The 46,909-nt window shown below is 46.9% G+C and carries 40 protein-coding genes and 1 pseudogene (1 of these 41 cut by a window edge); 22 read left to right on the forward strand and 19 right to left on the reverse strand.

What is annotated here, in order from left to right:
* From ACX0G9_RS04435 to ACX0G9_RS04455, 5 genes are all read right to left on the reverse strand, one after another.
* Nucleotides 1-317: the 5' end (the start) of an alpha-amylase family protein gene (locus ACX0G9_RS04435; RefSeq protein WP_459063643.1), read on the reverse strand. Its footprint begins 874 nt before the window's first position; only the first 317 of its 1,191 coding nucleotides appear in the window; the start codon lies at nucleotides 315-317; its stop codon lies off the left edge, out of view.
* 175 nt (nucleotides 318-492) lie between these two features.
* A complete protein-coding gene (locus ACX0G9_RS04440) occupies nucleotides 493-1,233 on the reverse strand; it encodes a LytR/AlgR family response regulator transcription factor (protein ID WP_459063644.1) in 741 nt (246 codons plus the stop codon).
* A gap of 2 nt (nucleotides 1,234-1,235) precedes the next feature.
* A complete protein-coding gene (locus tag ACX0G9_RS04445; protein WP_459063645.1) occupies nucleotides 1,236-4,142 on the reverse strand; it encodes a histidine kinase in 2,907 nt (968 codons plus the stop codon).
* Between the two features lie 98 nt (nucleotides 4,143-4,240).
* Nucleotides 4,241-4,777, reverse strand: a complete 537-nt coding sequence (locus ACX0G9_RS04450) for a hypothetical protein (RefSeq protein ID WP_459063646.1) — start codon at nucleotides 4,775-4,777, stop codon at nucleotides 4,241-4,243.
* Between the two features lie 15 nt (nucleotides 4,778-4,792).
* Nucleotides 4,793-5,386 (reverse strand): hypothetical protein, encoded by a 594-nt coding sequence (locus ACX0G9_RS04455; protein WP_459063647.1) that lies wholly within the window; start codon nucleotides 5,384-5,386, stop codon nucleotides 4,793-4,795.
* A 278-nt stretch (nucleotides 5,387-5,664) separates the two neighbouring features.
* Between ACX0G9_RS04455 and ACX0G9_RS04460 the strand changes: the two genes are divergently transcribed.
* Nucleotides 5,665-9,636: a M36 family metallopeptidase gene (locus tag ACX0G9_RS04460; RefSeq protein ID WP_459063648.1), complete on the forward strand. Its 3,972-nt coding sequence runs from the start codon at nucleotides 5,665-5,667 to the stop codon at nucleotides 9,634-9,636.
* Between the two features lie 49 nt (nucleotides 9,637-9,685).
* Here ACX0G9_RS04460 and ACX0G9_RS04465 read toward each other — a convergent pair whose 3' ends face one another.
* The 7 genes from ACX0G9_RS04465 to ACX0G9_RS04495 all read right to left on the reverse strand — a co-directional run bounded on the left by ACX0G9_RS04465 (nucleotide 9,686) and on the right by ACX0G9_RS04495 (nucleotide 15,292).
* Entirely contained in the window at nucleotides 9,686-10,981 is a 1,296-nt protein-coding gene (locus tag ACX0G9_RS04465) for an epoxide hydrolase family protein (RefSeq protein ID WP_459063649.1), read from the reverse strand.
* A 390-nt stretch (nucleotides 10,982-11,371) separates the two neighbouring features.
* Nucleotides 11,372-11,806 (reverse strand): hypothetical protein, encoded by a 435-nt coding sequence (locus ACX0G9_RS04470; RefSeq protein WP_459063650.1) that lies wholly within the window; start codon nucleotides 11,804-11,806, stop codon nucleotides 11,372-11,374.
* Between the two features lie 66 nt (nucleotides 11,807-11,872).
* Entirely contained in the window at nucleotides 11,873-12,196 is a 324-nt protein-coding gene (locus ACX0G9_RS04475) for a hypothetical protein (RefSeq protein ID WP_459063651.1), read from the reverse strand.
* A gap of 59 nt (nucleotides 12,197-12,255) precedes the next feature.
* Nucleotides 12,256-12,630 carry a hypothetical protein gene (locus ACX0G9_RS04480; RefSeq protein ID WP_459063652.1) on the reverse strand — a complete coding sequence of 125 codons (375 nt, stop codon included), beginning with the start codon at nucleotides 12,628-12,630 and terminating at the stop codon, nucleotides 12,256-12,258.
* Nucleotides 12,631-12,671: 41 nt separating this feature from the next.
* Nucleotides 12,672-13,094, reverse strand: a complete 423-nt coding sequence (locus ACX0G9_RS04485) for a hypothetical protein (protein WP_459063653.1) — start codon at nucleotides 13,092-13,094, stop codon at nucleotides 12,672-12,674.
* Nucleotides 13,095-13,134: 40 nt separating this feature from the next.
* Complete coding sequence (locus ACX0G9_RS04490) at nucleotides 13,135-13,818, reverse strand: ferredoxin (protein WP_459063654.1); 684 nt, start codon at nucleotides 13,816-13,818, stop codon at nucleotides 13,135-13,137.
* A 688-nt stretch (nucleotides 13,819-14,506) separates the two neighbouring features.
* On the reverse strand, nucleotides 14,507-15,292 hold the full coding sequence (locus ACX0G9_RS04495; protein WP_459063655.1) for a DUF6799 domain-containing protein: 786 nt from the start codon (nucleotides 15,290-15,292) through the stop codon (nucleotides 14,507-14,509).
* A gap of 346 nt (nucleotides 15,293-15,638) precedes the next feature.
* Here ACX0G9_RS04495 and ACX0G9_RS04500 point away from each other — a divergent pair, with 346 nt between their 5' ends.
* The 17 genes from ACX0G9_RS04500 to ACX0G9_RS04580 all read left to right on the forward strand — a co-directional run bounded on the left by ACX0G9_RS04500 (nucleotide 15,639) and on the right by ACX0G9_RS04580 (nucleotide 37,159).
* Nucleotides 15,639-16,235, forward strand: a complete 597-nt coding sequence (locus tag ACX0G9_RS04500; RefSeq protein WP_459063656.1) for an RNA polymerase sigma factor — start codon at nucleotides 15,639-15,641, stop codon at nucleotides 16,233-16,235.
* Between the two features lie 82 nt (nucleotides 16,236-16,317).
* Nucleotides 16,318-17,508: a FecR family protein gene (locus ACX0G9_RS04505; RefSeq protein WP_459063657.1), complete on the forward strand. Its 1,191-nt coding sequence runs from the start codon at nucleotides 16,318-16,320 to the stop codon at nucleotides 17,506-17,508.
* 267 nt (nucleotides 17,509-17,775) lie between these two features.
* Nucleotides 17,776-21,102 (forward strand): SusC/RagA family TonB-linked outer membrane protein, encoded by a 3,327-nt coding sequence (locus ACX0G9_RS04510; RefSeq protein WP_459063658.1) that lies wholly within the window; start codon nucleotides 17,776-17,778, stop codon nucleotides 21,100-21,102.
* A gap of 19 nt (nucleotides 21,103-21,121) precedes the next feature.
* Nucleotides 21,122-22,537, forward strand: coding sequence for a RagB/SusD family nutrient uptake outer membrane protein (locus ACX0G9_RS04515; RefSeq protein WP_459063659.1), 1,416 nt, complete (start codon nucleotides 21,122-21,124; stop codon nucleotides 22,535-22,537).
* A 5-nt stretch (nucleotides 22,538-22,542) separates the two neighbouring features.
* Nucleotides 22,543-23,313, forward strand: a complete 771-nt coding sequence (locus tag ACX0G9_RS04520) for a DUF4843 domain-containing protein (RefSeq protein WP_459063660.1) — start codon at nucleotides 22,543-22,545, stop codon at nucleotides 23,311-23,313.
* A gap of 37 nt (nucleotides 23,314-23,350) precedes the next feature.
* A complete protein-coding gene (locus ACX0G9_RS04525) occupies nucleotides 23,351-24,826 on the forward strand; it encodes a PKD-like family lipoprotein (protein ID WP_459063661.1) in 1,476 nt (491 codons plus the stop codon).
* A 39-nt stretch (nucleotides 24,827-24,865) separates the two neighbouring features.
* A complete protein-coding gene (locus ACX0G9_RS04530; RefSeq protein ID WP_459063662.1) occupies nucleotides 24,866-25,795 on the forward strand; it encodes an ABC transporter ATP-binding protein in 930 nt (309 codons plus the stop codon).
* Nucleotides 25,796-25,801: 6 nt separating this feature from the next.
* Nucleotides 25,802-28,081: a Gldg family protein gene (locus ACX0G9_RS04535; RefSeq protein WP_459063663.1), complete on the forward strand. Its 2,280-nt coding sequence runs from the start codon at nucleotides 25,802-25,804 to the stop codon at nucleotides 28,079-28,081.
* A 26-nt stretch (nucleotides 28,082-28,107) separates the two neighbouring features.
* Nucleotides 28,108-29,304, forward strand: coding sequence for a redoxin domain-containing protein (locus ACX0G9_RS04540; protein ID WP_459063664.1), 1,197 nt, complete (start codon nucleotides 28,108-28,110; stop codon nucleotides 29,302-29,304).
* An 86-nt stretch (nucleotides 29,305-29,390) separates the two neighbouring features.
* Nucleotides 29,391-30,728, forward strand: a complete 1,338-nt coding sequence (locus ACX0G9_RS04545) for a MutS-related protein (protein ID WP_459063665.1) — start codon at nucleotides 29,391-29,393, stop codon at nucleotides 30,726-30,728.
* The gene (locus ACX0G9_RS04550; RefSeq protein WP_459063666.1) at nucleotides 30,725-32,059 is read left to right on the forward strand and encodes a MutS-related protein; all 1,335 of its coding nucleotides are present in this window, start codon (nucleotides 30,725-30,727) and stop codon (nucleotides 32,057-32,059) included. The genes ACX0G9_RS04545 and ACX0G9_RS04550 overlap by 4 nt, the downstream gene beginning before the upstream one ends.
* 498 nt (nucleotides 32,060-32,557) lie before the next feature.
* Complete coding sequence (locus tag ACX0G9_RS04555; RefSeq protein WP_459063667.1) at nucleotides 32,558-33,676, forward strand: acyltransferase family protein; 1,119 nt, start codon at nucleotides 32,558-32,560, stop codon at nucleotides 33,674-33,676.
* Nucleotides 33,677-33,808: 132 nt separating this feature from the next.
* A complete protein-coding gene (locus ACX0G9_RS04560; protein ID WP_459063668.1) occupies nucleotides 33,809-35,191 on the forward strand; it encodes a Gfo/Idh/MocA family protein in 1,383 nt (460 codons plus the stop codon).
* A 77-nt stretch (nucleotides 35,192-35,268) separates the two neighbouring features.
* Nucleotides 35,269-35,814: a dihydrofolate reductase family protein gene (locus tag ACX0G9_RS04565; protein WP_459063669.1), complete on the forward strand. Its 546-nt coding sequence runs from the start codon at nucleotides 35,269-35,271 to the stop codon at nucleotides 35,812-35,814.
* Between the two features lie 87 nt (nucleotides 35,815-35,901).
* The gene (locus tag ACX0G9_RS04570; RefSeq protein ID WP_459063670.1) at nucleotides 35,902-36,306 is read left to right on the forward strand and encodes a DUF6597 domain-containing transcriptional factor; all 405 of its coding nucleotides are present in this window, start codon (nucleotides 35,902-35,904) and stop codon (nucleotides 36,304-36,306) included.
* On the forward strand, nucleotides 36,281-36,454 hold the full coding sequence (locus ACX0G9_RS04575) for a helix-turn-helix domain-containing protein (protein WP_459063671.1): 174 nt from the start codon (nucleotides 36,281-36,283) through the stop codon (nucleotides 36,452-36,454). The genes ACX0G9_RS04570 and ACX0G9_RS04575 overlap by 26 nt, the downstream gene beginning before the upstream one ends.
* Before the next feature lie 168 nt (nucleotides 36,455-36,622).
* Nucleotides 36,623-37,159 (forward strand): dihydrofolate reductase family protein, encoded by a 537-nt coding sequence (locus tag ACX0G9_RS04580; RefSeq protein WP_459063672.1) that lies wholly within the window; start codon nucleotides 36,623-36,625, stop codon nucleotides 37,157-37,159.
* A gap of 195 nt (nucleotides 37,160-37,354) precedes the next feature.
* On the opposite strand, the gene ACX0G9_RS04585 is transcribed toward ACX0G9_RS04580, so the two are convergent.
* From ACX0G9_RS04585 to ACX0G9_RS04595, 3 genes are all read right to left on the reverse strand, one after another.
* Entirely contained in the window at nucleotides 37,355-37,681 is a 327-nt protein-coding gene (locus ACX0G9_RS04585; protein ID WP_459063673.1) for a DMT family transporter, read from the reverse strand.
* Between the two features lie 75 nt (nucleotides 37,682-37,756).
* Nucleotides 37,757-38,320, reverse strand: a complete 564-nt coding sequence (locus ACX0G9_RS04590; protein ID WP_459063674.1) for a Crp/Fnr family transcriptional regulator — start codon at nucleotides 38,318-38,320, stop codon at nucleotides 37,757-37,759.
* 399 nt (nucleotides 38,321-38,719) lie between these two features.
* On the reverse strand, nucleotides 38,720-39,196 hold the full coding sequence (locus ACX0G9_RS04595) for a helix-turn-helix domain-containing protein (protein ID WP_459063675.1): 477 nt from the start codon (nucleotides 39,194-39,196) through the stop codon (nucleotides 38,720-38,722).
* Between the two features lie 73 nt (nucleotides 39,197-39,269).
* Here ACX0G9_RS04595 and tnpC point away from each other — a divergent pair.
* The 3 genes and pseudogenes from tnpC (at nucleotide 39,270) to ACX0G9_RS04610 (ending at nucleotide 41,587) form a co-directional block, all read left to right on the forward strand.
* Nucleotides 39,270-40,829, forward strand: a pseudogene (gene tnpC, locus ACX0G9_RS04600) (IS66 family transposase).
* Nucleotides 40,830-41,021: 192 nt separating this feature from the next.
* Nucleotides 41,022-41,267, forward strand: a complete 246-nt coding sequence (locus tag ACX0G9_RS04605; protein ID WP_459063676.1) for a hypothetical protein — start codon at nucleotides 41,022-41,024, stop codon at nucleotides 41,265-41,267.
* Nucleotides 41,268-41,275: 8 nt separating this feature from the next.
* The gene (locus ACX0G9_RS04610; RefSeq protein WP_459063677.1) at nucleotides 41,276-41,587 is read left to right on the forward strand and encodes a PIN domain-containing protein; all 312 of its coding nucleotides are present in this window, start codon (nucleotides 41,276-41,278) and stop codon (nucleotides 41,585-41,587) included.
* A 247-nt stretch (nucleotides 41,588-41,834) separates the two neighbouring features.
* Here the strand turns inward: ACX0G9_RS04610 and ACX0G9_RS04615 are convergent, their stop codons facing one another.
* From ACX0G9_RS04615 to ACX0G9_RS04630, 4 genes are all read right to left on the reverse strand, one after another.
* Nucleotides 41,835-42,821 carry a hypothetical protein gene (locus tag ACX0G9_RS04615; RefSeq protein WP_459063678.1) on the reverse strand — a complete coding sequence of 329 codons (987 nt, stop codon included), beginning with the start codon at nucleotides 42,819-42,821 and terminating at the stop codon, nucleotides 41,835-41,837.
* A gap of 24 nt (nucleotides 42,822-42,845) precedes the next feature.
* The gene (locus ACX0G9_RS04620) at nucleotides 42,846-43,274 is read right to left on the reverse strand and encodes a hypothetical protein (RefSeq protein WP_459063679.1); all 429 of its coding nucleotides are present in this window, start codon (nucleotides 43,272-43,274) and stop codon (nucleotides 42,846-42,848) included.
* Entirely contained in the window at nucleotides 43,258-43,635 is a 378-nt protein-coding gene (locus ACX0G9_RS04625) for a hypothetical protein (protein ID WP_459063680.1), read from the reverse strand. The genes ACX0G9_RS04620 and ACX0G9_RS04625 overlap by 17 nt, the downstream gene beginning before the upstream one ends.
* Nucleotides 43,636-43,806: 171 nt before the next feature.
* Nucleotides 43,807-46,266: a DEAD/DEAH box helicase gene (locus ACX0G9_RS04630; RefSeq protein ID WP_459063681.1), complete on the reverse strand. Its 2,460-nt coding sequence runs from the start codon at nucleotides 46,264-46,266 to the stop codon at nucleotides 43,807-43,809.
* A 171-nt stretch (nucleotides 46,267-46,437) separates the two neighbouring features.
* Here ACX0G9_RS04630 and ACX0G9_RS04635 point away from each other — a divergent pair, with 171 nt between their 5' ends.
* Complete coding sequence (locus tag ACX0G9_RS04635; protein ID WP_459063682.1) at nucleotides 46,438-46,728, forward strand: transposase; 291 nt, start codon at nucleotides 46,438-46,440, stop codon at nucleotides 46,726-46,728.
* Nucleotides 46,729-46,909 lie beyond the last annotated feature (181 nt).

Genomic DNA, 46,909 nt, shown 5'->3' on the forward strand with positions numbered 1-46,909 from the left:
AAACCATTGGCCGTAGCATCATCATGCTGAATAAAATACCAGGGCATTTTTTTATTGCCGGCAGGCACTTGCCAGCCTACATCGCCATAGGTTCTTTCCCAATGATCAACTAGGCATTTGGAGCTGGCTGCAATATGGTGCGTCCATTGCAGGCGTATGTTGTTCAGCGGTAGCGTGGGCGAATGCACACTAACTGACAGAGCATTATCAGCTTGTTTTAATAACAGTTCCACATCTTTATATTTCCAGGATGATTGGTTGAATGGCACGCATTTAAACCATTCATCACCGCTCTGTATCCAAACTTCGTTGGGCATACTAATGAAGGTTGTACCAGTTTGCGTAAAGCTGACCTTGCTAAAAAATAAAGCTGCTGCTGTTGTGCCTGAGAGTTGTATAAAGTTCCGCCTGTTCATATGCGACTATGTTATATATCAGTCAAAAGTATTTATAAAATATGAGTTTAACATATCCAGGTTAGGTTGATTTTATTCAAATTCCCATCAGCGCCAGAAATTCCTCCTTTTTCCTTCGTGCCACATCTACGAGTTCCCCATTCTGCAGCTCGATCTGCCCCCCATCACCCTTGATATAACGCTTGATAAAATTCAGGTTGATGATGTGGGAATGGTGACAGCGGAAAAAAATATCGCCCGGCAGCAGGTCCTCGAACTCCTTCATGGTCTTGCTAACGGTTAGTTTGGGCCGGTTGATAAAACTGAAAACGGTATAATTGCTTTGCGCCTCAACGTGTATGATATCACTAAGATTAAAGAACAACAACCCCTCCATCGTAGGGATGGTAATCTTATTCATTGCCGTCTTGCTCCGTAAATTATGTTCCAGGATCTCCAGCCGCGAGCCTGCGTTCTCCTGACGACGTTCATCTGTTATCTTCCCGATGGCACTACGTAATTCCTCTATATCTACCGGCTTCAGCAAATAGTCAAACGCCGCAAAACGTATTGCTCTGATCGCATACTGGTCATAGGCCGTCGTAAAGATCAGGTGGAAGCTCTTCCGCTTCAGTTGTGACAACATCTCAAAACCGCCCATCCTGGGCATCTCGATGTCCAGGAAAACAATGTCGGGTTTCTGGTTGTTGATCAGCATCAGTCCTTCTTCCCCATTTTCCGCCTCGCCAGTGACTTCCACTCCCGGACAGTAATCTTTCAGTTTCTGCCGCAAGGCGACACGACCCTTTAACTCATCGTCTATTATAATTGCAGTCATAGTCAGCTGATTTTTAAATATACCTGGACCTTGGTTCCTACGGCATGCCCATCTTTCCGCAGATCGGTTACTACCACCGGGATATTTTCCCCGCCGTTGAAAAGATTGACCCGGTCGCGGCCCATCTCCATTCCGTAAGAACGATGCGTGGATCTTAAACCGGCAGCGTCCCGGCCGACCCCATTGTCTTCTATTCGGTAGACGAGATGGTCCTCTTCCCTGAAGACATCGATGAGGAGGTGGCCATTACCGCCCTGGCGGTTGCGCAGCCCATGTATGATGGCGTTCTCTACATAAGGCTGAATGATCAGCGGGGGTACTCTGAAGTCCTCAGCCAGTATTTCGTCGTCCACCTTTATTTCAGCGGTAAATGCATGCTCGCTCCGGAAAAGTTCCAGATCGATATACAGTTGTAGTGTCTCCAGGTCCCGCGCCAGCGTTACCGTATGTTGTTTGGAGCTGTCCAGAATACTCCGGAGCAACCTGGCGAACTTGTTCAGATACACGGTCGCCAGGTACTTGTCATTGCTTTGTATCAGTGCATCGATACTGTTGATACAATTGAAAATAAAATGTGGGTTCATCTGGGCCCTTAACGCCATCATTTCAGTACTGGCAAGCTGTTGTTTCATCCGCGATTCCTTCCGCAGGCCATATTCATACCATCGGACCAATCCAACGACAAGCAAGATGATCATTAGTACACCTATGGCCCGGAACCACCAGGTGGCCCAGAAAGGAGCAGCAATCCAGATCGCCATCGAAGTGACGTTCTTTTCATTGTTGGCGCTGTCCGTGCGTACCCGGAACAGGTATTTCCCGGGTGAAAGATTGGTATAACCCGCATATCCGCCCGCCCCTCCGTGCACCCAGTCCTTGTCTACGCCAACCAGCCGGTAATAATACTTTGTTCGCTGGATGCCTGAGAACTGTAGATCGGAGAATTCTATTCCGATGAAATTGTCCCGGTAAGACAGCTTTACAGGTTTTTCTGTTCTTAGAAAGCTGTCAACGAATACGGGGTTGCCAAAGACCCGGAACTGGGTGATGGACGGAGCTGTTTTCTTATTTTGAACAGCGGCTATTTCCTGTGGATCAAAACAAACCAGCTCCGAATGCGTCCAGGTCATCCACTTCCCGCCTCCTGTCGTTAAATTTTGGTTCGCCGGTCCAGGCTCCCCATTCCCGTCTGTTAAAAAGGTGTTCCCTGAAAAGTAGCCCTTAGCCAGTCCCTTTTCAGGGCGGCAGGAGTAGAAGCCTTTGGTAGCCGGTTCGTACCGGCACACATTATAGTCCGTCGTAAACCAGATATTTCCCGCGCTGTCTTTTGCAATTGCATTGGCGGACCAGGAAGACTGCTCTTCGTTGACGGCTATCCGGGTGAACATCCTGGAATGCCTGTTGAAAAACCACAGCCCATTATCCTGGGAACCGACGATGAGGACGGAGTCGTTATACGCGGTAATGCCCCTGCAGATAAAACTATTCAGTGACGATGGCCGCCAGTTACCGATAAATGTTCTTTCACGGGTGTCGAATCCGCTCAGTCCGTTGCCGGTACCTACCCAGCAAAATCCATCGGCATCGACATACATACTTTCTATTCCTGTGAACGACAACGCCGGATCGCTGGTCGAACAGGTTAAGAATCGCCGCTGATGCCAATCCCATGTCACGACTTTTCCGTTTTGCAGGCCAAGAAGCGTATTGCCCGAATGATCCTTTATCATACATTTGATGGTCGACCGTTCCATTTCAGGAGGGCAAATGGTATGCAGCGAGTGGGTAAGCGGATCGATGATGTGCAAAAAGCCATGCTGGCAGCCGGCCCAGATTTCACCGTCCTGCTGCTGAAGAAAGCTCCACACCATATTCTGTTCATACATGCCGGGAAAAAAAATATGTTTTTTCAGCCGGAATGCCGTATCGTAGATCAGCAGGCCATTCCCCCAGCTTCCCACGTATAACTCTTTATTCTGTGTCCAGGCGGCCGTCACAATTTCCGCTCCGATATCACGTTGGCCATAGCGGCTGAAATACTGCCTGTACGGATTGAATATACAGACGCCTTTATCAGTTGCCAGCCAGATATTTTCTTCCCTGTCCTGAAAAATGCCGCCAATATTGTGATTGTATTGCAGGGCAAGGTTATTGTCCGGCTCATGTAGCAGGTAGAGGAATTTATCCTTGTATGCGTCATATTGCAGCAATCCCGCCATGCCCGTCGCGAACCACAACTTCTTATGGTCGTCTTCGAAGACAGCAGACACCCATCCAGGTAGCGTTTTTGCCATGCCTTCTCTCCTGAGTATATCGGCAATCGAATATTTATACAATTTTCCGGTAGGGTAATGGTAGCGATAGAACTGGTGGGACCAACTGATCAGCCAGAGATTTCCCCGGCAGTCCAGCAAGGCCTTTCGAATGGAAGAAGAGGGGACACTCAGCCCTTCCAGTACGGGATGATGAATAGGATTGAATTCAGTAGAATAGGTCTGATTCCCGCGCTCCAGCAATAGCCCCTTTGTCGGGTGTACTAACCAGGTGTCTCCGCCGTACCGGGTCCGCAACAACGAATAATCGTCCGGCGTGGAATCGGCCCGGTTATACCTGAAACTCCATTGGTAAAGATTTCTGTCCGACTTATAAAATAAGACTCTGTCATGTTCGTCATCCGGGTAAAGGTAGGCGACTGTCAATGGGTTCCCACTGGGACAATTTAAAAATCGTAATCCATCATATCGTTGTAATCCCTTTGACCCGCCAATCCACATATAGCCTTTCTTGTCCTGTGTGATTGCATAGACCTCATTACTGATAAGTCCATTGGTATTGTCGATCATCCTGAAAATATAACGTTCAGGCATGGGAGTGGCAATGGTCTCCTGGGCAAGAACAGGACCGGTCATCCAACAACAACAAAGCCATGAAATGAGCCAGCGTAGACACGACATCGCTAAATTTACTGTAAATTACCTCATAATAAACATTTGTAATCTTTTTTCAATCAGGGCAAACGAACAGGCGGGCCGGCGGGCGGTATGCTGATGGCGCTGCTCAGATTGGGCAGCATCGTTCGGATGGCCTGCATGTCTTTGTTCGACGTGTCGATAAAGGTCCAACTGGCGCCGCTATCCGCGGACACGGCGATCAAGGTCGAGGTACTGCGGATTTTCCCGGATGGCAGTTGGTAATCGGTCTGCTGCAGTAATGTACATTGCCATTCCTTTGCCTGGCGAACAATTTTGGAGGGCGCGCCAAAGTCAATCCTGGTGACCTTTATCCCCTTCGAACGCATCTCGCCGTCAACTTTAACCAATGCGGCTTCTAAATTGCCGATGCCACCGGACAGCTTGACCAACGCGGGGTGCATGAATTTTGAAAAGGTTTTGTAGTCACCGGTAATAAAGGCCTGGCCCATCTGCCGTGCCTGCCGGTAAAGGGTCTGCCAGGCAACTTTTTCCCCGGCCGGTGTTACTGTTTGGGCATGGGCTGTAAGAACTATGCCAAAGGTTAGAACCACGTAGTGTAATAATTTTTTCATCGTTGTAGTAAAATTTTAGAATAATTTTCTGCCAAAGAACAAGACCGCGCCTAGTAAAAATACCATCCACCAATATAGGTCAATGAGATAAAAGACGTCCGTTAAAAAACGGTCTGCTGAAAGGGGCTGCTTCTTTAGCGGGGAATTTGAAGTCTTAAAATGTCCTTTGCTCCCGGAATAAAAGCCATTCATAAAATTGGGGTAATCCTGGCTATTCCTGATGGCCTCTTTCATATGATCAAAATACCTGCTGCTATCCTTCAAAAAGCTGGCATAAGACGGCCCTTCCAGGAGCACCTGCAGCAACAGCCCCAGAGCAATAAATCCGATGATCAGGGTAATAACCAGTATGGTAAGGCTAATGGCGTCCGGTTTACGGAAGGAAGGGTTGAAAAAACAGGCCTGCATTAGGCTAAGCAGCAGACAGGCCGCCAGCAACCATAACAAATTTCTAAACGTACGGCTGAAATGACCGATAAAATTCAGCGGAGCATTAGTCAGTTCAACATTCGGATCTTCCGAAAGGAGTTGCTTGTAATAAATATAAGTTGACTCGGAAATTTTATCCGGTTCCCTAAACTGTACCTTTTTATAAGCGATGATGGTCACCCGAAAGTTTACTCGTTTTATGTACCACAATCTAGCCCATTGACCAGCCCATTCATCATAGATTTAGCAGATGGCGGAATTCACTGAGCCGGCGGCAGTTAGCGATTTTCGCAGGAGGATGCTGTTATCTGCTCAATGAAACCCGCCAATGACTAAATAGATAAGCGAAAAAATAAATGGTATATCTATTATTTCGATATTTAGCAGAATATACGATTTAACCGATTCCACTGATCTTCCCTTTTTTATTTCCCGAAAATAATCAATTATATAAGCTTATGCGTATTCTCTACACCTTTTGCAAAGGGGCAATCATTTTTTTGGGAGTGTTTCTATTTTTAATGCTGCCTGCGAAGGCGCAGACGCAACAGACGCAGGAGACGCCGGCACAATTGCCGGGAGACACGGCTGCTGCAAGACAAAAAGCGATGAATCTGCTGCATAAAAATCTGCAGGTCAGCGGTCTCAATCAAGCCACACTCGACAGCTACGAGGTTACGGACTCCTATTTCGACAAAAAGTCCGGTACTTTCCTGGTTTATCTGCAACAGGCCTATCTCGGTGTTCCTGTATACAATGTAATAGGCGTATATATTTTCAGGAATGATTCGTTGATCGGGAAAAAGGCGGATTTTATCCCGCGAATAGCGACAAGGGTGGAAGCAAGGTCTGTTGCTGGTGGAAATAGTGGAGTGAGTATTACTGGGGCTTCCGGCGCGGGTGGAGGCCCCGGCCCGAGAGTAACTTTTGCGGTGAATGCAGTACAGGCGATCCGTTTTGCGGCCGGCCATCTGCATATTCCTTTTATACAGGAGCCCAGGATGATTCAGAAAGATGATGTCCGTCAGCGTTTTGTTTACCGTTCGACGGGGATTTCTAAAAGGAATATTGGTTCGGACCTGGTCTGGTTGCCGGTGAATGAGGGGAAGCAGGTAAGACTTTCCTGGAACGTACGGATCGTTTCGCCCGATGGTAATGGAGATTGGTTGGTTCGGATCGATGCACAGACGGGGGAAGTGCTCGGGAAGAGCAGTCTTGTCGTTTCTGAAAGGGCTGGTGGGGAGTGTGTGGATGCTCCTGGAAATGAGGCAGCGATAATGGGGATGGGTACAGGCACGAAGGGCGATGAGAATTTGGGAAAGGGAGAGGGAAATGTTCCACCGGCCCCGCCGGCAGTTAGCAGCGCCTCCTACCGCGTCTATCCTTTCCCGCTGGAATCAGCCAATTATGGGCCACGGGCGTTGGACCTCAATCCCTGGTTGAAGGCGGGAGCGGGTAATGACGCCATTTCTATAGGCTGGCATTTTGACAATACGACCAATTTTGACTATACACGCGGGAATAATGTGTGGGCGCAACAGGATATCGATGGGACCAGCAATACCACAGGTTTTGCAGATACTTCCATTACCAACAGTCCGGGCCTGACCTTTGACCGCAATATCGATCCATCTGCCAGCCCTACTACTTACTCAAATATCCGCGCGGCGATGGACAACCTGTTCTATTGGAATAATATTATGCACGATATCAGCTACCAATATGGATTTGATGAAGCAGCGGGCAATTTCCAGGAGAGCAACCAGGGGAGAGGCGGATTGGGCGGCGACTATGTGAATGCCTTTGCGGAAGACGGAGCGAGTATCAACAACTCCGATTTTAGCACCCCGCCCGATGGCGAAAACCCGAAAATGCGCATGTTCCAGTGGAATACAGCTACAGGCTCCGCGTTTCATGTCAATAGCCCGTCGCCCCTTGTTGCTGATTATCAGGTTTCCGTAGGAAGCATCAGCATCCAGAGTCAATTGACAACTACCGGTCCGGTCACGGCGGATATCGTGCTGGCGAACGATATAGCCGCCTCCACACACCAGGGCTGTGCCGTCGGCGGGTTTAGCAATGCGGCCAGTCTTGTGGACAGGATTGTGTTGATCGACCGGGGCGGGGGCTGTAGTTTAGTCGCCAAGATCAAAGCCGCGCAGAACGCCGGAGCCATCGCCGTTATCATCGTCAACAACGTTACAGGTGCGCCCACGGCCATCGGCGCGAAACCAGCCGACACCACGATAAGGATACCATCTGTAATGATCTCCCTGACTGATGGCACCACGCTAAAAAACAATCTGACCGGTCTTAACGGCACGCTGTCCGCTGTCGGCGTAAATCGCGATGGGTCCTTGGACAATGGAGTCATAGCGCACGAATATACCCACGGCATTTCCAATCGCCTCACCGGCGGGCCTTCGCATACTGACTGTCTTAACGACCTGGAACAAATGGGGGAAGGGTGGAGCGACTACCTGGCCCTGATGGTTACCACCAATTGGTCCACCGCAACGGCGAGCGATGGCCCCAGGCCGCGACCCATCGGCACCTATGTCTTTAATCAGACTACTGCGCAAAAGGGTATACGCACCTATCCTTATTCGACGGACCTGACCGTCAATCCCTGGAACTATAGCAATCTGGCCGGTATTGCGAACAGTGAGCCGCATACCGTGGGGGAGATCTGGTGCGGTGCCATCTGGGACATGACCTGGAATATTATCCAGCAAGAAGGCATCGACCCCGATATCTATCACGGTAACAAGGGTAATAATATTGCCCTGCAGCTGGTGATCGAAGGAATGAAATACCAGCCCTGCGACCCGGGTTTCCTCGATGGCCGGGATGCCATTTTAAAGGCAGATTCCATCCTGTACAATTATGCGCATAAATGCGCGATCTGGAACGCTTTCAGTAGAAGAGGCATGGGCAAGAGCGCGAAACAGGGCAGTGTAAATAGCACCACCGACCAGACGGCAGCAACCGACCTGCCACAAGGGCTCGGCATTGTACAGACGGTTGACAAGACTAATCTTGTACAGGGTGATCATATTACCTATACCATCAAGGCCTATTGCGATTGTACGCCGCTTTCCGGCGTTCGCATAGTTGATACCCTTTCCCGGAATCTAACTTATGTCTCTTCACCGGGGGGGAGCTATACGGCTCCCTATGTCCATTTTGACGGGCTCAACTTCGCCGCAGGCGAGGTCAGGACCTTTACGGTCCAGGCCAGTGTAGCCGGGTCCTATACGGCTCAGAATATCCTTATCAACGATACGAGGGATCCCGCATCTTATAGCTGGACCCCGGCGGTCACCAATGGCAGTACGAATTTTGTGGCAAGCACCGCACGCTCACACAGCCCCGCTAACTCGTGGTTTGCCGCCGATAAATCCACTACGACAGACTTTACATTGACATCCGGCGACCTCCTTTTGGACTCAATCTCGACCCTCTCTTTCTGGCATTGGTATGAAACAGATGCCACCTGGGACGGTGGCGTGGTAGAGCTATCCACCAATGGCGGCAGCAGCTGGCAGGACCTGGGGTCCTACATGGCGCAAAATGGCTATAACAATACGATCGACCCTTCCAATAACGGGATCGGCAGCCGGAAGGCCTTCTCAGGGAGCAGCGGCGGCGGATTTGTACAAACCATCATCCCGTTGACCGGCTTTGCCGGCATGATAGGCAGGATCCGATTCCGGTTTGCCAGTGATAATGTCGCCAGCGACGATCCATCCCGGGACGAAGGATGGTATATCGATGATATTTCCCTCCGGACCGAAAAGGGCGCCATCAGTCTGACCAGTGCTTTCACCAGTACAGGTACCCTGTTATCGGGCAGTAATACGATCTCCACATTTAGTTCCGTCCCGCTGCCGGTGCATTTTTTAAGTTTTGACGCCCGCAATCAAAATAAGACGGCCTTGCTGCATTGGACGGTAAATGGCGAGCTCCATGTCGACAAATATGTCATTGAAAGAAGTGCAGACGGAATGAATTTTACGGCCATCGGGGAAGTATCGGGCAATCCTTCCGGCGCTGCGGCTGCCGATTATTTTTTCCCGGACAACCAGCCTCTGGAGGGAAAGAATTTTTACCGGATAGTGGAGAAAGACATCGATGGAAAATCAACAATCTCCGTCACGAAACTACTTCAATTTACCGCCAGCGGAATGCTTATCCGGCTTTCACCAGTGCCAACCTATAATCATTTGGTACAGATGGAGATAGAAACCAGCGGCGACCAGACTCTTTCGGCCTGTCTGATCAATACAATGGGAGCGACGATAAAGGTTTACCGTGTAAAAAAAGGGATGAATCAGCTGAACCTTGAAAATTTTTCAAAAGGGATCTATTTTCTTAGGATTCAAACCAGCGATAAGAACAGCGAGATCCGGAAAATTGTGATCCAATAGTTTTCTATTATTGGGGTAACACACATGGGTGCGTTACCCCTTGGTACAACTAACGCAGCGACTTAAAGGCAGCACGCATTTCTTCCGTGAATAATTGTGGTTGCCCCCAGGCAGCGAAGTGCCCTCCTTTATCCACCGTGTGGAAGTAAATCAGGTTTGAGTAAGCACGGCGTGCCCATGATTCCGGAGAAGTATAAACATCTTCCGGAAATACGGTAATCGCCACCGGCAATTTTATCTGGTCGGTTTTTTGCGCGCCCGCACTGATCACTTCGGTGTTTCTGTTTTCCCAATAAATCCGTGCTGCGGAGACAGCAGTGTTAGTCAGCCAATAGAGGGAGAAGTTATCCAGCACCTCATCTTTTGTTGGCGACTGTTTGGGATCTGCTCCAAAAGACCAATTGGCAAAACCAGGGTGTAAAAGGAGCCATGCTGCTAGTCCGGTGGGGGAATCTGTCAGACCGTAACCCACGGCTTGTGGCCTTGCCGTCATTGTCGTCTTGTAGATAAACCCGCCTTCTTTTATTGATTTTACAACGTGATTAAAGGCAGCCAGTTCTTCCGTGGAAAATCCTGCCGGCGCGACGCCACTTCCAAGCGCCTTCCCAGCTTCTGCAGGTAATGTAGCTGGTAAATTACTATGAATACCCAGTAACCCGGCAGGGGCCTGCAGCGCAATTGCATTGACAATACCCGCACCCCAATCGCCGCCTTGTGCAACATAGCGTTTATATCCAAGACGATTCATCAGTACACCCCATGCTTTAGCAATGCGATAATTATCCCATCCCGCTTCCATTGGCTTGCCGGAAAAACCAAAACCTGGCAAAGAAGGTATCACAACGTCAAAAGCATCTTCAGCCTTTCCGCCATGGGCTGCAGGATTGGTTAAAGGATCAATAATGCTCAACAGTTCAACTACTGAACCAGGCCATCCATGACTAATAATTATGGGTAGGGCATTCGGCTCTTTTGAGCGAATGTGAAGGAAATGAATATCAACACCATCAATATTTGTGATAAACTGCGGATAAGCGTTTAGCCTGGCTTCCGCTTTTCTCCAATCATAATCGTAACCCCAATATTGTACTAAGCCATGTAATTCAGCAAGCTTTACTCCCTGCGACTGATCGGAAACAGTTTCTTTGCCTGGCCAGCGGGTATCCTGAATTCGTTTGCGAAGATCTTCAAGGTCTGCATTCGGAATATGGACGGTAAAAGGGCGAATTGTTTCGCTGGTTTTTTCAACTGATGCCAATTCCATCTGCGCATTAGCTGATCCTGCCTGGAAAGCCATTGCTCCGGTAAGCATTGTACTGGCAAGAATTTTTGTTGTTGTTGTCATTTGGTTTAAATTTTAAAAATCAGTTAGATAATATTCTCTTCCCAAAACATTCTTTAAAACGTCAATTCGATGCTGTTAGAAGAAGGTCACGGACTTTTAAAATGAGCACCATCTTTACGTTTATTGCACAAAAGTATCTTCGACTAAGGCATAAAGGCGAACGCTAAACAGGCAAGTGGCCAATTTTTAGGTTAAGCCTGTCAATTACATACTTGAGAATTTTCAGGCTTGATATAGGGGCAAAAACAGGACTGATCGCAGAAGATTGCTTATCGGGTATTTTCTTTCTGACTGTCTGATATTAATTTGAGGGTTATTGCCCATAAAAACGCTGCCTGGAATTTGTACCAGGTCGATGATGTAGTATTCGCTATGATTTACGAGGTAGGCTCACGCCCAATTCGGCGTTACGGGGATACCGGGGTCGGTAATGGTATTAGCTGTAGGGACAGTATAAGTGCGATAGCCAGTATCCGGCCAGCGCCCCATTGCCTGGGGGATACCGTCCATGACTAGCATATTCGTCCTTTGGGTAAGTCCCGGGCAGTAGAATTCGTAAATATTGCTGGTACCCATCTGTGTGCCTCCTGTCAGGGTGTAGAATCCGCTGGTGATCGCCCTTGCCGTACCGCCATAGGTGCTAAAGACGATATGCGCGGCTGCTGAACCACTGAATTTGAGAACCAGGGCTTCGTTGAAGGTATCACCTGACTTGAGGAAGACGGTGTCGCCGGCTAAAAGTGTAGTATGTGTGTTGAGGTAGGCGATGGTAGGCCACGGCGAGAAAAGCGGGGACAGGTAAAATAGGAAAAGGAGCTTTTTCATGGATTAAGTTTTCACACTAACGATGCCGGGATGGGTTTTATTGGGTTCGTAGATTCACGATCCTCCTTACCCTGTAGGCGACGGAAAAAAATAACGCTTGTAGAATTCTGCCGATGATCTTTTTGCGTATATAGATTTGCGACCAAATTTTTTCTTTTTCCAATTAATATCAAATCGGACTCCTTCGTCGTAGTTGTGAGGAATAGGAACCAGCATGAGGAAAGGTGGGGCGTGCAATAAATTCACCACTTGTTCGGCCATTAATAGTCGATTTTCCTGTTGGTTCCACTTTTGTAACACAGCTATTTCCGGCTTCGTCAAATGTTCATCATTTTGATCAACGGTTCGCGCATTGGGCGTAAGGATATTGGTAGTGCTCGGGGAGTTCATTGAAGCAAAACTGTTTAGTCAACTCCGCAACCATTTTAGTAGCTTCTTTTAGGTGCTGGCTAAACTTCCTCATAGTCTACATAATCCGGCATCTTTTGCATATTATAGGGTGACTTATACCAGTCGGACAGCTCCGCCCAATTATCATTCTTATTATGCATGCCTCTTAGTACTTTGGAATCGGGGCGAGTCGTTATTAAAAAGTCATTGGTTTGAAACAAATACTTCCAAGACCGGATTCCTTTTACATTCGGAAATTTGAACAGCGTAACTGGTCCCAGAGCGATCTTCGATGATCGAATATTGGCCATGTCATAGTCTTTTCGAATTGCTCCTTCCACCCTATCGTAAACATATACGTAACGTCCATCGAAAAGAGAATCATCTGTAAAGTCATACACTTCGGCAAATCCATAGCCTAAACCATGGTCCATAGCAAATCGATATATCTTTCCGGAATTTTCTGGTTTCACGCCTATTGTCCTTTATTTCTTTGGTAGAGGAGCATTTCATTCCTGGCAAAAGGAGGGTGCATGATTTCGCCATCCCAGTTTTTCGGGATGTCCGGGAACACCACCTTTGTTCTTTCCACGAATTGGTACCAACCTGGTGTTTCTTCGGTAATCGTTGTCTGCCATCCATTCCAGAAAATGTCCATACAAATTTCGTCCACAGCCATAAGATCCACCTTATATGCGATTAATCTTTCGATCTCCGCCCATAGCATTTTTTGGGGATCATCCTTAAAAGAGAAAGTAAACCCGTCCTCCTCATAGGTGAAATCGCCGAGGTCACGCTGTTTTTCCTGCCACATCATTGTTCGTTCCGCCTGTGTAAAGGAGACAGTCGGTTCTGAAGGGTTATTAAAGAGTGAAGTTATCTTCCGAAATAAGCCCATAGGCGATTATTTACGGCGACAGCTCAAAGTTCATTATTTGTTAATACGGCTTGTCATAAAATATGTCGTCAGACGTATTCCTTGCAAACCATTTTATATTCGTAATCCGGGAATCCACTTTCAAAAAATCATGGAGCAAAGAACCAAGCCCGATTGTGCTTTCAATTATTTTCCCTTTTTCACCGCTAATTTGTAGAGTATAGCCATCGCTCAAGTGCTTTTTGCAATCATATAAAATCCCTCTTGCCCCTCGGGACCATCGATTAACAAAACTAAAATGATTGGTCTGGTTGCAAGTGTTCCCGTCTATGATAACATGCGATCCCAGAGAAGTAAACTTAGCGATCAGTAGGTTCGCTAATTCAATTATTAAGCCCTCAAAATTAAATGAAACCCGATCACGAACCAAGACAGGATATTGCCTTTCGGGGATTTTATCACAAAGATCCGCCATTCCATCTTCGAATAACCGCCTTAATATTTTCTCATCCGTTCCTCCATATCGCAACGCGCTTATACAAGAAACCATCATGGCACTGATTGCCTCATCCAATTCGGCCTCCGATTCGGGTTGTTTTTTAAAATAACAATGTCCATCATTCTCCGCATGTTCAATGAGATCGGGCGCTTCTGCCTGCGGTGCACCACAAGTAATACAATCCCCATTGTTGATATAAAAATCGCCCTTGTTTAATGGATATCGCTCTTTGATTGAAGTGGGCATGTTATTTACCAAATTATTGACCTTTTAATATATATAAAAACGGTGCTTACTAACAAATGGTTATTTCAGCAATCAGCATACTAATGTGAGTGCCAATACATTAAACAAATTCACACCTAATCTTGTTATGTTTTTACAAATAAATATAACAAGATTACAAAAAGACATTCAAATTATAGCACCACTAGCGCTACAATTTTAGAATTCCGACTTATTCTTTGTATTAAAATTTAGCGGTGACTAGACTGCAATTGAGCATACTTGCCAGCGGGTCATACCTAAATACAAAAATGCACTTATAACTCGATAATACGCTAAGGGTCCGACATCATATTTGTAAATCCGTCCCACAGCTATTTAATAACCCGAACACCCACTCTGCAATAGGTGATATATCAAAGACAATCCGTCGTGCAAAGCCCCGTTCTTACCAGGGTGCACGACGGATTGAAAACAGGGCCTGAATTGACTATTGCTTATAGATCTCGCCTGAGCCGCTTATCCAGGTCTTCGCCTCTAAGATTTTTTGCTTTGATCTTTCCCTGGGGGTCGACCAGTAAATTCTGTGGAACGGGGTCGGATGAATTCAACGGTGAGAATGGCCAGATCATCCAGGGTATATCGGGAACCCAGAAAAATGGAATTTTACTGGTGTTAAAAAATTCTTTCGTCTGCTAGCCTACTCGGCTTATTTTTTTTTGACGGTCCAGTTGTCAGTGGCGCTGATACTACTACCCTGGTAATAGACAATAGAAAGATGCCTATAATGTAGAGTAACCTTTTCTTCTGCCAATTCACCGGTATGGCTTCCACCGGCGAGCTTCCCAGGTTTGGTCACCTTGATTCCTGATATGACCGCATCGCCGAGGGTAACGACCTTAAACTTGCTGCTATCGCCCTGATTATACACCGTAAAGGCAATCTTGCCGATCTTTTCTTTATTGGAGCACCACAGCAAAAGCTTGGGCGATGCGGCATCTGCTTTTCTGGAGATCGTAAGCGGCACGTGTGTTTTCGCCAAAACGTCTTTTCGGGTAAGGTGGAAGATCATCGAAGCATCTGTCAGAAAACCTTCCGCGCTGGCCCCCGGCCCCTCGGCCTTGAACCTTCCCTGAGTTTTCCCCTTCATACTGGTGTTAGTGTGAGACTTGGCAATCCCGGAAGCTGGTTCCGGATGCGCCATATCCTTTAAATTGCGAATTTTCCCGTCCATAGTAATGTATTGGCCTTCTTTTAATTTTTTAGACTCGCCACTGCCAGCATCTATAGACCCATCGGGGTGGATGGTCGATTCATTGACCAGGGCAATGTCCTTTTTGACAGGCTTTTTATGACCATTGTTCACTTCAATAAGTTTACCGTGTTTCATCATGATATAGATCCGGGGAGAATGGCTGGAAGTCTTGGGAGTTATCTCTGCGAACGCAGAATAAGAAAGAATAGAAATGACAGCCATGAACGATAACGCTTTCATTGGGTAGTTTTTAGGGGTTAAGGACGTAAGAACGATTGCCCGATAAGGTTTATTTCCTCAAAAGTATAATTTGCCCTTTTATCAATCTTTCGCGATAAAAATGAGCATTCGATCGAATTCAGCCTGCCTTGAGAAGCGAATTCTCCATTCTGACGATGCCGAAGATGTAACAATTATAAAGGTATTTCTGCCGTCTGTTTTCCCGCCTCATTTATTTCCTTGGAAGATTATCTTGATAGTCTATTAAATAAGTATACTAAAAAATCTATATTTGCCTCAAAATTTCAGAACTGTCTTTTTTATACTTTTTTTATTTAACTTGTAACCGACCAAGGTTAACACTCTGATGAATAAAACCCCTCTATATAATGAGAATGAGTTGCTATTATTGGCATCCCGCGGAGACAGGCAGGCTTTTTCAGCACTGTACACACAATACCTCGACCATCTTTACAAATATATTTTTCTCTTCACCAAATCTCCCTTTACTTCACAGGAGATCATTCAGGACGTTTTTATCCATATCTGGGAATCCCGGGAACGCCTGCAAGGAGTGAATTCTTTCCGCTCCTATCTTTTTCGTGCCGCCCGCAACAAAGCGTTGGATTATATACGTCATCGCCAGGTCGAGCAGCGCATCCTCGCTGGCTACATGCTGGAAAAAAGAGAAATTCCGGAGACGCCGCAGGATACGCTCGACTATAAAGCTTACTATCACCTTGTACAGGAAGCTATTGCTCAACTTCCTCCACGCCGGCAATTAATCTTCCGGATGAATACGGAAAAAGGACTTTCCCACGACGAGATCGCCCGGGAGCTGGATATTTCCAAATCGGCCGTTAAAAATCAGCTCTACGAAGCATACGACTTTGTTCGCGGCTATCTTTCCCAACATGGCGAGATCTCCTTTGCCTTGATCCTGATTGGTTTACATGCGTTATAAAACTATTTTTTAAAATTCTTCCACACGGAGTTGTTCTTTCTTGCCGCAAAAACGTCTTCTTATTCAGACACACGTTTTTACTATGCAACCATCTCATATCCATGATTTTCTTCAACGCTTCGCTGACGACCTGCATACGGAGGACGAGCACCGGCAATTCCTCGACTGGTTTCGCGGCGCCAGTGTAGAAAAGACGGAAGAAGTGGCTGACCGGTATGAGTTGCTGCTGGAAAAAGCAGCGTCCCGGGAGAACTCCCGTCCGCAGCTCGCTGCTGCTATTGAAAGATCCCTGGATGAGGTGGATCTAAGAAGAAAGAGAACCCTGCCGTTCTATAAAAAGACCTGGTTACGAGTGGCGGCTTCCATATTGGCGGTCGTTTGCGCCACAGGTTTGTATTTTGCCCTCCGGTCAGGGCCTCCATACCAGCGACTGGCACAAAAGCCATCGATCGTTCCGGCGATCGATATTTTGCCGGGCGGCAACAAGGCCATCCTGGTGAAATCCGACGGTTCGCAGGTCGTGTTGGAAGATAGTACGAACCAGACGATCATGGAGGCCAACGGGCAGAAGATTGCCAATAAGAAAGGATCTTTGAGTTATAGGCAAAGTGAGGGAACAGACCACGTCGTGTTCAATTCCGTAAAAGTTCCCCGTAAAGGAAAATATCAGGTGGTATTGGCCGATGGAACCAACGTATGGCTGAATGCGGAATCCTCGCTGACCTATCCCTCTGCTTTTGTCGACGCCCAAAGGAAAGTGGAATTGACCGGGGAAGCCTATTTTGAAGTGGCGAGGGATCCCGCAAGACCCTTTCATGTCGTCCACAAGGACCTGGACGTAGAGGTCCTGGGCACCAATTTCAATATCAACAGCTATGAGGACGAGAAAACTACAAAAGTTACGCTGTTGCAAGGTTCGGTGAGGGTCCTATCGCTGCCCTCAGCCGCCTCTGCGACCGTACAGCTAAAGCCCGGTCAGCAGGCCCAGTACCATCCGGATGGAAGACTAACCGTTTCGGAAGATGCCGATCTGGAAGAAACGATGGCCTGGAAAAACGGCCGGTTCCAATTCAAAGACACAGACCTGAAAAGCATCATGCGACAGCTTATGAGATGGTATGACATCGAAGTAGCGTATGAGGGAAACATAGAAGACCGATTCTTCACCGCCGATATATCGAGAAGTAAGAACCTTTCCTCCGTATTAAAGATCCTGGAATTGAGCAATATTCATTGCACTATGGAAGGGAAAAAACTGATCCTAAGACCATAGTACTGACGACTGCCAGGCCAAAGAACCATCCTGTTTGGAATCATTCTGTTTGTAACGCCATTGAAATAAAAAGGATTGCCAAAAACAAAACCGCCTCGGGTTCGAGACCGAAGCGGCAGCCGGCTTATGGCCGGAGGTTTGGACATCCGCAAAGACAATGACACACTGCTTATTAGTTAACCAAACCAAAACAAAGTTATGGGTTTATGGACATTTTTTGCCTTTTTGGTTCCCAACCGAAGGCATCTGACTGAAAAACTGCTTATTATGAAGTTGACTGCGATCCTTATTTTGGCGGGCTGCTTGCAGGTGAATGCCCGCGGGTATGCTCAGACCGTTACGCTGTCTGAAAAGAACGCCTCCCTGGAAAAGATCTTCCGGGCAGTGAAGCGGCAGACCGGCTATGACTTCTTCTATGAATCGAAACTGTTGAAGGACGCCAAAAAAGTGGACATCAGCGTATCCGGCGCCACCCTCGAACAGGTATTGGCCATCTGTTTTAAGGACCAGCCGCTCAGTTTCAGCATAGTAGAGAAGACGATCCTGGTAAAACAGAAAGAAGTCGTTCATGGGTTCATTCCTCCCGGGGAAGCAGCGGCTCCGCCCGATACCGTACGCGGTCATATCGTGGATGAAAAAGGCAATCCCGTTGCCGGGGTCAGCATCCAGGTAAAAGGAACGACGAAAGGCGTGAATTCGGATGTTAATGGCAACTATACCATCATCATAAGGGGCAAGGCGGTATTGGTAATCAGTTCTATAGGATATGTCGCACAGGAGATTACACCCGGCAACCGTAAAATAATCAATATCGACTTGAAGCTGAACATATCTACCCTCGGTGAAGTGATAAGCACCGGGAAAATGGACCGGAAAATGGAGAGCTTCACCGGCGCCGTGCTAAGGGTGACTGGAGATGAGCTAAAAGCCGTCGGGAACCAAAATATCATAAAGAGTCTGAAGACGCTGGATCCGTCGTTTATCGTAGTGGATAATAATTTGTCGGGTAGTAATCCGAATAGCCTGCCCACGATCGAGCTGAGAGGCAAGACCAGTCTTTCCACGCAAGGTGTAAAGGACGTCTTTAGCGGCGATCCCAATCTGCCATTGTTCGTGTTGGATGGATTCGAAAGCGATCTGACGACGATCATTAATCTTGATATGAACCGGGTGGCTAGTGTCACCGTATTGAAAGATGCGGCCTCTACCGCGGCCTATGGGTCCAAGGCGGCCAATGGGGTTGTGGTAGTGGAAACTAAAAGACCGGTGAGGGGCAAGCTGAGCGTAGGATATACCGCTGACTTCAGTGTATCGGTGCCCGATATGAACTCTTATAATCTTATGAATGCGGGTGAGAAGCTGGAGTTCGAGAAACTGGCAGGCAGATGGCATGTCGGCTGGCCCAGCTTTGATGAAGGCCTGGACAGTCTTTATAATCAACGGTTATTGAATGTAAAAAGAGGGGTCAATACCCAATGGATCAACATCCCCGTCCGAACTGGATTTAGCAACGGGCATTCTTTGTATATCTCAGGCGGATCGGATGAACTGCAGTTCGGCATCGGGCTGAACTACAAAAAAGACGACGGCCTCATGAAGGGATCGGACAGGCAAACCTGGGGCGGGACCATCGATCTGCGGTACCGGTATAAGCGATTGAACATTTACAACAAGCTATACCTGAGCGGTTATAACAGCAACGAATCGCCCTATGGTTCCTTCGCGACCTATGCGCAGACGAATCCCTATTTTACGCCCCTTGATTCCACCGGGCAGATCAGCCGATATCTCGATCAGTCGCCCTATTTCTTTGATACGATCAAGGCTTCCAACCCCCTGTACAATGCCTATCTGCCTTCAAAGAATTATGCGAATAAACTGAGTATCACCAATAACCTGCAGATGATCTATTCGGTCTCGAACCATCTGCGGGTAGAAGGGTCCTTACAGCTGTTAAAAGATATTCTGACAAAGGAAGCCTTTGTATCCCCCCAGAATACGATGTACGACAATACCGTCTTTACCCAAAAAGGCAGCTATACGAATAAACGGACGGATAATTTCACCTACCGTACCAACCTGGGGATCGTGTATGGGAATACTTTCAACGGTCTTCACCAGGTCACCGGTAATCTTCGGGGGGAGCTGGAACAGGATCGCAATGGACAGCTGGGTTTCGACGCGGTGGGTTTTCCCGTCGGCAGTTCTGGAAATCCCGCCTTTGCAAGCGGCTATAGTCCTTATGGGAGGCCGACGGCAGCCTCACGGCTCTATCGCCGGAACGCATTATCGGGCAGCGCCAACTATGTGTATGATAATAGTTACTTATTCGATGCCTCCTATGCGCTGGATGGCTCAACGGCCTTTGGCAGTAACAAGCAGTATACCAATTTCTGGTCGGTTGGGGCTGGCATCAACCTGCATAACAAATTTCACCTGGATAAAAGGGTGTTCAGCCTTTTCAAGATCCGGGGAAATATAGGCGCCTTGGGGAATCAGAGTTTGGGCAGCTTCCCGAACGTGTCGGTCTTTGGCTATAATACCGGCACGAATATCTTCGGCCAGGGCACCACGCTGCAATCCCTCGCCAATCCCAACCTGCAATGGCAGAATACAAAGACGACCAGTGTTGGAACGGATATCGCGCTCTGGCAGGGACGGTTCAGCGGTACCCTGAATGCCTTTGATAAGAAGACCGACCCCCTGGTGGTAGTGCTGGATCTTTCATCAACCACCGGTCTTTCCAAATATCCCACCAACGATGGCATCATGGATACGAGGGGATTGGAAGCTATCCTGCGGTATTCCCCGATCTATAATGTTGCGCAACAGATCGTATGGACGGTTGGGCTCACGGCCGCGACGACAGTTAGCAAATACCAGCACTTTGTCGCGGGCGGATTGGCGTCTTTGAACAAGCAGGCACAGGCCGCCGCCAGCCTGGCCCGCTATATCGACGGCTATAGCCCGGACGATCTCTGGGCGGTTCCTTCCCTGGGCATCGATCCGACCACAGGCAATGAAGTCTATCGGAGGAAAGATGGAGAAAGTACGCTGAAATACGATGTAGCCGATGCGGTGGTGGTTGGTAATAGCCGGCCGAAGCTTGAAGGCGTCATTACCAATAATGTCAACTATAAAGGTTTTACGCTGGGCATCAACCTTCGTTACAAGATTGGCGGCAAACAGTTCAATTACGACCTTTTCAATAAAGTGGAAAATGTCAACCAGGACAATGTCAATCAGAATTTCGATAGAAGAGCCTTGTACGACCGGTGGTTCAAACCCGGGGATGTAGCCAAATATAAAAAGGTGGATATCGGATACACTGCGGGGCTTTATGATGGACTTTCCTATTCATCCAGTGTGGCGACTTCCCGGTTCGTACAGAAGGATAATAGCCTGATCGGCGAATCTATCAACCTGGGCTACCAGTTCATCAACAAACCCTGGATGGATGCCATGGGGCTGAAGGCCTTGTCGTTCAGCGCCTATTTGAATGAAATCTTCCATTGGTCGACCATCAAGGCCGAAAGGGGAATAGATTATCCTTTTGCCAATATTGTTTCTTTTAGTGTACGAGCATCTTTCTAACCCTGATAATTTAAAAGAGATGAATAAGAAATTAATGATAGCAATGGTCGTTTTTTTCGGATGGACGATCTTGCCGGCTTGTAAAAAATACCTGAACGTTAAGCCGGACGATAAGTTTTTGGAATCCCAGCTGTACAACAGCAAGGTAGGTGTCGAGAGCGTATTGAACGGCATCTATCTTCAGCTGCCGACCGCGCCCTTATATGGGGAGAACCTCTCTACGACCTGCGTGGAATTATTGGGCCAGCGATACTTCTCCGACGCCCAATGGTCGACTCTTGCCAGCTATAACTACACCTTTCCTTCTGCCGTGTCGGTTATCGATACGATCTGGAGCAGCAGCTATAAAGCCATCGCAAACATCAACAAGCTTATCGCCAATTTGACCGTTTATCCCGGCGTTGTCCCGAAGGCCGAGTCCGATATCATCGCCGGTGAGGCCTATGCCTTACGCGCCATGATGCATTTCGATCTGCTGCGTTTATACGGTCCGGTCTATTCCAACCACCCGGAACTTTCCGCCATCCCCTATTATACTATGGCTACTCCTGAGACACAGCCCTTCCTCAGCGCGTCTGAGGTCATTGTGAAGATCCTGGCAGATCTGAAAACGGCTGAAGGGTTGCTTGCTGCCGATCCGATCATCACCAAGGGGAAACAAGAGGCATTACAAAATGACGGGAATGATTTTCTCCGTTTCCGGAATCTGCGGATGAATTTTTATGCGGCAACGGCCCTGGAAGCCAGGGTGCAGTTGTATGCAGGTAATAAACAGGAAGCGCTGGCGGCCGCAAAAAAGGTGATCGATGTCAGCGATGTATTATTTCCCTGGTCGGACCCTTCCGCGGTCATCCAGGGCGATAACTCCGACAGGGTTTTTTCTTCGGAGATCGTATTTGCGTTGCAAAACCTGAATCTCTATAGTCAATACACGGATATTTTTGTCACCGCCAGCATCAATCTCACCACCAGCGACTTCCGGGTCACGGAGACTTTTGAAGTACAGAGCGGTGAGGGTGTCAACGATTACCGCTATCGTTCCCAATTCGGGGGACTGAACTTCGGTGTCGAGCGGAGTATTATAAAATACGCCGACGTGAAGGATCTGACCTTGAAATTCCGGTACATGCAGCCTATGCTACGGAAATCAGAAATGTATTATATCGCCGCGGAGGCCGAGACGGATCCCACCCTGGCGCTGGGTTATCTCAACATGGTTCGCTATAACCGGGGTCTGAGTGATCTTTCCGACGGGACGGATATCAATGCGGAGCTGCTGAAAGAATATAAAAAGGAGTTTTTCGGAGAGGGGCAGCTGTGGTTCTATTATAAAAGGACGAATGCCTCCACCATCCCGGATGGAAAAGGATTAGACGAATATTCCGATATGTATATGGACGATAGATATTATGTCCTTCCTCACCCTCAATATTAATAAATATGAAAAATAGTATAGTATTCTTTATGGTACTGGCCTCCATGGCGATGATGCTGTCCTGTAAAAAGGAGAATGTTCCTCTTTTTAATGCGGACCCAAGTGTATATTTTCTTGCTACCGCGCAGTGGAACCGTTATACTGCCGTCGATTCTATCCTAGCATCGTTTGGGTATTCCGCCGATAACGTAACGGACAGTATCGTCAGACTCCCCGTAAATGTCCTGGGCAAGACCTCCTCCCTGGACAGGGTGTATAAAGTGGTTGCACTGGATGGCCGCAGCACTGCCAAGGCCGGTTATAATTATGACCTGCCAGCCACTACGGTGATCCGGGCGGGTCTTTCGACGGACTCCCTGGTGATTACGATCCATCGCACCCCGGATATATTGTACCATCCGCTGACCCTGACCCTGCAGTTGGTACCCAATGAGAATTTTGTGCAGGATCTGATCAAGGATACCCTGGACGCCATTACCGGCAAGCCAGTCTATTATACCATTTTTAAAGTAGTCATGCAGGACGGATTGACGCAGCCCCGGATTTGGAACGAGGCCGTATTATTTTTCGGCACCTTCTCCCCTAAAAAACTGAGGCTGATCAGTGCGGTTACCGGGATACCCTTAAACACCCTATCCACTGGTAACAGTTATCCGATGTGGGGTTTTTGGGCTACCATGACGAACCGCTACCTGCTGGATCAGAAGGCGGCCGGTACGCCAGTTCTGGAAGATGACGGTACGCCGATGGCCATGGGCCGGTTTGTAACAACGTAAATCTGGCTATTTAATTGATCTGCTAAAAGTAAAAATTATGAACATCCACGCAAAAATATTGACAGGGATCGCAAGTGTCTTCATACTCCTTTGTTTCTCCTGCAAAAAATACCAGGTGGTTGCAGGCACAAAGGAAGTCAACGAGGTCAAGGTCGGTCTGCAAGCCAGCTATACGGTCTATTTGGGAGATACCTTACATATTACACCCAGCTTATCTTTTACGCAGGACAAAGGCGCCAATCCGGGCCGCTATAAGTATCTCTGGTATTACATCAATCTTGGCGCGGACGGGTTTGATGCAAGTTACAAGGTCTCCATTGATTCCACCCTCGACCTTACTTACAGGATCGCTTTATCGCCGGGAAATTATTTACTCTATTTCGATGTCACGGATACCCTAACCGGTGTGGTCTTTCATGGTTCGGCGCCTTTAAAGGTCACAACGCCCTATTATGAAGGATGGCTGGTACTCAGTGATGCCGGCACGGCGCCAAGGCTGGACATGGTGTCGTATAATGATAATGGTGTCGGGACTACTTATTTCGATGTGCTGGGCAAGCTGGGTTCCGGCCTTGTACTGACCGGTAAGGCAAAATCTGTACTCTATACAGGGGGTATCTATATAACGACTACCGGCAATGGCACCAATACCGTTGATGGGGATAATTTCAGCTGGAAACCTACCAATAATATCAGGTACGTTATGCCGGATCCCAATCTTCCGGCGGATTATTATCCCGACCGCTTTGTCTACGGTCCCTATTCAGGCGAACAGGTTCTTTGGAATGATGGAACCGTATATGCGAGAGGCAACACTTACTATCCTTTCGGGCTTCCGATCAACCGCTTTTTGGCAGAACAGTCCAATTTCTATGCATCGCCATTTGTCTCGGCGGGATTTTATCTCTACCTCTATGACAGTGCCAAACATCGGTTTGCCCAGAATCTGATCATTGGCAACCGCAGCAGCATGAATCCCATGCCGACCTTCGGAACAGGCGGCGCCACGCTCTTCGATTGGAACAATACCGGCATGAACCTGGTCTTTATGGATCTGAGCCCTTATAACGGACTAGAGGTCTTCGCCATTTTAAAAGACACTGCCGCGGACAAATTTCACCTTGCCCAATTCAACGACTATGAACAGAGGCAGGACTATTATGAGCTAATGACGGGTCCTGATCTGGCGACCGCTACACATTTCGCGATCAATAGCAACTACGGGTATGTGTTTTATTCGTCCGGATCCAAGCTCTATGAGTTCGACCTGGGTCTCAAAACGAGTAAACTAATGGCCGACTACGGAACCTTGCAGATCTCGAATGTGCTGAGGAACCCGGTCCAATCGCAAACGAATGACCTGATCGTGACGCTGACCGATCCCGCCGGAACTCCGGGGTCGAATGGTATCCTGAAGCTTTACTCCGTTCCACCTGTTGGCGGAAGCCTGGTGCTGCATGAAACCTATACGGGCTTTGGGGATATTAAGGGCGTTACCTACCGGCAACGATAACGAATACGATTCTAAAAAAATACTAAACTCACACTGTCAATGGATGGAACTATCGTTAAGATCGAACACCTGAGCCACCGCTATAGCCGCAATTGGGCCATCAGGGACATTAATTTCGAGATCAGCCAGCATGGGGTATTGGGCCTGCTGGGATCCAATGGGGCGGGCAAATCCACCACCATGAATATTCTTTGCGGGGTGCTGAACCAGACGGAAGGCTCTGTATTTATCAATGGGATCGACCTGCGGAAGCAGCCCGAAGAGGCCAAGAAACTCATCGGTTTTTTGCCGCAGACAGCCCCTTTGCATTTTGACCTGACCGTGGATGAATATCTTACGCATTGCGCATATATGCGGCTGATGGATAAGAAAGAGATCCCTGCGGCCCTCGCGGAAGCGAAGGATCGCTGCGGTATCACCCATTTCAGCGAAAGACTGCTGCGCAATCTCTCGGGCGGTTACCGCCAACGGGTTGGCATCGCCCAGGCCATTATTCACAAACCCAAATTGGTCGTCCTGGACGAGCCTACCAATGGACTCGATCCCAATCAAATTACCGAAGTAAGGGCGCTGATCAAGGAGATCGCGGAAGAAAGATCTGTGATCTTCTCCTCGCATATCCTTTCGGAGATCCAGGCAACCTGCCGGGACGTGAAAATGATCGAGGATGGTAGAATGGTATTCTCTGATACCATGGATGCCTTTAACAACTATGTTGAGCCCAACAGCATGCTGGTCGTCATGGACCGGCCTCCGTCGGCCGAAGAGCTTCAGGCTACACCGGGCATTACGGGCGTTGAATTCCTGAACCCGGTAAAGGTCCGGCTCACCATCGACAGAACGCCCGACATCTCCCAACGTATCATCGCGCTCAGCGTGGAAAAAGGATGGGGCCTCCGCGAGATCAGCCTGGAGAAAAGCTCACTCGATGAGGTCTTTGCACAGTTATCTAAAAAAAATGCCAACTAAACAGAAATGAAAACGATTTTCAGAATTGCGCGCTTAGAATTGAGTACACTTTTTTATTCTCCGGTAGCCTGGCTGGTATTGATCATTTTCGTTTTTCAATCCGGCCTCGCATTTACCGACATTCTCCATGTATGGCAATTGAACTTTAAAATGGGCTGGGTGAATTCCGAGTTCACCAGTAGAGTGTTCTCCGGACAAAGGGGCTTTTTACCCGGTGTGCAGAATACCTTATACCTCTACATTCCCCTGCTGACCATGGGTTTGATCAGCCGCGAGTTGAGTAGTGGCTCTATAAAGCTGCTCTTGTCTTCCCCCGTAAAGATCTCCGCGATCGTGTTAGGTAAACTGCTCGCCATGATGACCTATTCCTTGCTGCTGGTCATGTTGCTCCTTCCCTTTGTGGTGGCAGGTCACTTTTCCATTGCATCCATGGACTTGGGTCTGGTGTTCTCGGGGATCATCGGTATTTACCTGTTGATCTGTGCCTATTCGGCGATCGGCCTTTATATGTCCAGTCTTACCTCCTACCAGGTGGTGGCCGCTATAAGTACCCTGGTGGTGCTGGCTGCCCTAAATTTCATCGGCAACATATGGCAGGATGTCCCCATTGTAAAAGATGCTGCATATTGGCTGTCGATCTCGGGCCGTTCCGATCAAATGATCTCCGGCCTCATCAGCAGCAAAGGCGTTCTTTATTTTATCCTCGTCATCGTCCTTTTTACGGGCCTGACGATCCTGAAGCTGAAAGGCGCACGGGAATCCTTGTCGAACCTTATAAAAGCAGGCCGCTATGCCTTGTTCGTCGGCCTTGTCCTGCTGCTTGGATATTTTACTTCCAGACCTTTGTTTACGGGTTACCTGGACATGACGGCCACACAAAGCCGCACTTTGACGGTCAACACGCAGAAAGTCCTGAAGCAGCTTACGAAACCGTTAAAGGTTACGACCTATGTCAACCTTTTTGATAATTTCTTTTATAATTTCATGCCCAAACAATTTAACCAGGACAAGGACAGGATGGAGCAATATACCCGGTTCCTGCCAAGGCTGAAAATGGACTATGTATTTTATTACGATAGTACGGATAATGAATATTTATATCAATCGAACCCGGGTAAAACTACAGCAGAGATAGCAAAGAAGGTGGGAGAAAATTTTGATATCAATACGGATAGATATATCAGACCTGAGCAGATCAGAAAGATGATCGATCTGTCGCCGGAGGAGAACCGCTGTGTGCGGCTATATGAGTATGATGGGAAAAGAGGATTCACCCGGATGTTTCAGGATCAGCAGCAATTCCCGGCAGAAGCAGAGATTACGGCTGTGCTGAAAGGCTTTCTCGTGCCGCATCCGGTCGTTGCCTTTGTGGTGGGTGACGACGAACGCGATATTCATAAGGGGGGAGATAAAGGCTATAAAATGGTGACGCATCAGCTGACCTTCCGGTATGCCCTCATCAACCAGGGATTTGAAGTCGATACGATCTCCCTGCAGACCCAGGAGATCCCGAAAGGGCTTTCCTGCCTGGTGATCGCTGACCCCAAGATCCTATATAATGAAAAGGCGCAAACAAAGATCCGGGACTATATCGCGGCCGGTGGCAATGTCATGTTTGCCGGCGAGCCCGGACGGCAGAATATCGTCAATCCGCTGATCGCACCCTTAGGCGTGCAATTGATGGATGGGCAGCTCGTCCAGGAAAGCAAGGATAACGTGCCGAATTTTGTATTGGCGAAGTTTTCCGATACCGCCGGGGCCTATTCCCCCGAGTGGAGGAATACGGGCGGCATCCTTAGCATGATGGGATCGGCCGGTCTGCAGTTTGCAAAAAGTGATTCCTTCGATATCCAGCCGGTAGTCGTAACCAATATTAAGGATACCTGGAACAAGCTGTTAAAGACAAATATGGATAGTGTGAAAGTCACTTATGATCCGGTAGCCGGGGATCTAAAGAAGATCCTGCCCATCGGGGTTGGACTGACGCGTAGCGTAGGCGGCCGGCAACAGCGGATCATGGTCTTCGGGGACGCGGACTTCATGAGCAATGCAGAAATGGGAAGGGGTAATATTCGGACCCGGAATTTTGAGCTGATGGTGGAAATGTTCAAGTGGTTCAGCAACGGAACGTTCCCGGTAGACACCAGCCGCCCGGATATGCTGGATAATAAGCTGACCATCGAAAAAGAAGGCGTTAGTCTCCTGAAGATCCTTTTTATGGGCATCATCCCCGGACTGATCCTGATTGGCGGCGCCATCCTGTTGGTCAGAAGAAAAAGAAAATAAATTCACACAACTCAAAAACATAAAAAATGAAAAAATTACTATTTTTAGGGTTCGCGGGCATACTACTTTATTGTCACGCGCAGTCACAAACCATAGCGACCACCCCGGCAAAAAAAGCTTCGACAGCAAGAAACACCATATCAGCTAAAAGCACGACAAAAAAGCACCCGATCGCCAAGGGTTCCCCAGTCATGGCTAAATCGTTTGAACTTACCGGCAGCATTGCCGGCCTGACCAGCCCCAAAATAATGATGCAATACATGAGCGGAGGCAAGATGCGCATCGACACCACCATCGTATTTAACGGCTCGTTCGTCTTCAGGGGCTCGGTGGACGGCCCGAGTTTTTCCCAGATCATGTCCACGGATTTCACATTCTCGCACAACCAGTACCTGGAGAATACAAAAATGACGATCATTAAAAAAGATACGACCAACGACGTCGTCTTTTCCGGGTCCGCTACCGAAGACGAAAATACGGTCTTCAATAAATACAGGTCCTCGCTGGGAGATAAGATCTACCTGCTTCGGCAGGATCTGGAAAAACAAGGCCAGACGGACGCACCCGGTGCTGACAAAAGAGCCAAGGCGGAATTATATCCTTTATACGATTCGATGAATCTTTTGACGGAAGCATACATAAAAGTTCATCCAAAGAGCCTGATCAGTATTACGGAGCTTGGCAAGATCGCCGGCAGCATCGATACGAAAAAATTGCAGATCGTATTCGCCACACTGGATACATCCCTGCAGGCATCGCCAACCGGAAAAGAGATCTCCGCTTCCATCGAAAAGCGTCTGAAGACCGAAGTAGGCGTCGCCGCAATGCCCTTCTCACAGAAGAACGACAAAGGCGAAGACATCAGCCTGGCTTCCTTCAAAGGCAAGTATCTGCTGATCGACTTCTGGGCCAGCTGGTGTGGTCCCTGCCGCGCCGAAAATCCTAACGTGGTCAAGTCCTTCAACAAGTATAAGGGTAAAGGCTTCATGATCCTCGGCGTATCCCTCGACCAGGACAGTACGAAATGGAAAACCGCCATCGAAAAGGATTCCCTTGGCTGGGCACAGGTGTCAGATCTGAAGGGCTGGCAGAACGCGGTAGCCGCCCAATACGGCGTCCAGAGTATCCCCGCCAATTTCCTCATCGGCCCCGATGGTGTCATCCTCGCCAGGGACCTGAGAGGCGAAGCGCTGGAAGCCAAGCTTGCCGAACTATTGGACTAATAGCCTGCTCTCCCGCAGTTCGCAGTTATAATCGTGCCGCCAGTTCGTTTCAACCCCGAACTGGCGGCACCAACAGCCGAATAAATATGATTTTTACAACCGATCAGCAGACCCTGGAAGACCTGAACATTTTCGGAAAAAATGGCCGCGACTCTGTGTACAGCCTCTTTAACCGCACCAATACCCGTGGCGGAGCAGCCATCCTCGAAGAATTGTTCCGCTACCCTTTATCGGATGCCGGCAAGATCAATGAACGCAGCAGCACCATTCAATACTTTGCATCTCTCGGTGCTATCTTTCCCTTTCGCCCCGAGCTTTTCGACGCTGCGGAACTGTATTTAGCCAATACCGATGAAAGGACCCGGCTTTCCCCGGGCGAGCGTACGCTGGGCAAAAAGATCACCGGGTTGATAGCCGAAGACACGGGATACAAGACCATATATAAAGGAGTGGAGGCCTTGCTGGAGATAATGACGGGGTTGCATGATCTGATAAAGTCCCTGTCCGATACAGGCCCCTACCGCACGCAAAAGGAGGAGATCACCCGCCTGCTCGACTCTCCAGCGTTCAGTTCCTTCCTGCAGGACATCCCCCCCAGTAAACTTCCTTATACCAAAGTAGCTGCCTGTGACGAAATCCTGCGATTCCGCCATCGTGGCATCATAAAAAAGGTGCTGCAACATATTTATTACCTGGATGTCTATATGTCGGTGGCAAGGACCGCTCTCGATCGGGCATTCGTATTTCCCGTAGCCCTGCCGAAGTCTCGGCATACGGTCCTGCTCGAAGGAGTCTATCATCCACAATTGAAAAACCCGGTGGCCAATACGCTCCGGATCACACCGACCAGCAATATAATCTTTCTTACCGGCGCCAATATGGCCGGAAAATCTACCTTTATGAAATCCCTTGGCATTGCCTTATTCCTGGCGCACATGGGCTTCCCGATACCCGCTGCCCGAATGGAGTTTTCTGTCAGGGACGGCATTTATACTACGATCAACCTGTCGGATGACCTGGGCATGGGCGCCAGTCATTTCTATGCAGAAGTACTGCGGGTGAAAAAAGTAGCCCAGGAGCTTAGTCGTTCAAAAGACCTCTTTGTTATCTTTGATGAGCTGTTTCGCGGAACGAACGTAAAAGATGCTTATGAAGCGACAATCGCCATTACTTCCGCCTTTGCGAAAAAAACGAACTCTATGTTCGTTATATCAACCCATATCATCGAGGCAGGATCGATCTTAAAAGAAAAGTGCCCCACCATCAACTTCGTCTTCCTGCCTACCCGCATGAAAGGCAATGAACCGGTCTATACTTATACGCTGGAGACAGGAATTACAGCCGACCGGCATGGCATGATCATCATTAACAACGAAGGCATTCTGGATATCTTACAAAAAGGAATAAAAATAGCCGAGTCATGAGCTTTATTGCAGACAAACAAACCCTGGAAGATCTGAACCTGCTAAGCAAATACAAACCAGACTCCGTATATAACCTTTTCAGGGGGGTGCATACGGGTGGTGGGGAACGATTGCTGGAAAAGATGTTCCGAAGTCCCTTATCCGATCCTGATGCCATCAACAGGCGCAACGCGGTCTTCAGCTATTTTCAGAAGAAGGCGCTGGCTTTCCCTTTAAACAGCAAGCTTTTTGACGTAATGGAAAATTATCTGGACACCGACGGAGACAGCAACATACTGTCAGCCATTATCAATACTTCCTGGAAGAGGTTGCTAGGCGCAATTGTACGGGATGAGACTTACAGTACGATACAAACAGGCGTCCTGGCCTGCATAGAATTATTGAATACATGGTATGATTTTCTGACCAGACTCGGCGATGAAGAGAATAACGACCCACTTAAAGAAGAGAAGAATGCCCTGCGTAAGATTTTTAACGATCCACGCATGGCATGGCTTCCAAAACAGCGGGGTTTGCAACAATTATCCATGTTGAAAACAATTAAGGTTGATCACCTGTTAAGGACTGTTCTTCAGGAAGAAATGACGACAGTATTGGAGATCATCTACCACTTCGATGTATATATTACCGTGGGACGCGCAGCGGCAGCCCATGGCTTTACCTATGCCTATGCGTTGCCTCAGAACAGAAATGTCTTCCGGGCCCTCGGACTCAGACATCCTTGCTTAAAAAATGCAGTAGGCAATTCGATAAATCTCCATCGTGACGGCAACCTACTATTCTTGACAGGAGCTAACATGGCAGGCAAATCGACTTTCATGAAATCTTTCGGAATAGCGGTCTACCTGGCACATATGGGTTTCCCGGTAGCGGCAACGGAGATGGAGTTCTCCATAAAGAACGGACTCTATTCCTCCATCAATGTGCCCGACAATTTAAATCTTGGATATAGCCACTTCTACGCCGAAGTACTGCGGGTAAAGAAAGTCGCAGAAGAGGTCGGTAGATCTCAAAACATGGTTGTGATATTCGATGAACTTTTTAAAGGCACCAATGTGAAAGACGCCTATGATGCCACGCTGGCTATTACGCATGCTTTTGCGGCGTATACAAACTGCTTTTTTATTGTTTCCACCCATATTACCGAAGTGGGAGAAGTACTGGCTGAAAGGTGCGATAGCCTGCAATTGGCCTACCTTCCAACCATCCTGGATGGGCTGGTACCCAGGTATACCTATAAGCTGGAAAAAGGCATCAGCGCTGACCGTCATGGCATGATGATCATTGAGAACGAACAGATCGTACAAATCATCGAGTCAACTAATACTTAAAAAACTCCTTCATCCGCGCTAAATATAAATCCTTCTTCCTCCTGCTTACCTCCGCCGGAAAATCATTACTCAAGATCACCCTACCCCCATCACCCCGCTGATATTCGTTGCTGATATTCGTTGATATGCCCCATATTGATTAAATACGACTTATGTATCCGCATAAACCCGCCGCCGACAGAAATGTCTCCTTTCATGGAACAGTGGATGATATCATCCAACTCTATCACTTGAAACCCTTTCAACGAAGGAAGACATAGCATAACCTTATGATGCCGGCTCCATTCCCGCCCATGGCTTAAAATCCGTATCTTTTATCTTTTAGACGTTCAAGTTCCTGCATGGTTAATCAATAATGTTCCCAGCGGTCCGTCCGAAGTGGTAAATGGATGATATGCAGTGTCATTGGATTTTTGCTTTATTCGCAATTCGCGAATTGCGAATCGAGGATGGAAGAGATCGACCGAGCCTATCAAATGTATTAAACTAAATAATAACATGTCTCCTTCTTCCCGTTTTACGGCATTGGATGTTTTTCGGGGTATGACCGTTTGTTTTATGATCATCGTCAATACACCAGGCAACGGAAGTACGACTTTTGCCCCTTTGTTGCATGCCGACTGGCATGGCTTTACCTTGACGGACCTGATGTTTCCTTCCTTTCTGTTTGCTATTGGCAATGCGATGAGTTTTGCCACGGAAAAATGGAAGACCATGGAACAATCGCAGGTACTGTATAAGATCTTTAAACGAACCCTGCTCATTTTCCTGTTGGGCTTTGCCCTGCAATGGTTCCCCGGTCTTGATCATACCAACCATTTTGTTTTTAAGACTTTTGCGGAGATCCGCATAATGGGTGTTCTGCAGCGTATCGCCATAAGTTATGCCCTGGCCTCCCTCCTGCTCTATTACGGAAAACCCAAAACCGTTTGGACCATCCCTGTAGCGCTTTTATTGGTTTATTGGGGAGGGCTTTATCTTTTTGGGGATCCCGGCGCAGAACTGACTCCTGCCGGTAATGCCATACGAAAATTTGATCTTTGGATCATGGGGCCTCATCATATGCAGCACGATAAAGGGATCGCTTTCGAACAACAGGGGTGGCTGGCTAATCTTTCATCCATAGTAAATATCCTCGCCGGTTTCTGGGTCGGTCAGTTCATCCGGCAAAAAGGAAAATCCTATGAAGGTCTTGCCAAACTTTTGGTTACCGGTTTTGCCCTTTATGCACTGGCCTGTTTGTGGGATCTTTCCTTTCCTATCAACAAAAGATTGTGGACCAGTTCTTATACGTTATATACCATCGCTTTGGACTGTATGATCCTGGGCAGCATCATTTTTGTGATCGATTTTTGGGGAAAGACCAAATGGACTCCCTTCTTTGAAGTGTTCGGCAAAAACCCTCTTTTTATTTATATTTTTTCAGAGGTGGCGGCCTGGTTGCTTTTTACAATCCCCGTATCACCGGGAAAATCTATCGGCAGCTGGATTTTTGAATTATGTGCGTCTTTTACGGGGAACTATGGCGGATCGCTGCTTGCTGCCATCCTTTTTATGCTATTCTGCTGGCTGGTAGCCTGGTTGATGGACAAAAAAAAGATCTATGTGAAGGTATAAAGCTGGATCGATCGATCGGGCTATGAATGGTCTGAAAATGGCCTGAAGATTGAATGTACATGGGCCGTAAATTTGGGCTGTGAATTGGTGGTACGTGGGCTGTAAATGCGCGATAAATTTAAAGAGATAATTATGGATAAGATGTCAACCACCCAAATGGGGAACCCCGTTAACCGCCGGGATTTTTTAAAAGAGTCCGCCATGGCTGGTCTTGGTCTTTCGTTGCTGTCCATTAAAAGTTTGGGCTCCGAAAAAAAAGAAGAAGTCCGTGTCGGTCTGATCGGCGTCGGCAACCGGGGAAGATTACACCTGGAAGAAATGCTCAAACGAAAAGATGTAGTCGTAGTCGCCATGGCCGATCCGGATAAAACGATGATGGCAAGGGCGCAGAAACTCATTGCCGCCTATCCATCCAAAAACAAAGTTGTTGAATATACCGATGGCAACTATGATTACCGGAATTTGTTAAAGCGAGAGGATATCGATGCCGTTATCATTTCTTCTCCCTGGGAATGGCATCTCCCCCATAGCGTGGACGCCATGCATGCCGGCAAAATAGTGGGCGTGGAGGTCGGCGGAGCAATAAGTTTAACTGATTGCTGGGAATTCGTCGACACCCTGGAGAAAACAAAAGTGCCCATCATGATCCTGGAAAATGTTTGTTACCGCCGGGATATCATGGCCATCCATCATATGGTCAAACAAGGGTTGTTTGGAGAGCTATTACATCTCCAGGGCGGCTATCAGCATGATATGCGGGCCAGAAAATTCAACGATGGGATAAATCCCGATACGCCCGGGGTCGAGTTCGGGGGCAATGCTCCAAGCACCCCACGATGGAGGACACAACATTCCATCGACCGGAACGGCGATCTCTATCCGACCCACGGGCTAGGGCCCATAGCGCAAATGCTGGATATTAACCGGGGTAACCGCTTAACCCGATTATCTTCCGTAGCCACCAAATCAAGAGGTCTCCACCGTTTTATCGTCAACCATCCCAAAGGCGGTTCCGGTCATCCCCATGCAAAAATAGAGTTTAAACTGGGGGATATCGTCACTACGCAAATCCAAACAGCGGGCGGGGAAACCATCGTGCTGACCCATGACACCTCCTCTCCCAGGCCGTATAACCTCGGTTTTCGGGTACAGGGCACCCAGGGGCTCTGGCAGGAGTATCATGACGGCTCGCCCAAAGAAGGTCTTATCTATTTCGAAGATAAAAGTCCCGATCACAGTTGGGAGGATCCGCAGAAATATCTGCAGCAGTACGATCATCCTTTATGGAAAGAGTTCGAAGAACAGGCTAAAAATGCCGGTCACGGAGGCATGGATTTTTTTGTGGATAATGCCTTTGTGGAATGTATCAAACGAAAGACCCCCTTTCCGATGGATGGTTATGATCTGGCTACCTGGTATGCAATTACGCCGCTGAGCGAACAATCGATCCGGGAGGGAGGCCAGATGCAGAATATTCCTGATTTTACCAGGGGTAGTTGGAAAGGGAGGAAATAGGATCCACAGAAAATGAGTTGAATCCATTATAGTTTACATTTGCATTGTAATATTTTCAATCAACAACTATTCAATTTATGGCCAAACTTATCTTCGGGATGATGCAATCCCTTGACGGTTATATTGCCGGTGTTCCAGGCGGTCCGGAACTACCGCCTCCCGGTCCGGCCCTGCATCGTCATTTCAATGATCATGTCCGAGGATCCGCGGGAATGGTTTACGGTAGGCTTATGTATGAGGTAATGCGTTATTGGGATGACGACCAACCCGGATGGGGGGAGATTGAGCATGACTTTGCTGCGGCTTGGCGCGCTAAGCCCAAATGGGTTGTATCACGTTCTCTTAAAGCTGTGGGTTCCAACGCGAGCGTTGTGAGCGACGATATAGGAAAATTCGTCGAACGGCTCAAGGCTGAACTCGATGGCTATATTGATATAGCCGGCCCCACGCTAGCAAGTAGCCTCTCGGCACTCAACCTTATCGACGAATATCATCTTTATTTTCGTCCCTTTGTTTTAGGGGGCGGAAAATCATATTTTTCTGCTGTCAGTCCCCGGCTTCAATTTGTGGCGGCCCTACCGGTGGAAGAAGACGCAGTCAGGCTAATTTATATTCCTTCATAAATTCTTCCACCCCCTTCATCTATCAGGTGTTGAAAAGTAATTGCCGAAAACTTTTCAGCTATGCTTAGTATAACCTAAATTCGGCGCATGCGTTTGCAACTGTATAATATCACTCCATGTTTACAGCCTTACATTAAGCTGATATGCACTATGGACTGCGATGCAGATGCAGACACAAGTCATATACGTGTGCTGCCGGATACTTGTGTTGAGCTGTTTGTGAACTACACCAGCACACCTGTAGCCATCATTGGCAACGAGCTGTACAAGCGCAGCATCATTACTTTTCGCATGAGCCGTCCAATGGACGTGCAGATGCGCAAGGGAGCTGGTTGCCTGGCTATTTGTTTTCATCCTGGTATGGCATATATGTTCTTTCAGGTTCCGATGCACGTATTAACTGATACTACTGCGGCCCTATCCGATATATGGAATGGCCTGGCTGGCGCAACTCACAGGTGGTTTGATGCCGGTAAGCAAGCTTACTGGTGATACCGGCCTCAGCCAACGCCATCTTTCAAGAAAGTTTCAGCAATATGTAGGCTTATCACCTAAAGAGTATCTACGTGTCTGCAGATTCATACGATCTTTGCATCATCTGAAAAAATATCCTTTGCTCTCACTTACTGAGGTGGCTTAGGAAAGTGGCTACTATGACCAAGCCCATTTTAACCGCGACTATAAGGCCTACTCTGACCATACTCCCGGTGAGGTGGCGCACGCACAGCATATTTTTTATTGATGTCCGTTTTGTACAATTTCAGACAATTGAATCCATGTAATTTTGCGGCATAAAAACATTAGTAATATGAGAAAACTAATATTAGGGTTGGCAGTAACATTGGATGGGTACATTGAAGGACCCAACGGCGAATATGACTGGTGTTTTACAGACCAGGACTATGGTTTGGCCGAATTCTTTTCCCGTATAGATGCGATCTTCATTGGCCGTAAGAGCTACGAAATTGCGCAGCAACACACCGATGGCGATAATGGAGAAATGGTACCCGGTATGCCAGCAATGACGGAATACGTATTTTCCAGAACGCTGAAATCAGTGAAAGAAGGCGCTGTCCTTATATCGGACGATAGTATTACCGAAGCCCGAAAGATAAAAGAGCAGCCAGGCAAGGACATATGGTTATTTGGCGGCGCTTCCCTTACCGATGCCCTAATGAAAGAAGCCTTGGTAGATGAATTATGGATGTCAGTACATCCGTTATTACTTGGCAGTGGCAAGCTTTTGTTCCACAAGCATAACAGCCGAACCAAATTAACCCTACTGGAAAGCAAAACTTACGAAACAGGCTTAGTGTCGCTCCGTTACAGCATCGATAAAGTGTAAATTATTCCGGTATTTGCATTAAGGATGCCAGGAAATATTTTTCTAAGTTATGCCTCATGCTTAATGGATCGGTCATGCATATTTTGATCCAATAGGGCGCCGAAAAGAAAAAACAGGCAAAGCTGTTGTCATAACTGACCCATATGCAGTATTTATAATGGATAAAGTACTGAAAATGTTCATATGCAAAAAACTTTAGTGTGATGCTGCTTTCAGTCCCACGATGGAACATATTAATGTTGCCAGGAAGAAAAGCCTCCAGAAATTAGCCGGTTCGTGAAAAATAAAGATCCCCATCAAGGCAGTACCGACTGCGCCTATACCTGTCCATACGGCATACGCGGTTCCCAGGGGCAGGGTTTGTGTGGCTTTCATTAATAAAAGCATACTGGCCACTAATGAGAACAAGAAAGCGCCGTACCATAAATACATGGCCATACCTACCGATTCCTTTGCTTTTCCGAGGCTGGATGTAAATGCTACCTCAAATAACCCAGCGATGATTAAAATAATCCAGTTCATGATGTTTGATTTTATGGCAGCAAGTTCACACTTTGTAAGAAGTAAAAATTTTACAAATGATAAAAAATAAGCCATCTATTTCAAGTCAGCCCTGATCCTGCTCAAACTAACCTGCGTCATACCGAGGTAAGAAGCGATATGACCAAGTTGTACCCGAAGCAGTAATTCGGGATCGGTTGCCATCAGTTCTTTGTAGCGTTCCATCGCTGTTCTGCATTGCCTGAAAATAAGCCGTTCTTCCACTTTTATCAATTCCTGCTCGGCAAATTTTCGTCCCCAATTGGCGACGTGAATATCTTCATTGAACAGCCTGCGCAGATGTTCTGTATTTAGTTCGTACAGATCACATGGTTCCAGCAATTCTATGGTTTCATATCCTTTTTTATTTTCAACATAGTTCTTCATGGAAATGACAGCGTCACCTTCTTTTCCAAACCAGAAGGTTATATCTTCATCATCCGGATTGGCATATGCCCGCACTATACCTTTCTTTATGAAATACACTTTTGAATCTATCCTGTTCACTTTAAACAAAACATGTGCTTTGGGATAGGTTATTTCGTAGATGCTTTCTTTCAGTACCGTTCTTGATTTTTCCGGTAGTGGGTATATATTATCAATTATATTGTCTATATCCATAAGTGACTCATATTAAAAAGCGAATATACATATTGTATATAATTACTGGAGTCAAATGTCGTATCTATCCTTAATGCTGATAAAATGAAAATGTCTTCCCTTGTGCTGTCGGGAGCTGATTATGAAAAAAGGATAAAATATTTTTTCAACTGTTCTTTTCTGTCATGCCGTTAATGTATTTATCTGCCTCCAAAAGGTCTAAATAATTACCGGTGATGGATTTGTTTAGTACAAGTTGCTAACCTGTTAAGAATTAGTGTAAAAACCCGAATTTTCTTGCCTATTTTCCTAAGGGCGAAGCCTCAATGAAAGCAATCAGGTATATTTTATTTATTTGTTTCACAAGTTTCTCTATATAGTCTTCCAATTCATGATTCATGAACAATTAGATCTATGTAACTACTCAGGAGGGTTGTAGTTACTACTGTCCTCGGCCTTCTTCAGCTTTTGTAACCATCGCTGGCACATACGGATTTTTAGGTGAACCCCATATTTTTTAGTCAGGTATGTCGCCAGTGTTTTACCATCCCATGTTGGCGAATCAATGCCATAACGCGTTGGCTTTTTCTTCAACACGTATTTTATATTTTGTATTTGATCTTTTGAAAGGCGCGTATTTCTGCCCGGTTTGACTTTCCCTCTTAAGGCTTCAATATTTCCACCCTCTCCCTGATTGAGCTTGTGGACCCATCCTGTTAATGTCTGCGGTGTGTTCCCGAATATTCTGGACACCTCAGAACAATTGGTGGTTTCGTTTTCCAGCAATAGTAATATCCCATGCAGTTTGTGCGCAAACTTTAACTCCTCGGAGCTATGGAGGTATTCCAGGATCTGTTGTTTTATTTCTTCCGGCTTTTTTATAAATAGTCTTTTCATGCTGTTGGACAAATATAAAAAAATAAAAGGAGTTTATCTATTACAATTAATATAATACGCATATATTTACCTATTGAGAAAAAAACTACCTCCGATCGCTCCCCTTTCCTTTACGCAGGCTGGATTTGTTCAATGGCAGGCCGATTATAAGGCGCTTCGTTACCAGGTTGCCACCCTTCAACTCTCTAAGCAGCGAAAGACCGCACAGGTTACCTATTACCATGGCGAAAACAGGCGGTTACAGAAAGAAAATGGCTCACTTACCCAAAAAAATGACCTCCTGGTCAAAGATGTTTTAAAAGCATACGCCGCCAATAGAAAGCTTCACCAAAAAAATGAACAATGCCATAAGGAAATGGCGGAGCTACAGGAAGCTTTACGCATAGCCCGACTGCCCAGAAATAGTGCCAATAGTTCCCGACCGCCCTCGACTGATCTGTATAAGCCCCCTAGAAATACAGCTACCAGTCTTCGGCAAAAAAGCGGGAAAAAGACAGGAGGACAGCCCGGGCATGCCGGATCCACCCTGTTGTTTAATAAGGCCACACCCGATGCCCTTATCCAACACAGCGCTGCTTTTTGTGAACAATGCGGCAATGATTTAGCTCCCCTCAGCGCAACGTCCGAAGAGACCCGCCAGGTCGTAGACATCCCGGAGCCCCGCTACTTTATTACCAACCACATCACCTACAAAAAAACATGCTGTTGTGGACACGACAATCATGGATCCTTCCCCGCTACTGTTAAAAGCAAGGTCAGCTATGGAAGTGGGCTGGAAGCAGTGGTGGTCAATCTATCCACCCGTCAGTATCTACCCTACGGCAGATTGTCCACCCTCATAGCAGACCTGTACGGCATAACCATCAGCGAAGGAACGATTGCCAATATCCTGGAACGCTTTGAAGCCAAAGCCCAAAGGGTCTATGGTCATATACAAGCTGCTATATACAAAGCTGAAGTAGTCGGCAGTGATGAGACAGGCGCCAACGTAAACGGCCAGCGCCATTGGTTCCATACCTATCAATCTTCCCTGCTCACTTTTATCGGCTATCACCCCTCCCGGGGTACAGAAGCCCAGCAACAATTTTACCCGGCAGGATTACCCAATACCACCCTGGTATCGGACTGCCTGGCTATGCAGTTAGCTACCCCTGCTGCCCGACATTAGGCGTGCGTCCCTCACTTACTAAGAGAACTCAATGCCATGCAGCAGGAACATCCGCGTCACCGCTGGCCTAAACAGATGAAACAGCTTTTACAGCACGCCCTAAAGCTCAAAAAACAACGCTATACTCACCGGCAGGTAAAACAAATCGAGCAACAGTTCCACCAACTATTGGAACGCCCACAAACCAACGCTCCAGGTAAAATCTTTGCCTTCTGGAAAAGAATGATCAAGCACTCCGATAAAATATTTACCTTCCTCCATGATGAAAATGTACCCCCGGATAATAATGGAAGTGAACGCGCTATCCGAAATGTAAAGGTGAAACAAAAAGTCTCCGGGCAGTTCAAAACAGCACTTGGTGCCAGGCGGTATGCTACGTTTAGATCTATTATCGATACCCTCCATAAACAAGGCAAAAATGTCCATGACTCCCTGGTCAAAATTGCCAACCTCGTTCCTAATTAATTGCCAACCCATTTACGCTACTTATTTACACACTACAGGGTCGATCTCCTAAAATCAAGGTAAAATTGGCTTTTTCCTGCCCTAATAGACCTGGGTAGTTACATTTTTTATCAGATTGACAACGCAATTCATTAAAAAACAAAAAATAGTACTAAATATCAACTCGTATATTTTTTAGTAATTTTACATATTATGCAAGCAAACGATTATATACCCTCACCTCTGAATGATCAGCAAGTAATGATGCTAAGATTGCTTAAGAAACCTTTGCCGGAGGAAGATTTTTTACAAATGCGCAGGCTCGCTGTTAAATTATTATCTAAGCAATTGGACGAAACCGTTAACAAATGGGAATTAGAAAATGATATTTCTGAAGAAACTTATGAAAAATTAAATAAAGGTCATTTTCGTACATCATCTTCCAAACATCCGGAATAAAGGTTGTAATGGATTCCAATGTTTTACTGGTAGCAATTGGGAAAAGGAGTAAATATAAGCCAATTTGGGATGCTTTTATTGATGGTAAATATCAGCTAATAATTTCTGAAGAAGTCTTCCACGAATATGAAGAAATTCTTAGAGAACATTCAGCTCCCGGAGCAGCAGAATTTGTTTTAGAAATATTTGTAGAATCTCCAGATATAATTTACAATCGCATATATTATTCCTGGAATGCGATTAGCCAGGATCCTGATGATAATAAATTCTTCGATGTAGCTGTTTGTTGCCGCCAATGCAGATTATCTGATAACCAATGATGCTCACTTTAATGAAGCCGCAAAAATTCCCTTCCCCAAGGTAAATATTTTATCAGCGGATACATTTTTAGATATGGTCCAAAAGTTCGACGCCCTTTAAATCTGCCACAAAATGGTTTAAATTTTGGCCTTGTTTGATAATACGTCGTCTATGCCTTCTTACTTATATTTGGTCAAAGGATTCTGAATTGCGAAACATATCGCCCCTCCGTGTACGAGCGTCCATTGCGGTATTGCCCTTCTTCCTTTATAAGGAATTAGGGATATAGAAGGGCGCCTCTACCAACAGTTTATTATTTATCCCATTTACCGTTATGGTACTTAACTCGCGGGGCATGCCTACCAAATCATAGTCTTTTTCAAAAATTGTTTGCCTGGCCAATGAATCAGGTAGGCAATTTGAAAATTTAGAAAACCACTTAACACGTAACTGTTCTAGCGCGAGGGCTTCCAGTTCTGGCCTGCTCTTGGCTTTAAGAGAGGAAAGCATTTTCTGGAGTTCTTCCACAGACATTGGACTCAACTTTTTAAAATCGATTCTCACCTGCTTAAAATCACAACTAATTTCTGCGTCTAATTTCGTGGAAAGAAGTATGGCTACTACCCGGTTGATCTTTTCACCGGAAAAAGTCCAGAGATAGATGATATTACCATCTTCCGCTACATCCCAAACCCATTTACCTTGCTTCCAATTTAAAGCGTTATATATATTCCGCTCCATCCGGAGAATGACATTGGCTATTGGATCCAGGAAGGGAGGGATCCCGTCGGTCACCAACAGCCGACCTACTTCCTGGGCCAATTCAAAGGGAACATCAAAATAAGTCACGCTTTTCCATTTTGGAGCAATACCGCTTGTATTCTTTTTGACAGATACCTGTTGTAATTCATGATCTATATTGACAGCACTCCATTCCTGGCCGCCCAGAACAAAAATAAAGGGCAGTTCGCGCGCCCGGGCAAAGCCCGAATCGAGTGTTCCAATTACCTTTTTACCATCTACCACATTGTACATGGGGCCGGTATCAAAAATGGCAAAAAGCCTTTTCCAGTTGGCCCTGAGAAACTCGCTTTCGGTTTTATTGCTAGTTAATAAAACATGCTCGCCACCAGTCCGTAAAAAGTCTTCTTTGACCATATGATCGATCAATGTGTCGAATTGATTTCTGGACACCTGTGAAAAGCAGTATGCTTTTGAAAGAATGTTCCAAATGACATCAGCCGTAGTGCCCATTTTTTGAAGGCAAACACAAATAACCTAGTGGGCAAGTATATGAAAAGCTCTTTTTGGAAATAAGATATCTTCTGACACGTGTTCCATTCCTAAGCAGACGCAGGCAGTCAACAAGATCATTTCGTCAGGGTCCGAACACAGCCCCCGGAAATGTTGTAATTGACCGGATCGACGACCAGTTCTGCCTACACGCTGCAAGAAAGACCCAGAACTGTTTAAACCACTTATTTGGATTACCTGATCAAGGTCGCCGATATCACTTTGCGGGTGAACATCCAACCCGTAATTGGAATTCAAGTTTAATACTTTCTTTTCGTCAAGGATTACCTGAATTTCATCTGCGTTGACAAAATAACCACAATAATAACTACTCTTTATTTTTCTAACGATAGTACTTTTGCCGCTGCCATTAGGCCCTGCAAGGATGCGCAGCCTTCTACTTCTTTCTGGCATGTAAAACTTCTGATTTTATATGCCTGAAAAATTCCATTTCTGTAAGGCCCTCAGTTATAACAACTACTTCAATCCGACCATCTGGGTATTGTTTAAGAATCTGGCCATTTTTTGCAAAAACTTTTGGAATACCAACAGCTTTGGCTTCGGAGGCAGCTGCTTGTCCAGCTTCGCGAGCTAATTTTTGAATTTCGACGGAACCGCTAGAGCTTGTTTCAATTTCGGAAAAATCGTATGTGGTCTTATTTTTTTTGAAAAACCCAAATATTCTTCCGGGCCATTGAACTATCCTATATATTGTCCAAGCGTCTGTTTTACCATTGGCTAAAGAAACATGGCTATTTCCATTAGAAGATTTCATGCTACTAAGGTACTAATAATAATAATAAATTTATTACTAAAACTCAGCTTGAAATCTTGCTAATAGGAATGAGCTATACTATTTTTTTACGTATTTAATTGATTTAAAATAAATTAAATATTAAATCAACCTGCTCTTGTTATATTTTCATAAATAAACATAACAAGACTACTATTTGCCATATCCATTCAAAAGTCCTCCCAGGAGATGGAGCACTTTTTCTACGGTCTTTTTATTTTCTACCGGTAATTTTAGCCAGGTCCGGCCGGTCCGTTCATCTTTCTCCGTGATAGTTGCTGCTAATTGCTGTACTGCCTGCGGATCTTGAAGCGTATTGATCAATTGGGTAAAGAAGTTGATCCCGTTCTGAACAAGCGAAGCGGGAGAAGGACCTATCGTCCCGTCGGCATCGGTGGTTCCGTTGTGCCTTTCTGTATCAGGAGCTAACGCTTGCTGTACCGGTTCGTCTTCCGGTATGGCAGGGATGGCCAGTTCATCCTTCCCAACAGCCACTTTAGCTATTTCCGCTTGTTCTTCGACATCAAATAAGGAGCCTTCCTTCGGTATTTCCTGCGTAATGGATTCCACAGATTGCATGAATTTTGAAAACCGGTCCTCACCCAGGAAAATACTGTCCTCTCCATTATCCAATATCCCAGCCGCTATTGCCGTTTTGAATTGCAGCACTGACAGGAGACGCTGCTCGATCGTTCCCTGTGCTATCAGGTTGGTAACGGATATGGCTTTCTTTTGCCCCATGCGGTGGATCCGGCCGATCCTTTGTTCCAACACGGCTGGGTTCCAGGGAATGTCCATATTGATCATGTTGGAGGCCGCCTGCAGGTTAAGGCCCACGCCGCCCGCATCGGTGGAGAGGAAAACCTTGCAAGCCGGATCATTGTTGAAATTGGTGAACAGTTGCTCCCTGTTCTTACCGGGTATGCCTCCGTGCAGGTATTCGAATTTCACCTTTCTTTTTTTCAGGCCTTCAGCGATCAACCTGGTCATCCTTTCCCATTGGCTGAAGATCACCACTTTTTCATCTTCCATCCCCAGCAGTTCATCCAGTATATTGAACAGCTCGTCCAGTTTGGTCTGGTGGTTGGTCTGCTGGTCGATAATATAGGTGCTGTCGCAGACCATACGCATCATGTTCAGGTTATTGAGCAGGCGTTGCCTGTCCTGTTCGTTCAGGAACCCGGAACGTCTCCATTTGTGGACAAGCTTAGCGACAATTTCCCTGAATTCTTCATGCATTTCAGCCTGGACCGGCGTCAAGGGCACGAACAGATTCTTATCCATCCTGGCAGGCAACTGTTTCAGTACTTCCTTTTTGGTACGGCGCAGGAGCAGACAGGATAATTGGCGACCGATCTCGTTCAGCCCCTTATACCCGGTGACTTTCCCGTTATGACCATCTTTGACCTGGTGTTTCGTAAGAAAATGGTGCAGGGAACCCAACTGGAAAGGGTCAATATATTGCACCAGGGAATATAGTTCCTCAATATTGTTTTCCAGCGGGGTGCCCGTGAGCACCAAGGCATAAGGAGAACGTATGCGTTTGATATTTTGGGATATTTTCGCCTTCCAGTTCTTTATTCGTTGCGCCTCATCCAGTATCACGATATCCGGTTGCATTTTATTGATGAGATCCCAGTCGTTACCGGCCATATGATAGCTTACGATCTTGAAATAGCTTTCATCCTTTTCGTACAGGGACATACGCATAAGGTAGCTCCCTTCTATGACAGTGACAGTGCTGCCGGTGAATTTCTGTATTTCTGCCTTCCATTGGTATTTCAATGAAGTAGGGCAAATGATGACCGCTTTTTGCGTCTTCCATTGTTGGTTCATGAGCGTCGCCCAGGCGATGGCCTGCACGGTCTTTCCGAGTCCCATATCATCGGCCAGTATTGAACGGCCGCACCGGGTCGCAAATAATATTCCCTCCTGCTGATAAGGGAACAGGCTTACATTTACCAGGCCCTTCAGCAGTTCTATGCCCTGTCGCTTCACTAGAGTCTGGAGACAAGCCTGGTCCCTACCTGCCAGGATCATTTGCAAGGCATCTTCATAGCAGCGAAAAGAGGCGTCGATACCATAAGCTTCCTTCAACAATTGGTCAATCCTGAACCAGGCACCCGGCAGAAGGGTATAATGCTTGTCAAAATAATTGCCTGCCCATTTCTCAAATTTCTTTTTGTTGTCAGCGCCGATCCGCAGCTTTAGTTTTCTTTCCCCCAGGTAGGACACATAGAGGGAAGAATATGAGAGTACGGGTGGCTTATCCAGAAGCTGTTTTATCCCGCGTCGCCGACCAAGCTGAATCCGAACTGATTCTATATGTTTACAGGCGCCTAATTGATTGGTCTTGAAATCGGGGCAGGAACAGAAGTTCAGGCTGTTATCCCGGCTACGCAAGGCAATTTTATAGGTATTCTTTGAGGTATGGCTATAAACACTGTAGTCACTATATACCGGTTGGCTGCCCAGGTTCTTTATGGTGAAGCTTTCTTTTTCCGCCATTTGGCGTCTCAGCGCTGTCTGCCATGCTCCATCCGTCATATCGTCCGGCCTGCGGGTATGCGGAACCCGCAAGGAAGGGGAAGGCTTAGTATTTTTCTTTTTCAAAATCTTTTTAGAAGCAGTTTTGGAAGTCTTTTTGATTTTTTTAACAGGAGACATGGAATCTATGGATTTAGCGATGCAAAAATACAGGGGATGGAATGATTGTATATCACTCCCCTAAAATCGGACCATCGGGTTAGTTAAAAAGAATTTCTTAATTTTAACTATCTCAAGATGAAAAAACAATCACGCCGTAAGTTTTCCGCTGACTTCAAGGCCAAAGTAGCCTTGGAAGCCGTCAAGAACCATCAAACGCTGGCCGAGCTTGCCTTAAAATTCGATGTAAACCCTGTAATGATCTCCAAATGGAAGTCCGAGTTCCTGGAGAATATGGCTGCCGCATTCGAAAAGAAGGGTGCTACTGAATCCGAATCAGTCGATACCCATGAGCTCTACGCCCAAATCGGACAGCTGAAGGTCGAGAATGAGTTTCTAAAAAAAAGTTTCAAGAGACTTGGGATGTAGAAACCCGCGCCTCTCTGATACAGCCTCATTCTTCGAAGGTATCCGTTCGTAAGCAATGCGAGCTACTGACAGTGAACCGAAGCAAAATCTATTACAAACCAGTACCGGAAAAGCCTGAAAACATCAAAATGATGAATATCCTGGACAAGCATTTAACCCAGCATCCCACGGAAGGCGTTGA

This window comes from Flavitalea flava, assembly GCF_054461575.1.

Bases quoted from the DNA above. Each gene is read 5' to 3' on its own strand.
- ACX0G9_RS04625 (WP_459063680.1), bottom strand. From the start codon at position 43,635: ATGAAATCTTCTAATGGAAATAGCCATGTTTCTTTAGCCAATGGTAAA.
- ACX0G9_RS04470 (WP_459063650.1), bottom strand. From the start codon at position 11,806: ATGAAAAAGCTCCTTTTCCTATTTTACCTGTCCCCGCTTTTCTCGCCG.
- ACX0G9_RS04580 (WP_459063672.1), top strand. From the start codon at position 36,623: ATGAGAAAACTAATATTAGGGTTGGCAGTAACATTGGATGGGTACATT.
- ACX0G9_RS04465 (WP_459063649.1), bottom strand. From the start codon at position 10,981: ATGACAACAACAACAAAAATTCTTGCCAGTACAATGCTTACCGGAGCA.
- ACX0G9_RS04545 (WP_459063665.1), top strand. From the start codon at position 29,391: ATGATTTTTACAACCGATCAGCAGACCCTGGAAGACCTGAACATTTTC.
- ACX0G9_RS04450 (WP_459063646.1), bottom strand. From the start codon at position 4,777: ATGAAAAAATTATTACACTACGTGGTTCTAACCTTTGGCATAGTTCTT.
- ACX0G9_RS04480 (WP_459063652.1), bottom strand. From the start codon at position 12,630: ATGGACCATGGTTTAGGCTATGGATTTGCCGAAGTGTATGACTTTACA.
- ACX0G9_RS04540 (WP_459063664.1), top strand. From the start codon at position 28,108: ATGAAAAAATTACTATTTTTAGGGTTCGCGGGCATACTACTTTATTGT.
- ACX0G9_RS04565 (WP_459063669.1), top strand. From the start codon at position 35,269: ATGGCCAAACTTATCTTCGGGATGATGCAATCCCTTGACGGTTATATT.
- ACX0G9_RS04490 (WP_459063654.1), bottom strand. From the start codon at position 13,818: ATGCCCACTTCAATCAAAGAGCGATATCCATTAAACAAGGGCGATTTT.
- ACX0G9_RS04575 (WP_459063671.1), top strand. From the start codon at position 36,281: ATGCCGGTAAGCAAGCTTACTGGTGATACCGGCCTCAGCCAACGCCAT.
- ACX0G9_RS04505 (WP_459063657.1), top strand. From the start codon at position 16,318: ATGCAACCATCTCATATCCATGATTTTCTTCAACGCTTCGCTGACGAC.
- ACX0G9_RS04530 (WP_459063662.1), top strand. From the start codon at position 24,866: ATGGATGGAACTATCGTTAAGATCGAACACCTGAGCCACCGCTATAGC.
- ACX0G9_RS04570 (WP_459063670.1), top strand. From the start codon at position 35,902: ATGCGTTTGCAACTGTATAATATCACTCCATGTTTACAGCCTTACATT.
- ACX0G9_RS04605 (WP_459063676.1), top strand. From the start codon at position 41,022: ATGCAAGCAAACGATTATATACCCTCACCTCTGAATGATCAGCAAGTA.
- ACX0G9_RS04595 (WP_459063675.1), bottom strand. From the start codon at position 39,196: ATGAAAAGACTATTTATAAAAAAGCCGGAAGAAATAAAACAACAGATC.
- ACX0G9_RS04535 (WP_459063663.1), top strand. From the start codon at position 25,802: ATGAAAACGATTTTCAGAATTGCGCGCTTAGAATTGAGTACACTTTTT.
- ACX0G9_RS04635 (WP_459063682.1), top strand. From the start codon at position 46,438: ATGAAAAAACAATCACGCCGTAAGTTTTCCGCTGACTTCAAGGCCAAA.
- ACX0G9_RS04550 (WP_459063666.1), top strand. From the start codon at position 30,725: ATGAGCTTTATTGCAGACAAACAAACCCTGGAAGATCTGAACCTGCTA.
- ACX0G9_RS04520 (WP_459063660.1), top strand. From the start codon at position 22,543: ATGAAAAATAGTATAGTATTCTTTATGGTACTGGCCTCCATGGCGATG.
- ACX0G9_RS04445 (WP_459063645.1), bottom strand. From the start codon at position 4,142: ATGACCGGTCCTGTTCTTGCCCAGGAGACCATTGCCACTCCCATGCCT.
- ACX0G9_RS04515 (WP_459063659.1), top strand. From the start codon at position 21,122: ATGAATAAGAAATTAATGATAGCAATGGTCGTTTTTTTCGGATGGACG.
- ACX0G9_RS04460 (WP_459063648.1), top strand. From the start codon at position 5,665: ATGCGTATTCTCTACACCTTTTGCAAAGGGGCAATCATTTTTTTGGGA.
- ACX0G9_RS04525 (WP_459063661.1), top strand. From the start codon at position 23,351: ATGAACATCCACGCAAAAATATTGACAGGGATCGCAAGTGTCTTCATA.
- ACX0G9_RS04620 (WP_459063679.1), bottom strand. From the start codon at position 43,274: ATGCCAGAAAGAAGTAGAAGGCTGCGCATCCTTGCAGGGCCTAATGGC.
- ACX0G9_RS04560 (WP_459063668.1), top strand. From the start codon at position 33,809: ATGGATAAGATGTCAACCACCCAAATGGGGAACCCCGTTAACCGCCGG.
- ACX0G9_RS04615 (WP_459063678.1), bottom strand. From the start codon at position 42,821: ATGGGCACTACGGCTGATGTCATTTGGAACATTCTTTCAAAAGCATAC.
- ACX0G9_RS04485 (WP_459063653.1), bottom strand. From the start codon at position 13,094: ATGGGCTTATTTCGGAAGATAACTTCACTCTTTAATAACCCTTCAGAA.
- ACX0G9_RS04475 (WP_459063651.1), bottom strand. From the start codon at position 12,196: ATGAACTCCCCGAGCACTACCAATATCCTTACGCCCAATGCGCGAACC.
- ACX0G9_RS04585 (WP_459063673.1), bottom strand. From the start codon at position 37,681: ATGAACTGGATTATTTTAATCATCGCTGGGTTATTTGAGGTAGCATTT.
- ACX0G9_RS04590 (WP_459063674.1), bottom strand. From the start codon at position 38,320: ATGGATATAGACAATATAATTGATAATATATACCCACTACCGGAAAAA.
- ACX0G9_RS04510 (WP_459063658.1), top strand. From the start codon at position 17,776: ATGAAGTTGACTGCGATCCTTATTTTGGCGGGCTGCTTGCAGGTGAAT.
- ACX0G9_RS04440 (WP_459063644.1), bottom strand. From the start codon at position 1,233: ATGACTGCAATTATAATAGACGATGAGTTAAAGGGTCGTGTCGCCTTG.
- ACX0G9_RS04610 (WP_459063677.1), top strand. From the start codon at position 41,276: ATGGATTCCAATGTTTTACTGGTAGCAATTGGGAAAAGGAGTAAATAT.
- ACX0G9_RS04500 (WP_459063656.1), top strand. From the start codon at position 15,639: ATGAATAAAACCCCTCTATATAATGAGAATGAGTTGCTATTATTGGCA.
- ACX0G9_RS04495 (WP_459063655.1), bottom strand. From the start codon at position 15,292: ATGAAAGCGTTATCGTTCATGGCTGTCATTTCTATTCTTTCTTATTCT.
- ACX0G9_RS04555 (WP_459063667.1), top strand. From the start codon at position 32,558: ATGTCTCCTTCTTCCCGTTTTACGGCATTGGATGTTTTTCGGGGTATG.